Here is a 53,898-nt window from a genome sequence, read left to right as displayed (position 1 = left end):
GGTGTTGTCGGTGTTGTCGGTGTTGTCGGTGTTGTCGGTGTGTGCCGGGTGCGCTCGGCTGGTCCGTCAGTCGAGGACTCCCGGGGCCAGGCCCTCGTCGTCGACCCAGTCCTCGCCGTCGTCGAAGAGGTCGCGCTCGGCGCCCTCCCGCTCGTCGCGACGCCGGCCACCACGACCGCCGGCACCGGCCGCCGCTCCTCCACGGCCACCGCGCCCGCCCCGGCCTCCGGCGGCACCGGCCGCTCCGACACCGCGACCACCGCCGGGTGCACCGGCGCGACCGCCCCGGGCCACCGCACTGCCAGGCACACCAGCTCCCGAGCGGCCGAGCGATCCGGCACCGGCGGCGCGGCTCGTCGTACCGATGGCCTGGGGCGACAGACCGCCGCCGGGACCGCGCGAGCCCAGCAGGCCGCGCACGCCGTTGACGAGGCCCGGGGCGCCGAAGACGCCGGCGGCCGCGACGCCGCCGAGCACGGACGGGCCGGGCCCGCCCGGACCGCCCGGGCCCGGCTCCCAGCCGTCCGGGTCGGGGTTCGGGTCGGGGTTCGGATCGGGGTCGGGGTCGGGATCGGGGTCGGGGTCGGGATCCGGATCGGGGTCCGGGTCAGGGTCGGGATCGTTGTCCGGGTCGTCGTCGTCGAGATCCGGGTCGTCGTCACGCGGCGGGTCGTCGTAGATGCCCCAGGGATAGGTGCCGTCGCCGCGACCGCCCGGGCCCGGAGGGCGACCGGTGGTGCCCGGCCCCGGGTCGTCGCCGGTGGGCCAGTCCCTCGGCTGCTCGACGTCGCCGTGGATGGTCGAGAACACCGCCGACGCCTCGGTGTAGCGCTCGATGATCCGCTGCACCTTCTGCTGGGCGTCGGTGTCGGCGTCGTTGTAGGCGGTGACGCGCGTGTTGTAGAGGTTGACCCGGCTGATGTGGCGCTTGAGCTCGTAGATGTCGTCGACGTCGTCACCCGTCGACGGGGGGATCTCGGGCCGCTCGCCGGGCGAGTCGGGCGCGTCGTCCGCGACGTTCTGGGCGGCCTTCATGGCCTTCCACACCTCGGTCAGCGCCTCCGCGGCCTCGGTGAGCTGTCCCTCGCGCCGACGGATCCGGGTGGCGGCGGTGGTGAAGGCCAGCTCCGCCTCGATCCCGACCTCGGTGTTGTGCCCGAACCCGTCGCGGATCCTGGGTCCGGCCAGCTCGAGGGCGGTCGCGACGAGGTCGAGGCCCTCGCCGCACGCGGCCCAGGAGTTCTGCGAGGTGAGCACGTCGTCGCGGTTCATGCCGACGACCCGGCTGAGCAGGTCCTGCAGGTTCTGCCCGGCCATCAGGCACCGTCCTGGTCGGTGGTCGGCTCTTCGGTCGGCTGGTCGGTGCTGTGCTCCACCTGGGCGTTGACGTGGGCGCGCTGCCCGAGGTCGAGATCCTCGGTGGAGGCGAGGACGGTGCGGAGGTCGAGGTCGGCCTGGTCGTCGGCCTCGCGGATCAGGCCTCGGGCGTGGATGACCGCGTCCTGGAAGGCGCTGAGGTCGGTGATCATGGCGTTGAGGGTGTCCACGATGACCCCGTGCGCCTTGGTGTGGTCGACCGAGAGCTGGACGGCCTCGTTGCCGCTGCCGAAGGAGCCCTTGGCGATGTGCGCCTTGTTGGCGAAGTCGAGGGCCTCGATCGCGGTGGCCTGGGTCTGGAGCACGTCGAGGACGCCTCCGATCTCATCCTCCACGACGTCGAGGCCGTTGAGGCCGCTGCCTGCAGCGCCCACCGCGGCGCCGAGGGCGACGGGGTCAACGAGCTTGGTGCCGAACATTGCTCATCCTTCGCGTCCCGAGAACTGGTCAGCGCTCGGCTACCCCGGCTGCGCGGCCCCCAAACAGCCGCAAGCCCCCGACTACCGGCGTTGATAGCCTCGCCGCGTCGGTTCCTCCTCTGCGAAAGGGTGCCTGTCGATGCGTTCTCGGGTGGTCGGTCTCGCCTTGCCCCTTGCCCTCTCCGTGCCGCTCGCGGCCGGTCTCGCCGGATGCGGCGGCGACGAGCCGGAGGAGCCCTCGGCGACTGTGTCGTCCACCGTGTCGCCCTCGGCGTCGACCACGCCCGACGACCGCGACTCCCCTGGTGAGTCGAGCCCGCCCACGCCCTCGGTCGCTCCAGCGACCGGCCAGCTGGTCGAGCTGCAGTCGCTGAGCTTCCACCTGACCGAGGGCGAGTGGATCGGCTCGCGGGTCGGCATCAGCGTCGCCGTCTCCCAGGAGCTCGACGACCTGGTGGACCTCTTCAACGTCTCGGCCGGGGACATCGCGACCACCACCACCGACTTCGAGGAGGTCAAGGAGGTCGCCGCCAACGGCAACAAGCAGACCGACCCCTTCCTCGAGATCGCCGACGACCGGGTCATCGGCGGTGTCGACGTGTGGGTCTTCACCGGCAAGGACGGCGACCACACCGTCTACGAGATCGGCGGCGTCCACGGCGGGCACACCTTCACGCTGACCTTCGACTGGCCCACGGCGTGGGCCGAGGGCGAGCAGCGGGTCGAGGAGATGCTGGCCTCGATCGAGTGGAGCCAGGGCTGAGCGTCACCGCTGCGGGGTGACGACGGCCGACCCCTCGGCCACGACGGTCGGCCGCTCCGGCGCGCCGGGCAGGTCGAGGGGCAGGTCGAGCGGCGCCTCGAGCCGGACGAGGATGCGGTCGTCGACGACCCGCACGACGGCGCGCAGGCCGGGATGGCGGTCCGCGGCGCCGACGTCGCGCAGGTAGGCCCGGACCGCCCGCTCCGCCTCACGGCGACTGATCTCCAGGTCGTCGGCGGCCAGCCCACCGTCGTACGCGTCGGAGCCCTGGGCGCCCAGGTCGGCGCCCTGGAGGGCCGCGCCGTCGGCGAGGGCGTCGAGCCGCTGGCGGGCGAGGAAGGCGGCGCTCGCGTCGACGACGACGCCGACGAGCAGCAGCACGATCGCCGCGAAAGCGACGATCAGCGGGAGGGAGCTGCCGCGGTCGCTCGCCATGCGCGGGCCGGTCATCGGACCTCCTGATAGCGGCCGATCGGGACCGCGTGCACGCTGCTGAGCTGGAAGGTCGGGGCCCCGGCCCCGAGGACGTCGGGCAGCAGCGGCAGGGTCACGGCCGACTCGACTCGCACGGTGATGACCGACGTGCCGTTGTGGCAGTCGCGAGGGTACGGCGAGCAGGTGATCCGCACCCGCACGGGCACGTCGTGCAGCCCTTGATCGGCGAGTGCCTGCCGCGCGACCGCGGCAGCGCGCTCGCGGCCGGCGACGTCGTTGGGGGCGAGCGCATAAGCCCGGGCGGCGGCCCGTGCGGCGCCGCTGACACCGAAGGAGCCACGCTGCACCTCGAAGGCCGCCAGCACGATCCAGAGCAGCGGCAGCAGCAGGATCAGGCTCAGCCACACCATCTCGACGAGCCCGCTTCCCCGCTGGCTGCGCGCCCTCATCGCGGCGCCTCCTCGACCGCGCGGCCGCTCACGACGACCTCGACGGCGGGGCCGCCGAGCCCCAGGGCCGGCACCTCGGCGCGCACCGTGATCTCCACGCCGGGCGTGCCGCGGACGAGCACCCGCCGGACCGTGACGTCGCGGGCGTAGCTGCCCGACAGCGCGTCCTCGATCTGCTCGCGGGTCAGGGCCACGCCGTCGCCGGGCCCGCGGTCGGCGGTCGCCGCCAGCCGGGCACCCTCGGACGCGGCGGCCGCGAGCGTCGTACGGACGTGGAGGACGAGCGCGACCTGGATCAGGCCGAGCACCAACGGCAGCAGGAGGACCGCGACCAGCGTGAAGTCGACCAGCGCGGAGCCGCGCTGGTCGCGTCGTCGCCCGCGATCCGGGCTCACTTCACCGAGTTCAGGGCCGACCGCAGGATCTGCGAGAGCTGGGGCTCGGCGATCCCCCACAGCACCGCACCGATCGACACCGTCATCACGGTGATGAGGACCCACCCCGGCACGTCGCCCCGTTGGTCGCGACTCCGCCAACGTCGTCGGACACTGCTGCGCAGTCGGCGGCTCAGTCGGTGGGTGCGGGCGATGGTGGAGTGGTGCACGGTGGGTCCTTCCCGAGTGGACGTGGTCTGGCGCGTGGGCTGGCGGGCACATGGACGTTGCTGGCGACGGGTCGCCGGAGGCTCGCACCGTGGCCGGTGAGGCGCGTAAGTCATTCCTAGCGTTGGCCCAACGTGACCTCGGTCTGACGACCGACGGCCGACGCGAGGAGCGGGCGCGAGCCAGCATCGCGAGCGCTGAGCCGCGAGTCATTGAGTCCACCCCGGACGCAACCGAAGAGGCCAACATCGATCAGACCGGCGACGGACAGAAGTAGCGCCTACAGCGGGCCGTCCTTCTCTCGACGCAACCTGATCAGAATGTTGAAACCCGCGAGTAACAAGCGCGCTGACCGATACGTTGCTCCCCGTCTGTATCACACTCCCAAAGGGGGACCCCCACATGAAGTTCACCTCTCGCAAGGTCAGCAAGGCCATCCTGTTCGCCGTTCCGGCGATCGTCTTCATCGCCTGCGCGTCCGACACCGGCGACGACGAGTCGACCTCCGGCAAGAACGACGACTCGGTTCAGTCCGGCGAGAAGCAGGCCGACGCGCCCAAGGACGCCAAGGGTGGTGTCGTCGGTAACTGGGACATCCTGAACAAGCCGACCTTCGCCAAGGAGTTCGACTCCTTCAAGTCGTTCAAGCTGAACGTTCGCAACAACAGCGATGACAACGACACCCCCTTCTTCGAGGTGCGCCTCACCAACAAGCCTGGTGACCTGGTCGCGACGTTCGACTGCTCTGGCGACGAGATCGAGCCCGGCCAGAAGGCCAGCGTCAACTGCTTCTCGTTCGACGACTTCACCAAGGACTGGACCGACTACGAGATCAAGAACGCGTTCTGATCTAGGTCTTCGGAAGACCCCGGCGTAGCCCGCCGGGGTCTTTCCCATTTCGCGACCTACAGCGGGCGCGGTCCAACCTCATCGGGACGCAGCCAGACGCACTCAAGCCGTTTCAGGGCGTCGCCAGGCCTCCGGCGGCCCCGGCTAGCGGGGCGGCTCACTAGGACGTGCTGGAGGGCGTCCTTGAGGATGGCTCGTTGCTCGACCACGTCGTCGCCGGCCATGGCCCACAGTTCACTGAAGTAGTGGTCACTTGGGTTCCAGACCTCGACCATCCGCCCCGGCTCCTGGCGCTTCTCGTCACGGAGGTCGAACAGGTTGTCCTGCTCGTCACGCAAGCGCTGTCGCTCATGGCGATCGCTGGCCTCCCGGATCAATTCGTCCAGTTCGCCGAGGCGGTGCTCAATGTCGGCGAGGGCAGCAGCTCCGTTCTCCTGGCGCTCCTCGACCTTCGACCACCGGGGCCAGTCGCCCTTCATCTCGAGGAAGTGCTCAACGAGTTCAGCCTCAAAATTGCTGATGGTTTGGAAGCACTGTCGGCACTGGTAGGACGGACGACCTTGAGAGGTTCCTCGCGTCATCTTCACGAGCTCGTCATGCTCCCGGCAGAACATGAAGCCTGAGAGCAGGCCGCTGGTCCGGGTCTTGGCAGAGCGCGGGCGGCTCTGCGGCGAATCGCGGCTGTCCAACTTCTCGACCATCGCGCGCCACTCGGACAGGGGCATGATCGCCGCTGCCTCGTTGATGTACGGCAGACCGTTCTCCCCGAGCAGGAGCGCCTTGCCACGTTCCTTGGTCTTGTTCCCGGGGTTGTAGACGACCGCCCCAGCCAGGATTGGGTTTCGGAGCAACGACTCGACGGTGATGTAGCGCCAGCCGGTGCCCGTCCGGTTCCGCTGGCCAGAGGTCGGCAGCGGCGCTCCGGCCTCGTCCAGCCATCGCTTGATCGAGTAGAGGGTGTCGCCCCGCTGGCAGCGCTCGACCATCCCCTTCACCCACTCGATCCGGTTCGGGTCCTGCCGAAGCACCTTGCCCGGACCGTCGGGGTTGTCCACGTTCCGCCAGCCATAGGCGACCGCTCCCCCCGGTTGCCGTCGCTCGGCCATCAACTTGCGACGGGCAGCGGAGACGCGTTCCGAGATCTTCTCGGCCTCGCGCTGGGCTTGCGCAGCCCAGATCGTTGCCATGACCTGGCCGTCGCTCGTGGTCATGTCGATATCGCCCTCGACTGTGGCGATCGACTTGCCGTGCTCCTTGAGCCAGCCGTGGACCAGCCAGAGGTCGTGCATCGAACGGAGGACGCGGTCCAACTTCCAGGCGACTACAACGTCCCATCCATCGCTCGCCATGAGCGCACGCCAGCCCTTCCGGTCCTCGGGCTTCTTCTCACTGGCGCTGACGCCGTCGTCGGTGAACACCTCAACGACAGTCCACCCGCGACGCTCGGCGTAGGCGCGGGCCTCCTCCTCCTGGAAGTTCAGCGATACCGACTCATCGGTCGATGCGACGCTGCGCCGGAGGTAGAGGGCAGCGCGAAGTGGCTTTGTGTTTCCCATACCCTCCTAGGCTAGCGTAATTAGCGTAAGACCCGTATAGTTGTGTGCCGCCACTGACGAGGACGTTCAGCCCGGCCCGCACCGACGCGTCGAGGAACTCCGCCGCTGCCGCCGTCAGCGTCCCGAGCCCGACGAGGTCCTCCAGACGCGAGGCCCGCACCACGAATTTCCTGATGTTGACCGCGGAGAAGCCCCTCGAGATGCCCTGCAGCACCACGTGCAAGCGGTGACCGGCCGGCAGCATCGCATCGACGAACGGCCGACTCATGTCGATGCGCCGCCCCGTCGACTTCAGCATCCGCTCCACGAGCTCGTTGACCTGCGCCTCGGTCAGCACCACGTTGGTCAGCTCGTGCCGACCGTGCCGGGCGATGAACACTCGGTCAGGACTGTTGATCCACACTTCCTCGACCGTCGGGTCGTCGAGGAAGGCCTGCAGCGGGCCGAAGCCGGCGACCCGCGCGACGAGCTCGGCGACCAGCGCCTCCGGGTCCGCGATCGGGGCGACCCGGCCGGTCAGGCTGTGCTCGTCGTGCGCGCGAACCAGTGCACCAGCCAGGCGTCGTACGGCGATGACCTCGCGCTGCGGGTCCAGCCCCTCGCGGCGTACGACGCTGCGCAACTCCTCGTCGAGGCGCGCGACCACCTCGTCCGACGCGGGCATGCCCACTGTCGGCGGCAGGTGGGGTGGCTGCAGCAGCGCCATGCGACTCTCCCGAGATCGAGACCGGTGGCTGCCAGCAACCTAGGGCACCGGCCGCACCGGCGGAAGAGGCATCCAGCGAAGGCTGTGGACAACGCCCACGCCTCCCTCACGACTACACGGCCGGGTCGACGGCGATGGAGAACGTGTCGGGACCGAAGGGGAAGACGAGCTGACCCGCCTCGGGCGGGATCTCGTAGAGACCCCACCCCTGGGTGAAGTTGCCGGGCGCGACGGTGTCGGTCAGCTCCTCGCTGAACTGCCCGGAACCGTAGGTGCCGTAGGCGGCGACCACCCAGCCCGTGTCGGCGATCTGCTGGCCGTCAGCGGTCAGGAAGTTCGGGTAGACGTTGGTCCCGTAGACCGCCTCGCCGGACAGATGGGTGATCGTCATCTCGACGGCGACGAGGATCCGTCCCTCGGTGGGCTCGTCGCCACCCTCCTTGGGCTCCGGGTAGGACACCCGGTGCAGGACCACCTCGACCGAGTCGCCCTCGTCGTCGGGGCCGAGAACGACAGTGTCGCCGGGATCCGACAGGACCGCGTCGGCGGAACCGTCCTGCGCGGGTGGGGTGGTCTCCTCCTCGGTCTCGGCCCCCACCGTGACGGTTTCGGTCACGGTGACGGTGGCGGTCACGTCGGCCGCGGAATCCGAGCCGTCGTCACCGCATGCTCCGGCCACGGCGGCCACCGCCGCGAGGGACAGGGCGAGGGCGGGGCGCGACCATCTCGTCATCGCGCCAGCGTAGTGATCGCGGCTAGTTGAGGACGACGATCGCGGCGTTGAGGGCGGTGGCGAACCCGACCCACGCGACGTAGGGCACGAACAGGTACGCCGCGACGGGTGAGCGGCGGTGGAAGACGACGATCGTGGCGATCACCGCCGCGAGCAGCGCGACGATGTCGACCAGGGCGAGGACGTAGCGGTCGGCGGCGAAGAAGAGCGGCGTCCAGGCGAGGTTCAGCGCGAGCTGGATGCCCCACAGGGCGAGGCCGGTGCGGCCGACGTCGGCGCGCCAGGCCAGCCAGCCGGCGACCGCGATCATCACGTAGAGCACCGTCCACACCGGGCCGAAGACCCACGACGGTGGGGCGAAGGGCGGCAGTTCGAGCGCCCGGTAGGTCTCGGAGGACGAGCTGGCGGCGAGGCCGCCGAGGACGGCGACCGCTGCGACGGCGGCAGCGAAGGGAGCCAGGGAGAGCCAGCCGGACGGGTGTCGGGGGACGATCGCGGTGGTCATCCTTCGAGTCTGCCTCGCGGCCCACGCGAACCGAAGCGGGCCGGAAACCTCCTAGGCTGGCGAGGTGAGCGCACCCGACGAATCGCCACGGTCGGCACTCGAGCGGTGGATCGACTCCGGCGGGCACTGGAGCGTCGTCGGCGAGCGGGGCGAGCAGGTCACCGTCGCGCTCCTCACCTGCGACGGGGGCGAGGAGATGGACCGCGTCGTGCTCGATCGCGTGGACCTGCCGTGAGGCCAGAGACAACCCCCTAACCTTGGCCGGGTGTCCGGGTCCCCCACGAGCAGCGCGGTGTCGCTGAGCCTGCTCGGCCCGATCGAGGTCCTCGACCCCGACGCGCGGCCCGTCGACATCGGCTCACCCCGCCACCGCGAGACCCTCGCCGCGCTCGCGGTCGACGCCGGCCGCGTCGTGTCGACCGACACCCTCCTCGACCGGGTGTGGGGCGAGAGTGGACGCGGCGGCACCCTCGCGAACCTCCAGGCCGTCATCTCCCGGCTGCGCGCGCGGCTGCGCGAGGCCGGCGTCCCGGCCGAGATCGTCACCGCCACCCCCGGCTATCGCCTCGAGGTCGCCGACGGCGCCCTCGACAGTCGCGTGCTGGCTCAGGGCATCGACCGGGCCCGCGACTCCCTCGCCGACGGCGACGTCGCCCGGGCCCAGCACCACCTCGACCAGGCCCTCGCCGCCTGGCGCGGCGAGCCGCTGGCCGACGTACCCCAGCCGTTCGCACGCGCCGAGGCGCTGCGCCTCGAGGGGCTCCGGCTGACCGGCGAGGAGCTGGCCGCCGAGCTCGACCTGCGCCTCGGTCGCGCCGCCGAGGCCGTGGGCCGGCTGCAGGCGCTCGCCGTCCAGCACCCGCTGCGCGAGTCCGTGCGCGGCCAGCTGATGCGGGCGCTCTATCTCGCCGGGCGGCAGGCCGACGCCCTCGCCGAGTACGACGCCCTGCGGGCCCAGCTCGTCGAGGAGCTCGGCGTGGACCCGGCACCGGCGGTCCAGCAGCTGCACCGGCAGATCCTCGCGCAGGACCCCGTCCTGCGACCGGCCGCGGAGAGCACACCGGAGACCACGCCGGCAGCCGCCCCTCCGCGCCCCGCTCCGGACGAGCGCCGCTCCACCATCCCCTCGACCGACCTGCTCGGCGAGCTGGTCGGGCGCGACCGCGACATCGACTACCTCGCCGAGCTGCTGCGCTCCCCTGCCTCCCGACTCGTCACCGTCACCGGCGTCGGCGGCTGCGGCAAGACCCGGTTGTCCCTCGCCGTCGCGGCCGCCGTCGAGGCCCGCTTCGCCGACGGCGCGACCCTGGTGCCGCTCGCGCCCCTGCGCGACCCGTCCGCCGTGATCCCCGCCATCGCCCGCGCGGTCGGGGTGGCCGAGGGCGGCGACCCGTTCGCCGCCCTGCTCGAGCTCCTCCGCGACCGCGACCAGCTCCTCCTGCTCGACAACGCCGAGCACCTCGTCGACGCCTGGCCCGAGGTCGCGACCCTCGCCGCCGCCTGCCCCGGCCTGCGGATCCTCGTCACCAGCCGGATCCCGTTGCGGGTCCGCGGGGAGGTGCTCTTCCCCCTCACCCCGCTCGACGCGACCGCCGCCGCCCGGCTTTTCGTCACCCGCGCCGCCGCGGTGACGCCCGGCACCGACCTCTCGCCCGAGGACCCGGACGTGGCCCACCTGTGCCACCGGCTCGGCGGCATCCCGCTGGCGATCGAGCTCGCGGCCGCCCGGGTCCGGCTGTTGAGCCCGGCAGCGATCCTCGCCCGGCTCGACGAGGTGATGGCCGCCGAGGGCGCTCGTGACCTCCCGCCCCGCCAGCGCACCATGCGCGCGGCCATCGACTGGAGCGTCGAGCTGCTCTCCCCCCTCGAGCGCGCCGCGTTCCCCCGGCTCGCCGTGTTCGTCGGCGGGTTCGCCATCGACGCCGCCGACGCCGTGCTGGCAGGTCTCCCCGAGCTCGAAGGCGGCGGTGGGGCGCTCGGCGTGATCGACTCGCTCGTCGAGCAGTCGCTCGTCGTCGCCGACCCGCACGGCCCCCACGGCCCCCGCTTCCGGCTGCTCGAGCCGGTCGCGCAATACGCCCTCACCCAGCTCTCACCCGAGGACGAGCAGGCGGCGCGCGACGCCCACCTGACCCACTACGGTGCCCGCGCCGCCCACTACGAGCCCTCCCTGCGCGGCGAGGGCACCGTCGAGACGCTGTCGGTGATCGAGCTCGAGCACGCCAACCTGGTCGCGGCCATCGAGTGGTCGCTGACCTCCGGTCAGGCCGACCGCGGCGGCTGGCTGGGCTGGCACCTGTGGCTCTTCTGGTGGGTGCGCGGCGCCCTGCGCGAGGGTCGCCGGCTCATGCAGGCGGTCCACGACGCGGCCACCGACGACCTCGTCCGCGTCCGCTCCGGCGCCGTCGCCGCCGCCATGTCCTTCGCCCAGGGCGACCTCGACCACGCGCGTGAGCACTGGCAGCTGACCTCCGACCTCGCCCGGTCCATCGGCGACGCCCAGGGCCTGCCCTACGCCTACGGCGGGCTCGGGCTGGTCGCGCTCGCCGAGGACGACCTCGACACCGCCGCCCGCGTCAACGCCGAGACGATCGAGCTGTGCGAGGTCGCCGGGCTCGGCGGTGAGTGGCTGTGGACCCTCTCCCACGTCTGGCTCGGCACCGTCGAGCTGCTGCGCGGCAACAGCGAGGAGGCGGCGACCCTCGTCGACCTCGCCCTCGAGGCCGGCCGCCGCCGCCGCGACCCGCTCGCGGTCTACATCGCCCTCTTCACCGCCATCCAGGTCTCCGTCACCCGCGGCGACTTCCCCGGCGCCCGTGCCCAGGTCGCCGAGGGCGTCCGGCTCAGCCACGACACCGGCGACCACGCCAACCTCGCCTACCTGCTCGAGGCGCTCGCCGTCATCGAGTCCCTCGACGGCGCCGGCGACCTCGCGCGCGTCGGCGTGCTGCGCGGCGCGGCCGCCCACCTGCGGTCGGGCGTCGGCGGCAACGTCTATGGCTACTACCGGCCCGACGAGGCGCTGATCGACCAAGCGGAGACCGTCGCGCGGGCGGCCCGCGGGGCGTCGTACGACGACGACCTGGCGGCCGGCCGCGCCCTCACCCTGGCGCAGATGATCGAGATCGCGGTGCCGCCCACCGGCTGACGCAAGCCGTCCGCAAGCGATCCGCAAGCGCCCGCCGACAGGCTCGGCGCATGACCACCACCTCCCCCTGGCTGCCCGAGACCTGGGCGCACCCGACCCACGTCGCGTTCGACGAGGGCCACCACCTGCGCCCGATGGGACCGGACGACGTCGACCTCGACCTGCCGGCCGTGCACAGCTCGCGCGACCGGCTCTGGACGATCTACGGCCCGGCCTGGGGCTGGCCGCCGGTCCAGCTGACCCGCGAGGCCGACATCGACGACCTCGCCCACCATGCCGCCGAGATCGAGGCCCACGAGTCCTTCCTCTACGGCCTCTTCGACACCGACGAGACCGTCCTGCTGGGCTGCCTCTACGTCGACCCGCCCGCCAAGGTCGGCGCCGACGCCGACATCTCGTGGTGGGTCATCGAGGACCTCGTCGGCTCCGAGATGGAGGCACGGCTCGACGCGTTCGCGCCACGCTGGATCGCCGAGGCCTGGCCCCTCACCCGACCGCGGTACGTCGGACGCGACCTCACCTGGGCCCAGTGGCTCGCTCTCCCCGACCTGGTCGAGGAGACCGCATGACCGCGCGCCGGTGGGGGCGCGTGGCCGGCGGGCTCCTCGCCGCGGCCGTCGGGGTCGTCCCGCTCCACGTCGCGGCGCCGGCCCACGCCGGCCAGGTCGGGCTGACGATCGGCATCACCGGCTCCGGCTACGTGGCCGTCGTCGAGGGCTCGATCGAGGACGGCGGGGCGACCACCTGCGACAAGCGGGCCAACCGCGACCACCGCGTCACCCTCACCTGCTCCCGGATCCGCAACGAGGAGCCCTTCGAGGCGTGGGTGTGGCTGCGCCCGAGCACGGCGTTCTCCCCCGCCGGGTGGCAGTTCGTCCGTTGGGAGGGTTGTGACCAGACCCGCGACAGCGGCGGTGTGAAGGAGTGCGGCGTCGGCTCGCCGGCCTTCGGCAGCGTCGACCGCACCCCGGTCGCGATCTTCCGCGACACCCAGGCCCCCGTGGTCGCCCACCTGAACGCCCAGCAGAGCCCGGACGGCAGCTTCTTCTTCAGCTGGTCGACCCAGGGCGACGTCCTCACCGAGTGCCGCGTCGTGGGCGAGCCCTACGAGCCGTGCACCTCGCCGACCCAGCAGGTCCTGTCGGAGGGCACCCACGAGTTCCAGGTGCGCGCGCAGGACGAGTCGGGCAACCTCAGCAACGCTCCCATCGCGGAGGTCGTCGCCGTCAACACGCTGATGTGGACGCGGCCCGCGCTGCTCACCCGCGAGCGGACGGCGTCGTTCTCGTGGACGTCGGACAGCGCGACGTCCTACGAGTGCTCGCTGGACGGGATCGCCGTCGGCTGCACGACCGAGGGCGTCGTCCGCCTCGACGACCTCGGCGAGGGCACGCACACCTTCATCGTCCGCGGCCGCGCGGGCGGCTGGGCCGACCCGACGCCCTCGCGCCACACCTGGCAGGTCGACAGCACCGCCCCCGAGACGGGGCTGACCTCCGGTCCGGACGACGGCACGGTGCTGACCGCCGCGGCGACGAGCTTCCAGGTGACGGGAAGCGAGCCCGGCCCGCTGGTCTGCACCCTCGACGGCGCGGCGCTGCCGTGCACGGCGGGCCCGCTGGCCCTCACCGGCCTGAAGCCCGGCACCCACGCCCTGCAGGCGCAGGCCTTCGACTTGGCCGGCAACGCCGACGCCACCCCCGCGACCCGGCACTGGACCGTGCCCCTCACGGCGCGCTCCCTGGCCCGCTCCTCCGGCTGGTCGCTGCGCAACCAGACCAGCGCCTACGGCGGTCAGGCGCTGACCACCACGCGCCGCAACGCCATGCTCTCGCTCAACGTCCGCAACGCCCGCCGCCTGCACCTCGTCGCCGGCGGCGGCACCAACCACGGGTCGATCCGGGTCTACGTCGGCAACCGGCTCCTGCGGACCGTGTCGCTGCGCACCACCCGGACCGTCAGCAAGCGGGTCGTCGCGCTCGGCTCCTTCGCCACACCCGTCAACGGCAAGGTCCGCCTCGTCGTGGCCAGCACCGGTCGCCCGGTGCGCATCGAGGGCCTCGCCGTCGCGACCCGCTGACCGCCCGGAACCCCCAGAACCCCCTCCAGGAAAGGAAAACCATGCGTCTCCCCAGGATCGCCGCACTCTCCGCGGCGCTGCTCACCGCCGGTCTCCTCGGCGTCACCCCGACGCTCGCCGGCAGTGCCTCCGCCGCCACCGGCGAGTGGCAGGACGGCGTCACGACGTCGGACACGATCATCAACTGCTGGACCAACCAGCCCACCGTCGGCGTCAGCGCCAACACCGGCTGGCGCTCGCCGACCGGCGAGGTGCCCAAGGTCGGCGAGAAGTTCTTCCTCCGCGGCTACATCGGGCTCGTCGGCCTGCCCTGCAGCGAGCGGGTGCTGACCGTCCCGGAGATCCTCCCGCCCGCGGGGCTCAGCTATCCCGAGGAGCCGGTGCTGTGGGGCATCAACACCCTCGGCGAGCCCGGCACGCTCAGCGACGGCGCACTCGACATCTCCCACGGCGCCAACGGCGGCATCGCCCTGGCCCTGCCGGGTGACGAGCCGTTCGTCCTCGCCCGCGGCGAGGTCCTGGAGTTCCAGTTCCCCGTCATCGCGACCCGCGAGTTCAAGGGCACCGCCACCCCGGCCCCGACCTGCCAGTCCCGGGTCAACGGCACCGCGCCCTGTCCGGTCGCCCAGTCCGGCGACCACCTGCAGGTCGCCTTCACCGTCGGCGGCCACGGCGGCAACAAGCAGTACGTGACGCCCTACGTCCCACTGTTCGCCGCCAAGGCGGGCACCGGCGGCGGTGGGGACACCACCGCGCCGCGCACCACCATCACCGGTGGGCCGGCCAACGGCGCCGTCGTCACCTCGACCTCCGCCGCGTTCACCCTCGGCTCCTCCGAGACCGGCTCGACCCTGGCCTGCACGCTGGACGGCCGTGCCCGCACCTGCGCCCCCGGCCAGCACCGGGTCACCGGGCTGGGCGCCGGCACGCACGTCCTGCAGGCCCGGGCCACGGACCGCGCCGGCAACACCGACGCCACCGGCGCAGCCCGGCACTGGACCGTCCCGGTGCCCGCCCGATCGCTGCGCCGCTCGGCCGGCTGGACGCTCCCGGCCTCGCGGGCGTCGTACGACGGACGCGTGCTCGCGACCTCCCGGCGCGGGGCGAGCGCCACCGTCGCCGCCCGCAACGCCCGGCGAGTCGTCCTGGTCGCCAACGGCGGTGCGACGCACGGCACCGTGCGCGTCTATGCCGGCCGGACCCTGCTGAAGACCGTGTCGCTGCGCACGGCGCGCACGACCACGAAGCGACTGATCCCGATCACGACCTTCGGCACGGCCTTCACCGGCACGATCAAGGTCGTCGTCGTCACCAACGGCCGGCCCGTCCGGCTGGAGGGCATCGCGCTCCCCACGCGATGACCCGTCATGGGGGTCGGGCAGACTCGACCCCCATGACAGCCCGCGTGATCGTCCTTGCCGGCCCCTCCGGGGCCGGCAAGTCGCGTCTCGCCGAGCGCCTCCAGGAGGCCCGCGGCTGGCCGACCCTTCGCCTGGACGACTTCTACTGTGACGCCGACGCCGAGGGCCTCCCCCTGATCCGCGGCGGCGCCAACGCGGGACTGATCGACTGGGACGACCCGGGCACGTGGCGCCACGACGACGCCGTCGCCGCCCTGCAGGTGCTCTGCGCCACCGGCCGCACCGAGCTCCCCATCTATTCGATCTCCGAGAGCCGCCGCACCGGCACCCAGCGCATCGACCTGGGGGGCGCGACCCGCTTCTGCGCCGAGGGCATCTTCGCCGCCGAGGTCGTCGAGGAGTGCCGCGAGGCCGGGATCCTCGCCGCGGCCTACTGCATCACCCAGCACCCGCTCATCACCTTCGGGCGGCGCCTCCAGCGCGACCTGCGCGAGCACCGCAAGCCACCGTTGGTGCTGCTGCGGCGAGGGATCGCGCTTGCCCGCGCCCAGCGCGCCGTCGTACGGCGGACCACGGCCGTCGGCTGCCGCACCGCGACCGGCGACCGCGCCTTCGCCGAGCTGACGGGGGGCGACGATGCGCTGGCCGAGTGACCTCGACCCGGCCCGCCTCCGCCAGCCGGATCCCACCAGCTGCGGGGCGGCATCCGTGCTCGCGGCCCGCGCGATCCTCACGCCCTGGCGCCCCGAGTCGCCCGAGCAGATTCGCGACGAGCACCGGCTGCTGACCTCCTCGCGCAGCCCTCGCGACCGCTTCCAGGTCCCGTGGCCGCGCCGGCTCGGCACGCCGCCGTGGGCCGTCGCCAACGCGATGCGGGTGCTGACCGGCCGACAGATCGCGACCGTGCACGTGCGGCCGCGGCCGGCGATCGGCTGGGAGGTGGTGCGCGAGCAGGTGCGCATCCGCCCTGTCGCGCTCTACATCGGATCGCGCTGGCTGCCCCGCCACGTCGTGCTCGCCGTCGACCGGCTGCCCGATGCGATCTCGGTCTTCGACCCCGCCTCCGGCCGGTTGCTGCGCATCACCGAGGAGCAGTTCACCCACCACCGGATCGACGTCGCCGGCTGGTCGCACGCCTGGTTCGTGGTCTGACCGCGGGCTGAGCGGTCAGGCGCGAGCCGCCTGGTCGGCGTACCACGGCTTGATCGTGTCGACGATCAGCCGGTAGCGCTCGTCATAGGGCAGGAACGCCGACTTCATCGCGTTGACGGTGAACCACTCGATCTCGCGCCAGCCGTAGCCGAAGGCGCCGGCCAGCAGGCCGAACTCCTTGGTCAGCGACGTGCGGCTCATCAGGCGGTTGTCGGTGTTGACGGTGACCCGGAAGCGCAGGTCGGCCAGCTGCTTGATCGGGTGCTCGGCGATCGAGTGGGCAGCGCCGGTCTGCACGTTGGAGGAGGGACACATCTCGAGCGGGATCCGCTTGTCCCGGACGTACGACGCCAGCCGGCCGAGGTGCGCGACGCCGGCGTCGTCCACGGTGATGTCGTCGACGATCCGCACGCCGTGGCCGAGCCGGTCGGCGCCACACCACTGGACCGCCTCCCAGATCGACGGCAGGCCGAAGCCCTCGCCGGCGTGGATGGTGAAGTGGAAGTTCTCGCGCTGGAGGTATTCGAACGCGTCGAGGAAGCGGGTGGGCGGGAATCCCGCCTCCGGTCCGGCGATGTCGAATCCGGCCACACCACGGTCGCGCCACGCGATCGCCAGCTCGGCGATCTCGCGGGAGTTGGCGGCCTGGCGCATCGCGGTGAGCAGCTGGCGCACGACGATCCGTCCGCCGGCCGCCTCCATGCCCTCACTGAAGCCGCGCTGGACCGCGGCCACGACCTCCTCCAGCGCCAGCCCGGTCGAGACGTGCAGCTCGGGGGCATAGCGGATCTCGGCGTAGACGACGCCGTCGGCGGCGAGGTCCTCGACGCACTCGCGGGCGACGCGGGTGATCGCCTCGGGCGTCTGCATGACGGCGAGCGTGTGCGCGAAGGTCTCGAGGTAGCGCTCCAGCGAGCCGGAGTCCGCGGCCTCGGCGAACCAGTCGGCCAGGTCGGCGGCGTTGCCGGCCGGCAGCGCGTGGCCGACCTCCGCGGCCAGCTCGACGATGGTCTGCGGTCGCAGTCCACCGTCGAGGTGGTCGTGCAGCAGCACCTTGGGCGCGGCGACGAGCAGGTCGTGGCTCAGTCCGGTCATGTCAGTCCCTCCCGATGCGGTCGATCACCAGTGGCCGCGGCTCGAACGCCGTCCCGGCCGGCGCGACGTCGTAGCCGCCCTCGAGGGCGGCCAGCGCGCGGTCGAATCGCTCGGGGGTGTCGGTCAACAGCGTGAACAGTGGCTCCCCCGCACGCACCTCGTCGCCGGGGCGGGCGTGCCAGACGACACCGGCGCCGGCCTGCACGGGGTCCTCCTTGCGCTCCCGTCCGGCGCCGAGGCGCCAGGCGGCGACGCCGACGGCCATCGCGTCGAGCCGGCTCAGCACGCCGTCGGCGGGGGCCGCGACGACGTGGGACTCGCGGGCCACCGGCAGCGCTGCGTCCGGATCACCGCCCTGCGCGCGGATCATCGCCTTCCACGCGTCCATGGCCGAGCCGTCGGCGAGCCTGTCCGCCGGATCGACGTCGTCGCGTCCGGCGGCCGCGAGCATCTCGCGCGCCAGGGCGAGGGTCAGCTCAACCACGTCGTCGGGTCCGCCGCCGGCGAGGACCTCGACCGACTCGGCGACCTCGATGGCGTTGCCGGCGGTGAGGCCGAGTGGGGTGTCCATGTCGGTCAGCAGCGCCACCATCCGCACGCCCGCGTCGGTGCCGAGCGCCACCATCACCTCGGCGAGCACACGCGCGCGGTCCACGTCCTTCATGAACGCGCCGCTGCCGACCTTGACGTCGAGCACCAGCGCACCGGTGCCCTCGGCGATCTTCTTGCTCATGATCGAGGAGGCGATCAGCGGGATCGCCTCCACGGTGCCGGTCACGTCGCGCAGCGCATAGAGCTTCCTGTCCGCCGGGGCGAGGCCGTCGCCGGCCGCGCAGATCACCGCGCCGACCGACTCGAGCTGGGCGAGCATCTCCTCGTTGGAGAGCAGCGCCCGCCAGCCGGGGATCGACTCCAGCTTGTCGAGCGTGCCGCCGGTGTGGCCCAGTCCGCGTCCCGAGAGCTGCGGGACGGCGACGCCGCAGGCCGCGACCAGCGGCGCGAGCGGCAGCGTGATCTTGTCGCCGACACCGCCGGTCGAGTGCTTGTCGGCCGTGCCGCGCGACAGGGTCGAGAAGTCCATCCGCTCGCCGGAGGCGATCATCGCGGCGGTCCAGTCAGCGATCTCGCGGCGATCCATGCCCTGCAGCAGGATCGCCATCGCCAGCGACGACATCTGCTCGTCGGCGACGGCGCCGCGGGTGTAGGCGTCGACCATCCAGTCGATCTGGCTCGTGCTGAGGGCGCCGCCGTCGCGTTTGGTGATGATGACCTCGACGGCGTCATGGGGTGCGGCAACCATGTCCGCACCCTACGGCCACCACGAGCTCAGAGCCCGGCCCGGCGGCGCAGCTCCTTCCCGTCGAGCACCGTGATGCGGCCGCGGCCGATCTCGATCGTCCCCCGCTCGACCAGCCCCTGGAGGATCTGGTTGACGGTGGGACGGGTGCCGCCGGTGAGGTCGGCCAGCTGGCTCTGGGTGATCGGCAGGACGGGTGGGCCGGTGCCGTCGTGATAGCTCCGGGCCAGCTCCAGCAGCCGGCGGTAGACCCGGCGGTCGAGGCCGACGTACGACAGCTCGAGGAGGCGGTGGCTCAGCTCGTCCACGCGCTCGGCGAGCATGGCGGACAGGGCCCGCTGCACCTCCGGCTTCCGGCTGCACAGCGCCTGGAAGGCGGATGCCGGGATCGCCATGGTCTCCGCCGCCTCGATCGCCGTGACCGTCGCGGTGCGCGTGCCGTCGGCCCGCAGCAGGGCCAGCTCGCCGAAGCTCGACCCCGGCGCGAGCACGTTGATCGTGGCCGCGTCGCCGCTCGGGAGCGAGACGCGGATCGCGAGGTGGCCGGAGACGATCAGGTGCAGGGAGTCAGCGGGATCGCCGGCGTGGCAGACGACCTCGTTGCGCGCGAAGGTCCGCCGTCGGCCGATCGCGAGCAGCTCGGCGCGCTCGGCCTCGGTGAGGCTGCGCAGGAGGTGCCATTCCACGCGCACAAGGCTCCCGCAGATCCCTGCCGGATGGGTCCGATTCGGCAGGGATTCGGCAGGGATTCGGCAGGGATTCGGCGGGGATTCGGGTTGAATGTGGACCGTGCCCCCGGTGAGTGCGTCGTGACGGCCCTGCCCGTGGGCGAGCTCGCGCTCCTCTTCACCGACATCGAGGGGTCGACCCAGCTGGCCCAGGCCCTCGGCGCCGGGTGGCCGTCGGTCCTGCGCCTGCACCGCGAGCTGGGTCGCGCCGCGTGGCAGGCGCACGACGGCCAGGAGGTCGACACCGCGGGTGACGGTTTCTTCGTCGTCTTCACCGAGCGGGAGGCGGCAGTGGCGGCGGCCGTCGCCGCGCAGCGGTCCCTGAGCGCCGCGCAGTGGCCCGACGGAGCCACCGTGCGGGTCCGGATGGGCCTGCACCACGGCCGGGTGACGACGTACGACGGCAGCTATGTCGGCTACGAGGTCCACCGTGCGGCGCGGGTGGCCGCCGCGGCCCACGGTGGTCAGGTGCTCGCGACCGTCAGCGCGCTGCAGGGACTGGTCATCGCGAGCGAGCCCGACGTGTCGGCGGTGGACCTCGGCCGGCACCCGTTGAAGGACATCGCCGAGCCCGAGCGCCTGTTCCAGCTGACCGGTCCGGGGCTGCCCCGGGGATTTCCGCCGGTCCGGTCGTTGGCGGGCAAGGGCCCGGCCGCGGCGATCGAGGTGCCCTCGACCATGCGCAGCGGTGTCGACGTCCTGCCGGCGACCCTCACGCTGCCGGACGGTCGCACGCTGATGTTGACGACCTACGGCGCCCGCATCGGCCGCACCCCCGACAACGACCTCGTGCTCGCCGACCCGGCGGTCAGTCGGCACCACTGCGCGATCAGCGCCACCAACGGCGGCTTCGTGGTCACCGACCTGCAGTCGACCCATGGCACGAGGGTGGCCGGCGAGCGGATCGCGGCGCCGCAACTGCTCGCCAACGGAGACGTGCTGCGCGTCGGCGACACCGAGATCGCCTTCGCCTGGCCGGCGGTCGGCTAGCGCGCGGAGCGCTCCAGGTCCTCCGGGCCGAACGCCTGCGGCAGCACCTGGTCCATCGTGAGGACACCCTCGGGCGTGAGGACCTCGAGGGCGGCGCCGCCGGCCTCCCACAGCAGCTGGCGGCAGCGACCGCACGGCATGATCACGTCGCCGGTCCCGTTGACGCAGACGAAGTGGGTCAGTCGTCCGCCGCCACTCGCGTGCAGCTGGGAGACCAGCCCGCACTCCGCGCACAGGGTGACGCCGTAAGCAGCGTTCTCGACGTTGCAGCCGACCAGCAGCCGTCCGTCGTCGGCCAGCGCCGCGGCGCCGACCCGATAGCCGGAGTACGGCGCGTAGGCCCGCGCCGCGATGTCCACGGCGGCCTGCTGCAGGGCGTCCCAGTCGACCACGAGGCCAACCTAGACGATGACCTGGAGGAAGCGGACCCACCCGCGACCTCGCCCGCGTCGGGGCGAGGATCTTGCGTCGGCGGGCTCTCGGACGAGAAATGTCCCAAGTTGGTAACCGTTTCGCCGAACTCGCTTCCCCGCACCCCGGGCGTGAGCCAGTATGCAGCCGAAGGATCCACCCCACATCTCCCTGCCCTGCCGCCAACGAGCCGGGCGCCGACCTGGAGGACACCTGTGAAGACCTGGAAGCGGACCTCGGCCATCGCCGCCCTCGCCGTCATGGCGAGCGCGACCCTGGCCGCCTGCGGCGACGCCCCCGACGAGAAGGCCGAGGAGAAGATCGACTTCCTCCCCTGCATCCTGTCCGACGCGGGCGGCTTCGACGACAAGTCGTTCAACCAGCTCAGCTACGAGGGCGTGGAGGACGCGGCGAAGGAGCTGAACGCCGAGTTCAGGGAGTTCCAGTCCACCAACGAGAACGACTACGACGGCGCGCTCGAGGGCTTCGTCGCCGAGGGCTGCGACATGATCGTGACCGTCGGCTTCGCGCTGGCTGCGGCGACCAAGAAGTCGGCCGCCGCCAACCCCGAGATCGAGTACGTCCTCATCGATGACGCCGCCGACGGCGGCGAGGACGGCGCGACCTTCGACGGCCAGGCCGACGAGCCCAACATCAAGCCGCTGCTCTACAACACTGCGGAGGCGGCCTTCCTCGCCGGCTACGCGGCAGCCGACTACACCAAGACCGGCACCGTCGGCACCTACGGCGGCATGCCGTTCCCGACCGTGACGATCTTCATGGACGGCTTCAAGCAGGGCGTGGACTACTACGCCAAGGAGAAGGGCAAGGCCGTCAAGGTCGTCGGCTGGGAGGGCAACGACAAGGGCGTCTTCACCGGTGGCTTCGACGCCAACGAGAAGGCGACCAACACCGCCAAGCAGATCCTCGACCAGGGCGCCGACGTCATCCTGCCGGTGGGTGGCCCGATCTATCAGGGTGCGCTGACGGCGATCGACGAGTCCGGCAAGGACATCGCCCTCATCGGTGTCGACGCCGACTTCTACGACACCGACCCCAACACCCAGGACGTCGTGTTCACCTCGATCCTCAAGAACATGAAGATCTCCGTCTACGAGACCGTCCTGGCCGCCGGCGACGGCGACTTCGACGCCTCCCCCTACGTGGGCACGCTCGAGAACGACGGGGTCGGCATCGCCGAGTTCCACAACTTCGACTCGAAGATCTCCGACACGCTCGCCGACGAGCTCGCGTCCGTGAGGGCCGGCATCATCGACGGCTCGATCCCGGTCACGTCCTACCTCGTCCAGTGATCCACTGACGAATCCTCCGGGGGAGGTCGGCCCGGCCGACCTCCCCCGGAACCGTTTTGCCTGAGAGGATCGCTCCATGACGCTCGAGCTGCGTGGCATCACCAAGCGCTTCGGCCCGCTGGTCGCCAACGACAACATCTCGCTCACCATCAACGCGGGCGAGGTCCACGCCCTGCTCGGTGAGAACGGCGCCGGCAAGTCGACGCTGATGAACGTCCTCTACGGCCTCTACCAGGCCGACGAGGGCGAGCTGGCCCTGGACGGTGTCGTCCAGAACTTCTCCGGGCCGGGCGACGCGATGGCTGCCGGCATCGGCATGGTCCACCAGCACTTCATGCTCGTCCCCGTGTTCACCGTCGCCGAGAACGTCATGCTCGGCAACGAGGCGACCGGCTTCGCCGGCACCCTCGACCTCGACGCCGCCCGCGCGCGGGTCCGCGAGATCTCCCAGCGCTTCGGGTTCGACGTCGACCCCGACGCCCTGGTCGAGACGCTGCCCGTCGGTGTCCAGCAGCGGGTCGAGATCATCAAGGCTCTCTCCCGTGACGCCCGGATCCTCGTCTTCGACGAGCCGACGGCCGTGTTGACCCCCCAGGAGACCGACGAGCTGATGGAGATCATGCGTCAGCTCCGTGAATCGGGCACGGCGATCGTCTTCATCAGCCACAAGCTGCGGGAGGTCCGGGCGATCGCGGACCGGATCACCGTCATCCGACGCGGTGCCGTCGTCGGTGAGGCGAGCCCCACCGCCACCAACGCCGAGCTCGCCGCGCTGATGGTCGGCCGCCCGGTCGAGCTCACCGTGCACAAGGAGCCGGCGACGCCCGGCCCCGAGTCGTTCGTCGTCAGCGGCCTGACGGTCACGGACGCGACCGGCCACGTCCAGGTCAACGACATCAGCTTCGCCATCGCTGCCGGCGAGGTCCTCGGTGTCGCGGGCGTGCAGGGCAACGGCCAGACCGAGCTGACCGAGGCCGTGCTCGGCCTCCAGGGCAACGTGCGGGGGTCGATCCGACTCGACGGCAAGGAGCTCGTCGGCAGGTCGGTGCGCAAGGTCCTCGCCGCCGGCGTCGGGTTCATCCCCGAGGACCGGCAGGTCGACGGTCTGGTCGGCAACTTCACCATCGCCGAGAACCTGATGCTCAACCGCAGCCACGGGCGGCCCTTCGTGCGCCTCGGCACGGTGCGCCGCAAGGTCCTCGAGACCTTCGCCAACGAGAGGCTCACCGAGTACGACGTGCGCGCCCGCGACATCCAGTCGACCGCGAGCCAGCTCTCCGGCGGCAACCAGCAGAAGGTGGTCGTCGCGCGCGAGCTCTCCCGCGACCTGCGCCTGCTGGTGGCGGCCCAGCCGACCCGGGGTGTCGACGTCGGCTCGATCGAGTTCATCCACAAACAGGTCGTCGCGGCCCGCGACTCCGGCGTGCCGGTGCTGCTGGTGTCCACCGAGCTCGACGAGATCGCCGCACTCTCCGACCGGATCATGGTGCTCTATCGGGGCCGGGTCGTCGGCGTCGTACCTGCGGACACGCCCCGGGAGACCCTGGGCCTGATGATGGCCGGTGAGCGGCCGGAAGGAGTCGTCGCATGACCGGGGACGACCCGCTGAGCAAGCGTCGCGAGCCGGACGACGAGCACCCGATCGTCGAGGCACCCGGCGCGGCCGAGGTCGCACCGAGCCACCTGCCCGGCGAGGACGACGACCTCACGCCCGACGAGGACGTCAGCGTCGCTGCCGCGGCGGCGACCCCGCAGAGCCCCTTCGCGGGTGCTCTGCGTCAGATCGCCACCGGCAGCACCATGGTCTCGCTGCTGTCGATCGTCCTGGCCGTGGTGGTCGGGTCGATCATGATCCTCGCCACCGACGAGGACGTGCGCGACAGCATGGGCTACATCGGCTCGCGTCCCGGCGACTTCTTCTTCTACGTCCGCGAGGCGATCACCGGCGCCTACGGCGCGCTCTTCCGCGGCTCGGTGTGGAACGGCGAGGGCACCGACTTCGAGACCCGGATCCGGCCGCTGACCGAGACGCTCAAGTTCTCGGGCCCGCTGATCCTGGCCGGTCTCGGTGTCGGACTCGCCTTCCGTGCCGGCCTCTTCAACATCGGTGGCCGCGGCCAGATGCTGCTGGCCGGTGCCGCCGCCGGTTGGGTCGCGATCTCGGTCGACGCCCCCGCGGCGATCCACCTGCCGCTGGCGATCCTCGCCGGCGCGGCCGCCGGAGCCCTCTGGGCCGGACTGGCCGGCCTGTTGAAGGCCCGGACCGGCGCCCACGAGGTGATCGTCACGATCATGCTCAACTATGTCGGCTACTACCTCGTCTTCTACGCCCTCTCCAAGCAGGGGTGGCTGCAGGCGCCCGGCTCGGCGAACCCGAAGTCCGAGGCCATGCCGGAGTCGGCCGTCCTCCCGAACCTGCTCGGCGACCGGTTCAACCTGCACTGGGGGTTCGTCGGCGCACTCGTCGCGGTGGCCTTCACCTGGTGGCTGCTCAACAAGTCGGCGATGGGCTTCCGCTTCCGCGCCGTCGGTGAGAACCCCGAGGCCGCCCGCGCCTCCGGCATCAACGTCGGCGCCACCTACGTCTACGTGATGCTGATCGCCGGGGCCCTCGTCGGCCTGGCCGGCGTCAACCAGGTGCTGGGCACGGCACCCAGCGGGGTCACGGTCGACCTCGACGCCGGCATCGGGTTCGACGCGATCACCGTCGCCCTGCTCGGCCGGTCCCGACCGCTCGGCATCCTCGCCGCCGGTCTCCTCTTCGGCGCCCTGAAGGCCGGCAGCTTCACCATGTCGGTCTCCGAGGGCATCCCGGTCGAGATCGTCCTCGTCATCCAGTCCCTGATCGTGCTGTTCATCGCCGCGCCACCACTGGTCCGAGCGATCTTCCGACTGCCGAAGGAGGCGACGGCGTGAGCACCGTGTCCGCCCCCGCACCCGAGCTCGACGAGACCCCGCCCACGGCGGGGCAGCCCGGTGCGCTGAAGGCACCGATCGTCCTCGGCGTCGTCACGATGCTGGTGGCCCTGCTGGCCGCGTTCAAGGCCCGCTCCGGCGACGCGACCTTCCGCATCGCCGCGGACACCGACTTCTTCGAGGTTCCCGAGCTCGTCGTGCCCTCGACCGCCACCCTGGCGAGCGTGGTCGTCCTGCTCGCGGTCGGCACTGCCGCCTCGGCCCTGCTCGTGAACCGCGGGCGTCGTACTCCCCTGTGGCTGATCGGACTCTTCGCCGTCGTCGCGGTCTTCGGCTTCCTCGCCTGGGCTGCCGCCGGCGAGACCATTCCGGTGATCGGCCTCCTCGGCGGGTCGATCGCGCTCGCGGTCCCCCTCGTCTTCGGCGCCCTCGGCGGCGTCCTGGGCGAGCGCGCGGGTGTCGTCAACATCGCCATCGACGGCCAGCTGCTCTTCGGGGCGTTCGCCGCGGCGATCTTCGGCACCGTCATCGGCTCGCCGTGGGGCGGCCTCGTCGCCGCGATGTGCGCCGGCGCGCTGGTGGCGCTCGTGCTCGGCTTCTTCGCGATCTCCTACTTCGTCGACCAGGTGATCGTCGGTGTCGTCCTCAACGTCCTCGTCATCGGCATCACGAGCTTCCTGTTCGGACAGCTGTTGAGCGAGCACCCGGAGAGCCTGAACTCCCCGGAGCAGTTCTCCCGGTTGCCCATCCCCGTGCTCGGCGACATCCCGGTCATCGGTCCGGTGCTCTTCCGGCAGACGATCCTCGTCTACCTGATGTACGGCGCCGTCGCGCTCACCGCGTTCGCGCTCTACCGGACCCGCTGGGGCCTGCGCGTGCGTGCGGTCGGCGAGCACCCGAAGGCCGCCGACACCGTCGGCATCAAGGTCAACCGCACCCGCTACACCACGCTCCTGCTCGCGGGCGCCATCGTGGGCGTCGGCGGCGCGACCTACACGCTGGTCTCGGTCTCCCAGTTCGGCGAGGAGATGACCGGCGGTGCGGGCTACATCGCCCTCGCCGCGGTGATCTTCGGCCGCTGGGACCCCGTCCGCGCGACCCTGGCGGCGCTGCTCTTCGGCTTCGCCACCAACCTGTCCGGCGTGCTGTCGGTCATCGGCGCGCCGGTGCCCAGCCAGTTCATGCTGATGCTGCCCTACGTCGTGACGATCATCGCCGTCGCCGGACTGGTCGGCCACTCGCGGGCGCCCGCGGCCGACGGCGTCCCCTACCGGAAGGGCTGAGCCGGCCCGGCGCGATCGTCAGTCGGTCGCGCCGGCGGTGAGGGCGACCCCGGCGAGCATCCGCGCGCCGACGCCGACCGCGGCCTCGTCGACCTCGAAGTCGCCCTGGTGCAGGTCGAAGGTCGCGCCGCCGGGGGTGCGGGTGCCGAGCCGGAACATCGCACCGGGGACGTCGCCGAGATACCAGCCGAAGTCCTCGCCGCCCAGGCTCTGCTCGACCTCGGTGCGGTGGTGCAGACCGAGCATCTGGTCGGCCACGGCGCCGATCATCGCGACACTGACCCGCTCGTTGACGACCGGTGGCACGCCCTGCAGGTAGTCCACCGAGGCCGTGATGCCATAGGGCCGCACGATGTCGAGCACCGCCTCGCGCACGACGGCCTCGCAGGAGGCCCAGGCATCCGCCTCGAGGATCCGCACGGTGCCGCTCGCCACCCCCGAGTCGGGGATGACATTGGCCGCGGCCCCGGCACGGAGCACGCCCCACACGACACTGACTCCGGCGCGCGGGTCCATCCGGCGGCTCAGCACGGCCGGCAGCTCGCTGGCGACCTTCGCGAGGGCGAAGGTGAGATCACCGGTCAGGTGAGGGCGCGAGGTGTGCCCCCCGTTGCCCTCGAGACGCACCTCGATGCGGTCGGCCGCGCTCGTGATCGGACCGACGCGCAGACCGATGGCGCCCACGTCGACGGACGGGTCGCAGTGCAGCGCGAAGATCCGCTGCACGTCCTCGAGGGCACCGTGGCTGATGAGGTGCTTGGCGCCACCGGGCATGACCTCCTCGGCGGGCTGGAAGAGCAGCCGGACCCGGCCGGGCAGCAGACCCTGGCGGTGCAGCTCCGCGAGTGCCAGGCCGGCGCCGAGGAGCGCCGAGGTGTGCACGTCGTGGCCGCAGGCGTGCGCGACACCCTCGACCCCGCTGCGCCACGGGTCCGTGGTCAGGTCGACGACGGGCAGCGCGTCCATGTCGGCACGCAGCGCCACCATCGGCCCCGACTCCCCCAGGTCGGCGATCACGCCGCTGCGCGGCATCCGCGTGACCTGCCAGCCCGCCTGCTCCAGGTGGGCGGCGACCACACCGCCGGTGCGGCTCTCCGACCACGACAGCTCGGGATGCCGGTGGAGGTCGCGACGCACCTCGACCAGCTCGTCGTCGTACTTGCCGACGACGGAGTCGATCAGGGCGAGTGCTGCATCCATCCGACTAGCCTATCCGGGGCTCTTGGGCGGCAGGGTCGGCCAGCATGATGGGGTGGGCCGGGTGATCGAGAACGCACCCGTCCTGGTCGAGGAGCTCGACCGCCGCAACGCAGCGCTGGCCGCGGCCCCGGGAGACCGCGATGCCGAGATGGCGTTCTGGCAGGCCGCGGCCCAGCTGGGCATCTGGTACGTCGTCAACCGGGGCACACCTGAGGCGCCGCAGCCCAGCGGTTTCGCCCAGCCCGGGATCGGGAACCTGCTCGGCGTCTACAGCACCCGGGAGCGGGCGGGCGCCGTCGCGGGACCGGGGAGCACCTTCCTCGGCGTGCCGATGCCCCAGGCGCTGGACTGGCTGGCGTCCTTCGGCCAGCACGGCGTCGCCGGCATCGTGATGGACCACCCGGGCCCGTGGTTGCCACTCGGCAACCTGTCCTTCCTCAAGCGGTGGGCGCCCGCGGCGCAGGCGGCGGTGTCGAGCCAGCCCGTCGTCGCATCACCCGAGGTCCAGGCGGCGACCGACGCCTACGTCGCCACCAAGGACGACCGGGCCTACGACGAGGTGGTGCGCCGGATCGCCGGCGGAGACCTGCTCGTCGTGCTCGACCCCCAGGGCGACGGCACGACGCCGACCAGCATCGTCAACCATCGCGACGAGCGGCTCCTGCTGGCCTTCACCGACTCGACCCGCCTCGGCGCGTTCTATGACGGCAAGGCCGTGCAGGTGCAGCAGCGAGCCGGCGCCGACCTGCTCAGGCTCGTCGGCCAGGACTTCGACGTGCTGATCCTGGACCCGCAGCACCCGTCCTCGTTCGCCGCGACCCCCGACAGCATCCGCAACGTCCTCGGGTGAGCGCCGGGCAGGCTCAGGAGTCGTAGGCGGCGAGGATCCGGTCGGCGGCCAGCGGCGCCGTCAGCTCACCGGCGAGCAGGGCGGCACGGATCTCCCTCTGCACGGACTTGACGCCCGCGTGGTGCCGCAGCCGCTGGTCGAGCTCGTCGCGGACCAGCGCCCAGGTGAACTCGAGCTGCTGCTCGGCGCGCTTGCGGGCGAGCCCGTCGACGCCGAGGTGCTCGCGGTGCTTGAGGACCTGGGCCCACACGCCGTCGACGTCGTGACCGGTGAGCCCGGAGGCGGTGACGACGGGCGGCACCCACTCGCCGTGCCCACGGACCAGGCGCAGGGCGCCGGAGAGCTCGCGCGCGGCCGCCCGCGCCTGCTGGGATCGGGACTCGTCGGCCGGATCGGCCTTGTTGACCGCGACCACGTCGGTGATCTCGAGGATCCCCTTCTTGATGCCCTGCAGCTGGTCGCCGGTGTTGGCGATGGTGAGGAAGAGGAAGGTGTCGACCATGCCGGCGACGGTGACCTCGGACTGCCCCACCCCGACGGTCTCGACGAGGATCGCGTCGTAGCCGGCGGCCTCCAGCACCGCCATCGCCTGGGTGGTCGCCCGGGCCACGCCGCCGAGCGTGCCCGCCGAGGGCGAGGGGCGGATGAAGGCGTTGGGATCGACCGACAGCGACGACATCCGGGTCTTGTCGCCGAGCACCGAGCCGCCCGTGCGGACCGACGACGGGTCCACGGCCAGCACGCCGACCTTGTGGCCCTGGCTGGTGAGGTGGATGCCGAGCGACTCGATGAAGGTCGACTTGCCGACGCCGGGCACGCCGGAGATGCCGACCCTGACCGAGGACGCCTGCGCGTCCTCGGCGAGCGCTGTCAGCAGCTCCCGCGCGAGCGCCCGGTGGCGCGGGGCCGTGGACTCGACCAGCGTGATGGCACGGGCCACCTGTGCCCTGCGCCCGGCGCGGATCCCGTCGAGCAGTCCCGCTACGTCCATCAGTGGTCGAGCGCGGCGCTCAGCTTGGCCAACAGGTCGAGCGCCGACTCGGCGATGACCGTGCCGGGCAGGAAGACCGCGGCAGCGCCCATCTCCTTGAGCGTCGGCACGTCGTCCGGGGGGATGACGCCACCGATGACGACCATGATGTCGTCACGGCCCTGCTCGGCCAGCGCGGTCTTGAGCGCGGGGAGCAGGGTGAGGTGGCCGGCGGCCAGCGAGCTGACACCGACGATGTGCACGTCGGCGTCGATCGCCTGCTGCGCGACCTCCTCGGGCGTCGAGAACAGCGGGCCCACGTCGACGTCGAAGCCGAGGTCGGCGAAGGCGGACACGACGACCTTCTGGCCGCGGTCGTGGCCGTCCTGGCCCATCTTGGCGACGAGGATGCGGGGGCGACGGCCCTCGGCCTCGGCGAACTCCTCGGTGGCCTGACGGACCGCGGCGACGGCCTCGCCGCCCGCCTCGTTGCTCGCTGCCTCGTCCCTGTACACGCCGCTGATCGTACGGATCACGGCCTGGTGGCGGCCGTAGACCTTCTCCAGCGCGTCGGAGATCTCACCGACGGTGGCCTTGTGGCGCGCGGCCGCGACGGCGAGGTCGAGCAGGTTGCCCTCGCCGCGGTCGGCGGCATTGGTCAGCGCGACCAGGGCCGCGTCGACGTCGTCGCTGTTGCGCTCGGCACGCAGCCGCTCGAGCTTGGCCATCTGCTGGCGGTAGACGTCGTCGTTGTCGACCTTGAGGACGTCGAGCGGGTCCTCGGCCGGCAGCCGGAAGGTGTTGACGCCGATGACCTTCTGCGCGCCGGAGTCGATGCGCGCCTGGGTGCGGGCGGCCGCCTCCTCGATGCGCATCTTCGGGATGCCCTGCTCGATGGCGGCGGCCATGCCGCCGGCCGCCTCGGCCTCCTGGATGTGGGCCCAGGCCCGCTCCGCGAGGTCGTGGGTCAGCTTCTCGACGTAGTAGGAGCCCGCCCACGGGTCGATGGAGTACGTCGTACCCGACTCCTGCTGCAGCAGCAGCTGGGTGTTGCGGGCGATGCGGGCGGAGAAGTCCGTCGGCAGGGCGATCGCCTCGTCGAGGGCGTTGGTGTGCAGCGACTGGGTGTGCCCCTGGGTCGCGGCCATCGCCTCGATGGCGGTGCGCCCGACGTTGTTGAAGACGTCCTGCGCGGTCAGCGACCAGCCGGAGGTCTGCGAGTGGGTCCGCAGGGACAGCGACTTCGGGTTCTGCGGGTCGAACTGGCGGACCAGCCGCGACCACAGCGCCCGGGCCGCGCGCATCTTGGCGACCTCCATGTAGAAGTTCATGCCGATCGCCCAGAAGAACGACAGACGTGGCGCGAACTGGTCGATCGTCAGGCCCGACTCGAGGCCGGCGCGGATGTATTCCACACCGTCGGCCAGCGTGTAGGCGAGCTCGAGGTCGGCGGTCGCCCCGGCCTCCTGCATGTGGTAGCCGGAGATCGAGATCGAGTTGAAGCGCGGCATCCGCTGGCTGGTGAACGCGAAGATGTCGGAGATGATCCGCATCGACGGCGTCGGCGGGTAGATGTAGGTGTTGCGGACCATGAACTCCTTGAGGATGTCGTTCTGGATGGTCCCCGAGAGCTGCTCCGGCTTCACCCCCTGCTCCTCGGCCGCGGCGATGTAGAGCGCGAGGACCGGGAGGACCGCGCCGTTCATCGTCATCGAGACGCTCATCTGGTCCAGCGGGATGCCGTCGAAGAGCGTGCGGGTGTCATAGATCGAGTCGATCGCCACACCGGCCATGCCGACGTCTCCGCGCACGCGCGGGTGGTCGGAGTCATAGCCGCGGTGGGTGGCGAGGTCGAAGGCGACCGACAGGCCCTTCTGACCCGCCGCGAGGTTGCGGCGGTAGAAGGCGTTGGACTCCTCGGCGGTGGAGAAGCCGGCGTACTGCCGGATCGTCCAGGGCTGCGTGGTGTACATGGTCGGGTAGGGACCACGCAGGAACGGGCTGAGGCCCGGGAAGGTGTCGAGCGCGTCGATGCCCTCGAGGTCGGCGGGACCGTAGGCGGGCTTGATCTCGATGCCCTCGGGGCTGTGCCAGCCCTCTCCGGTCGGGAGGTCGACGGCGGCCTTCTCGCCGTTCAGGGCCAGGCCCGCGAAGCTCTTCGGGATGCTCATGCCAGCGCCTCTCGGGTCCGGGTCAGGAACGCCAGCGCATCGACACCCATGGCGGCGCTGTCGTCGGCGTGGTCAGCGGGCTTGCCGGCGACGATGACGCGGGTCGCGCCCGCGTCGCGCAGGGCGGCCGCGGCGGCGGCGCCCCACTCCTCGTAGGCAGCGTCGGTGCCGGCGAGACAGACGACCTTCTGGCCTGAGTACGCCGCCACCAGGTCGTCGACGCCGGCCGTGGCGCCGGCGACCTCGACCGCGATGCCACCGGCAGCGAAGAGGTTGCTGACGAAGGTCGCCCGTGCCGTGTGTTGGGCGATCGTGCCCATCGTGGCGAGGAAGACCGGTGCGGCAGCGGGCTCGTCGCGCAGCGCCTCGAAGGAGGCGCCGTAGCGGCGGACCCGCTCGTTGAGCGGGTCGGCGGCGCGCTCCGGCAGCGTCTCGGCCAGGTTCGGGAACTCCGAGACGCCGGTGAGCGGGCGCTTGCGCCGGGCGATGTCGGTCTCGCGGCGTGCGACGACCTCCTCGATCCGGGCCCGGAACGGGTCGAAGTCGTGACCGCTCTCCCACTCCGTCTCGAGCTGGCCGAACTCGGCCCAGCCCGCGGCGGCGAGATCCCCGGTGAGCTGCTCGACGGCGTAGGCGCCGCCGGCCGGGTCGGCGACCGCGGCGACGTGCGACTCGTCGATCAGCAGGTGGTTGACGTTGCGCGCGATCCGGCGGCCGAAGGCGTCGGGGCGGCCGTTGGCGCTGTCGAAGGGCAACACGGTGACCGCGTCCGCGCCGCCGACGCCGGCGGCGAAGGCCGCCACCGTGCCGCGGAGCATGTTGACGTAGGGGTCGTACTTGCTGAGCATCGGCCTGCTGGTCACGGCGTGCTGGCGCTGCGCGACCGGCGTCTCGACGCCACTGAGCTCGAGCACCCGAGCCCACAGGACGCGGGCGGCGCGCAGCTTGGCGATCGTCGGGAACTGCTCGTCGGTGGCGGCGTAGCGGAACTCGATCTGGCCCGCGGCGTCCTCGACCGAGAGCCCGTGGTCGGTCAGCCAGCGCAGGTAGGCGACGCCCACCGCGATCGACCAGCCGAGCTCCTGGGCGTCGCTCGCGCCGAGGTCGTGGGCGGCGGTGGCGTCGACGACGATCGCTCGGATGTCGTGCTGATCGGCCTTGCGGGCCAGCGTCTGCAGCTCCGCGATCGCCTCGTCGACGGCCAGCGGGATCTCCCGCAGCATGACGCCGAGCGGGTCGATGCCGAGGTTGCTGTCGGGATGCTTGGCACCGGGCAGGGCGAGGAACGCCTCCGCCACGGTCGTGGTCGCGCTGGGTGCGTCGAGCACGACGGGCGCCAGGTCGAGCAGTACGTCGGCGAGGGTCGCCGCGACGTCCGTGGTCTCGTCGGCGGCGAGCCAGATGCTCGTGACGCCACCGTCGAGGTCGACCAGGGCCGCCTCGTTGGCGAGCTTGGCGTCCGGGTGGGCCACGAGGGAGCGGATGTCCCAGGCGCCCTGCCGCGTCGGGCGGGCCGCGGAGGTCTCGCCGCCCGGCAGGCCGAGCGGCGTGATGCCGATGCCATCGAGCGTCGTACGGGTCAGCTTGTCCCAGACGAGCGCGTCGGCGTCGTCCTCGGCGAGCTTGCGGGTCTTGCGCAAGACGGCGGCCGTGGCCGCCTCCCACTCGGCGCGCGAGTGCGCGTCCTCGGGCTGCGCGAGCAGCAGCGGCGTGTCAGTCACGAGGGTCAAGACTATCCGCGACCGGCCTCGAACCAGTCAGGTGTGACCAATCTCCGGATTACCGGGGAGTAGGGTCACGCGTCGCCCTGACGCCGGTCAGGTCGCCGAGCGTTCACCCCGCGGCCACCGGCAGCGAGGTCGACGGACACGTCCGGCACCCACGATCGAGCCATGAGGATCGCGCTCGTCACCGAGACCTTCTATCCCGCCGTCGACAGCACGACGACGACGCTCAAGGCCACTGCGGACCAGCTGATCGACCGCGGGCACACCGTCCGGATCATCGCGCCGGGTCCGGGCCTGGCCAGCTATCGCGGCTGCGACGTCGTCCGGGTCCGGCCGCTGGAGCCCGCCGGTGGCCAGGTCCGGTCGGCCATCGAGGACTTCGCTCCGCACGTGGTCCAGGCCCACTCGCCGCGCAACGTTGGCCGCAAGGCGCTCAAGCACGCACGCGCCGCCGGCATCGCGACCGTCGCCGTCGAGCAGTCCCCCGTCCACGACCTCGCGGCCGACTACTGGCGGGCCAAGGTCGCCGGCCGCGCCGACCGGGTCCTGGTCACCGCGCCGTGGATGGTCGAGCGGGCAGCCGACCTGGGCGTCGACGCCGCCCTGTGGGAGCCCGGTGTCGACGCTGCAGCCTTCAACCCTGCCCTGCGTGACCAGTGGCTGCACACCTCGTGGTCGAAGGCCAAGGCCGGCAGCGGACGCCGGGTGGTCGTCGGCTACGTCGGCGGACTCCACCGTGCTGCCGGCGTACGACGCCTGGCGGACCTGGCCGCGGTCCCCGGCATCCGCCTCGTGATCGCGGGCGCTGGACCCGAGCGGGACTGGCTGGCGCGGCGCGTGCCCGGCGCCCGCCTCACGGGCCCCCTGTCCACCGGCGACCTCACTGTCGCGCTGCCGACCTTCGACGTCCTCGTCCACCCGGGCGAGCACGAGACCGACTGCCACACCCACCGGGCCGCGGCGGCCTCGGGCGTGCCGGTGGTCGCTCCCCGGTCGGGTGGTGCACGCGACGTGGTCCGGCACCTCGAGACCGGGGTCCTGCACGACCCCGGCAGCCCTCGCGACCTGGTGCGGGCGGTGACCGCGGTGGCGGCCGATCCCCAGCGGCACCTGCTGGGCGAGGCGGGCCGCGCGGCCGCCCTCCGACGCTCGTGGACCGACGCGGTCGACGATCTGGTCGACGTCCACCTGCCGGTCAGCGCGTCGGTCTGACACGTCAGACGACCACGCGGTCGGCCCCGGCGTAGAGGTTCATCGACCCGCCACGCAGGAATCCAACGAGCGTCAGGCCCTGCTCCTCGGCCAGGTCCACGGCGAGCGACGACGGCGCGGAGACCGCAGCCATCGCGGGGATCCCGGCCATCACGGCCTTCTGGACCAGCTCGAACGACGCGCGGCCGCTCACCATCAGCACCGTCCCCCGCAGCGGCAGCCACCCCTCACGCAGCGCGTGTCCGACCACCTTGTCCACGGCGTTGTGGCGGCCGACGTCCTCCCGGAGCACCAGGAGCTCGCCGGCGGAGTCGAAGAGTGCGGCAGCGTGCAGGCCGCCGGTCCGCTCGAACACACGCTGACCCGCGCGGAGCCGGTCGGGCAGCGTGGCGAGCAGGTCGGGGGTGAGCCGCAGCGGGTCGTCCGTCACCGACCACGAGGATGCGGTCCGGACCGCGTCGAGGCTGGCCTTGCCGCAGACGCCGCAGGAGGACGTCGTGTAGAACGCCCGCTCCACCGACGGGTCCGGCGGCGCGACGCCGTCGGCGAGAGCGACGTCGACCAGGTTGTAGGTGTTGCCGTCGTCGACCGTCGCTCCCGCGCAGTAGCGCGCGCTCACGACCTCCTCCGCCGCGCGCACGACGCCCTCGCTGACGAGGAAGCCGATGGCGAGGTCGAAGTCGTCTCCGGGGGTGCGCATCGTGACCGCCAGCGAGCGGCCCCCGACACGGATCTCCATCGGCTCCTCGGCGGCGAGCGTGTCCGGTCGCGTGGACGCGACGCCCTCGCGCAGCCGGACCACCGGGCGTCGTACGGTCACGCGACCCATCAGCGCGCCCGAGCCTCGAGCCGCACGATGACACCCTTGAAGGTCGGGGTGTTGCTGACGGCGGCCACGCTGTCGAGGGGCACCAGCACGTTGGTCTCCGGGTAGTACGACGTCGCGGAGCCGCGGGCCGACGGGTAGGCGACGACGGTGAACTCCTCGGCCCGCCGCTCGGAGCCGTCCGGCGCGACGCTCACGAGGTCGACGACGTCACGGTCCGCGAGGCCGAGCTCAGCGAGGTCGTCGGGGTTGACCATGACCACGCGACGGCTGCCGTGGATGCCGCGGTAGCGGTCGTTGGACGTGTAGGGGATGGTGTTCCACTGGTCGTGGGAGCGCACGGTCTGCAGCACGAGGTGCCCCGGCGGCGTCACGATCCAGTCGAGCTCGTTGCGAGCGAAGACCGCCTTGCCGCTGGGGGTTGGGTAGCGGCCCGCGTTGATGGGACTGGGCAGCCGGAAGCCGCCGGGCTCGGCGACACGGCGGTTGAAGTCCTCGAACCCCGGGACGACGCGGGCGATGCGGTCGCGGACCAGGCCGTAGTCGCCCTCGAAGTCCTCCCAGGGGATCGCCCCGCCCTCGCCGAGGGTGCGCCGGGCCAGCCGGCTGATGATCGCCACCTCGCTCAGCAGGTCGGGCGACGCGGGCTCGAGCCGTCCCCGGGAGGCATGGACCTCGCTCATCGAGTCCTCCACGGTCACGAACTGGTCGCCGCCCGCCTGCACGTCGCGGTCGCTGCGCCCCAGGGTCGGCAGGACGAGGGCGACCTCGCCGCACACGGCGTGGGAGCGGTTGAGCTTCGTCGAGACCTGCACGGTCAGCCGGCAGCGGCGCAGCGCCTGCTCGGTGACGTCGCTGTCGGACATGGCGCGCACGAAGTTGCCCGCCACGCCCATGAAGATGCGGGCCCGGCCGTCGCGCATCGCGCGGACCCCGTCGACGGAGTCGTAGCCGTGCCGGGTCGGCGCGGTGAAGGAGAACTCCGCACCCAGGGCGTCGAGGAATGTCTGCGGCATCCGCTCCCAGATGCCCATCGTCCGGTCGCCCTGGACGTTGCTGTGGCCGCGTACCGGGCACACACCCGCGCCCTCCCGGCCGAGATTGCCCCGCAACAGCAGGAAGTTGACCATCTCTCGGATCGTCGCGACCCCGTGGCGGTGCTGGGTGATGCCCATCGCCCAGCACACGATCACCCGCCGGCTCGCGAGGACCCGGTCCGCGAGCTCCTCGATCTCCTCCCGCCGCAGGCCGGTCGCGTCGAGCACGTCGGACCACTCGACGCTTCGCACGTGACGCGAGAACTCCTCGAAGCCGGTCGTGTCGGAGGCGATGAAGTCGTGGTCGAGCACGGTGCCCGGCGCCGCGTCCTCGGCGTCGAGCAGCAGCCGGTTGAGCATCTGGAACAGCGCGAGGTCCCCGCCCGGACGGATCTTGAGGAACTGGTCGGCGATCTCCGTGCCGCGGCCGACGACACCGCGTGGCTTCTGGGGGTTCTTGAAGCGCAGCAGTCCCGCCTCGGGCAGCGGGTTGACCGCGACCACCTTGCCGCCGTTGCGCTTGGTCTGCTCGAGGGCCGACAGCATCCGCGGGTGGTTGGTGCCGGGGTTCTGGCCGACGACCACCACGAGGTCCGCGACATGCAGGTCGGCGAGCGAGACCGTGCCCTTGCCGATGCCGAGCGACTCCCCCAGCCCGGAGCCGCTCGACTCGTGGCACATGTTGGAGCAGTCGGGGAGGTTGTTGGTGCCGAAGGCGCGAGCGAAGAGCTGCAGCAGGAACGCCGCCTCGTTGCTGACCCGGCCCGAGGTGTAGAACATCGCCTCGTCGGGCGAGGCCAGTGCGTTCAGCTCCTCGGCGAGGAGGGAGAACGCCTCGTCCCAGCCGATCGGCTCGTAGTGGTCCGCGCCGCTGCGCTTCACCATCGGCTCGGTCAGGCGGCCCTGGTCGTTGAGCCACCGGTCGCTGCGTCCCGCGAGGTCGTCGACTGAATGCGTCGCGAAGAACTCCCGCGTGACCCGGGCGGTCGTCGCCTCGTCGGCGACGTGCTTGGCGCCGTTCTCGCAGTACTCGTTGGCCGGACGGTGAGCCGGGTCGGGCCAGGCGCACCCCGGGCAGTCGATGCCGTCGACCTGGTTGAGCTTGAGCAGCGTGAGCGCCGTACGACGGGGGCCGGCGTGGGTCAGCGCGTACTCCATCGCGTGCCGCACCGCAGTGACACCCGCGGCGACCTCCTTCGGAGGGCTGATCTCCAGATCGTCGTCCACCTCGTCGCTCGACCTCATGCTGCCAGCGTCCCTCGCTGGTGGTGACGGGTCAAAGACCTTCTTTCCATCACGCGATAGGCGACGGTGATCACCACGGTAAGGGTCACCTTACGTGCATATGTCACATGACGCGTGTCACCTACCCGTCAGTAGCGGGCGTAGTCTGACCCCTCGTGGCAACAACATCTGGGACGAAGCGACCTCAACTGGTGACGGGCGCACGCGCAGCCCGATCGACCATCGCCCTCAAACTGCTCATGGCCGTGAGCGGTCTGCTGTTCATCGGCTTCGTCGCCGGTCACATGTACGGCAACCTCAAGGCGTTCTCCGGTGAGGAGAAGTTCAACGACTACGCGCACCACCTGCGCGAGCTCGGCGAGCCGATGCTCCCCTACGAGGGCTTCCTCTGGATCATGCGTGTGGGCCTGATCGTGGCGCTCGTCGTCCACGTCGCCTGCGCGATCGCGCTCTGGAAGCGCGCGGCGACCGCCCGCCCGGTGAAGTACGCCGTCAAGAAGAACACGGGCTCCACGCTCTCCTCGCGCACGATGCGCTGGGGCGGCCTGACGATCCTGGTCTTCATCGTCTGGCACCTGCTCAACTTCACGATCGTCAAGATCAACCCGAGCAACGGCGAGACCGGCGACCCGGACCACAGCCCCTACGGCCTCCTCGTCGAGACCTTCGACCTGTGGTGGATGACGCTGATCTACCTGGTCGCGATGCTCGCCCTCGGCTTCCACCTGCACCACGGCACGTTCAGCTCGCTGCAGACCCTGGGCCTGACCAACTCCGCGACGTCGCGCGCCCGCGCCCGCACCGCGGGCTGGGTCGTCGCGATCGTCATCGCCGGCGGATTCTCGCTGGTTCCGCTGTCCGTGCTCGTCGGCATCATCGAGAAGTAAGGGGCCAACGACATGGCTGCAGGAACCCACTACCTCCCCGGGCTGACGCCCACCAACGAGCCGTCGGTCCAGAAGTCCGACGACGCTGCCGGCTTCTACGAGCTGGGTGAGAAGCTGGTCGACGAGAAGGCCCCCACCGGCCCGATCGAGGAGCGCTGGACCACCCGCAAGTTCGAGAACCGCCTGGTCAACCCGGCCAACCGCCGCAAGCTCGACATCATCATCGTCGGCACCGGTCTGGCCGGTGGCGCCGCCGCTGCCACGCTCGGCGAGGCCGGCTACAACGTGAAGTCCTTCTGCTACCAGGACTCTCCGCGCCGTGCGCACTCGATCGCCGCGCAGGGTGGCATCAACGCCGCCAAGAACTACAAGGAGGACGGCGACTCGACGTACCGCCTCTTCTACGACACGGTCAAGGGCGGCGACTACCGCGCCCGCGAGTCCAACGTCTACCGCCTCGCGGAGCAGTCGGCCAACATCATCGACCAGTGCGTCGCGCAGGGCGTCCCCTTCGCCCGTGAGTACGGCGGCCTGCTCGACAACCGCTCGTTCGGCGGCGTGCAGGTGTCCCGCACGTTCTACGCCCGCGGCCAGACGGGCCAGCAGCTGCTCCTCGGTGCCTACCAGGCGATGGAGCGCCAGGTCGCGGCCGGCACGGTGGAGGCGTTCACCCGCCACGAGATGCTCGAGCTCATCGTCGTCGACGGCAAGGCCCGCGGCATCGTGGCCCGTGACATGGTCACCGGCGCCATCGAGACCCACCTCGCCGACGTCGTCGTCCTCGCCTCGGGCGGCTACGGCAACGTCTTCTACCTCTCGACCAACGCGATGGGCTCCAACGTCACCGCCGCGTGGCGCGCGCACCGCAAGGGCGCCTACATGGCCAACCCCTGCTACACGCAGATCCACCCGACCTGCATCCCGGTGACGGGCAGCCACCAGTCGAAGCTGACCCTGATGTCGGAGTCGCTGCGCAACGACGGCCGGATCTGGGTGCCCAAGAAGGTCGAGGACTGCGAGAAGGACCCGCGCGAGATCCCCGAGGCCGACCGCGACTTCTTCCTGGAGCGGATCTACCCCTCCTTCGGCAACCTGGTCCCCCGCGACATCGCCTCGCGTGCCGCGAAGTACATGTGCGACGAGGGCCGCGGTGTCGGTCCCGAGATCGAGGAGCTGCAGCCCGACGGCACGACCAAGAAGGTCCGCCGCGGGGTCTACCTCGACCTCACCGACGCCATCAACCGCCTGGGCAAGGAGGCCGTCGAGGAGAAGTACGACAACCTCCTCGACATGTACGAGCGGATCACTGGCGAGAGCCCGTACGAGCTGCCGATGCGGATCTACCCGGCCGTCCACTACGTGATGGGCGGCCTGTGGGTCGACTACGAGCTGCAGTCCAACATCCCGGGCCTGTTCGTGACCGGTGAGGCCAACTTCTCCGACCACGGCGCCAACCGCCTGGGCGCCTCGGCGCTGATGCAGGGCCTGGCCGACGGCTACTTCGTGCTGCCGAACACCATCCGCGACTACCTCGCGGACGGCCCGTTCGAGAAGGTCGCCGAGGACCACCCGGCCGTCGTCGAGGCCCTCGCCTCGGTGACGGAGCGGGTCGACAAGTTCATGTCGATCCAGGGCACCCGCTCGGTCGAGAGCTACCACAAGGAGCTCGGCTCGATCATGTGGGAGTACTGCGGCATGGACCGTCGGGAGGAGGGCCTCAAGACCGCGATCGCCAAGATTCGCGCGCTGCGTGAGGACTTCTGGACCAACGTCAAGGTGCTGGGTTCGGCCGACAACATCAACCAGGACCTCGAGAAGGCCGGCCGCGTCGCCGACTTCCTCGAGCTGGGCGAGCTCATGTGCATCGATGCGCTCAACCGTCGCGAGTCCTGCGGCGGCCACTTCCGTGGCGAGTCGCAGACCGAGGACGGCGAGGCGCTGCGCCACGACGACGAGTTCGCCTACGTGGCGGCCTGGGAGTGGGGCGGCGACTCGAACGACGGCGGCCAGCCGGTCCTGCACAAGGAAGACCTGATCTACACGGCCATCGAGATGAAGCAGAGGTCCTACAAGTGAAGTTGACACTCAAGATCTGGCGGCAGGAGAACCCGACCGCCACGGGTGCGATCCACACGTACGAGCTCGACGGCGTCGCGAAGGACATGTCCTTCCTGGAGATGCTCGACCTGCTCAACGAGCAGCTCGTGCTCACCGGCGAGGAGCCGGTCGCGTTCGACTCCGACTGTCGCGAGGGCATCTGCGGCATGTGCTCGCTGATGATCAACGGCGAGGCGCACGGCCCGGAGGTCACCACGACCTGCCAGCTGCACATGCGCTCGTTCAACGACGGCGACACCATCACCATCGAGCCGTGGCGCGCAGAGCCGTTCCCGGTCCTCAAGGACCTGGTCGTCGACCGCTCCGCGTTCGACCGGATCATCCAGGCCGGTGGCTACATCTCCGCCAACACCGGCTCCGCGCCCGAGGCCAACTCGGTGCCCGCGCCGCGCGACAAGGCGATGCGGGCGTTCAACGTCGCGACCTGCATCGGTTGCGGCGCCTGCGTCGCCGCCTGCCCCAACGGCTCGGCCTCGCTGTTCATGGGCGCCAAGATCACCCACCTCGGTGAGCTGCCCCAGGGCCAGCCGGAGCGCTGGTCGCGCGTCGTCGACATGGTCGGCCAGCACGACCACGAGGGCTTCGGTGGCTGCACCAACATCGGCGAGTGCGCCTCGGCGTGCCCGAAGGAGATCCCGCTCGACGTGATCTCGCAGCTCAACAAGGACCTGCGGACCGCCATGAAGAACGGTCTCTGACCGGCTCCAGCACTCAGTTTCCACCGTCCGGCCCGTCGCGATCCCGCGGCGGGCCGGTCGTCATCTGTGGGACGATTCCGCCTGTGGGGGTCGCCCAGATCGCTGCGTGGGTGCAGGAGCGCCACGATCAGCTGCACATGCGCCGGTGGATGCTGGAGTTCGACCAGCGCGACGTCGAGCGCGAGTTCCGGGCCGTCGACGACCTCGCCGGGATCCGCCAGGCGCCGTTCGCGCTGACCATCGCCGTGTTCTTCATCGCCGTCTACGGCGCGGTCGACGCCGTCGTGCTCACCGACGAGCCCGCCACGCTGGTGCTGCGCTTCGCCATCGTGCTGCCCACGGTCGTGGTCTCCGCCGTGATGCTCCTCACGGTGCCGGTCGTACGGCGCCACCTCCAGCTCAACAGCGTGCTGCTGATGGCCTTCCTCATCCTGACCCTGGGCACCGTGATGGCGGCCGTCACGGACCTGCCGCCGGAATACGTCCGGACGTCGATGACGGTCACCCTGATCGGCGCCATCGGCCTGCTGCGCCTGCGGATGCACGCAGCCGTCGCGGGCGTGACGATCTATGGCGTCGCCAGCCTCACCCTTCCCGGTGTGCAGGCAGACGTCGACACGTACCTGTCGAGCCACCTCGCCCCGACCGTCGGCCTCAGCACGATCGCCGTGATCGTCGCCTATGCCCTCGAGCGGCTGCGCCGGACCGACTTCCTGCGGCAGCGGGAGGTGGAGATGGAGCTGCGCCGCTCCGACGACCTGCTCTACAACATGCTGCCCGTGCCCATCGCCGACCGGTTGCGCACCGAGCGTGGCGCGATCGCGGAGTCGGCCGACGAGGTCAGCGTGCTCTTCTCCGACATCGTCGGCTTCACGCCCCTGTCGCAGTCGCTGCCCGCCGAGCGCGTCGTGGCCCTGCTCGACGCGATGTTCAGCGAGTTCGACCGGCTGTGCGAGCAGCGCGGGATCGAGAAGATCAAGACCGTCGGCGATGCCTACATGGCCGTGTCGGGACTGCCCGTGCCCAACCGCGACCACGCCGCGTCGCTCGCCGAGCTGGCGCTCGACATGCAGCGCGCGTCGACCCGGCTCTCGGACGACTGGCCGACCCCGATCGCGCTGCGAATCGGGATCGCCTCGGGACCAGTGGTCGCCGGCGTGATCGGGCAGCGGAAGTTCGCCTACGACCTGTGGGGCGACACCGTCAACACCGCCAGCCGGATGGAGTCCCACGGTCGGCCGCACCGGGTGCAGGTGTCGGAGTCGACCTACCGGCTGCTCGAGCACCGCTACGTCTTCAGCGAGCCGCAGCAGGTCGAGGTCAAGGGCAAGGGCGCGATGACGACGTACTTCCTCCTCGGCGCACCGGCCTGAGACCGCCCGGAGCCTCGTGTCGTAGGGTCGCTCCCGTGTCGCAGCCGCCGCCGAACTTCCCGCCGCCGCCCGGCTTCCCTCCCCCCGGTCCCCCGCCGCAGGGGTCGGGTTCGGGCTCGAACCGCACGCTGCTGTGGGTCAGCATCGTGGCGGTCGTCGCCGTGCTGGCCGTGGCTGCGGTGCTCGTCGCGGTCCTGGTGACCCGCGGTGACGACGGGGACGACGACAAGGATCGCGACGCACGCGAGGACCGGTCGAGCACGTCCACCGACGCCAACAGCGCCTCAGCGGGCCCCACCGAGGCGAGCAGCGCCATGATCGAGCCCACCGAGGCGAGCAGCGCCACGACTTCGGCGGCGCCGGTCGACATCACCAACGCCGAGCTCGACGGCCAGTGGTACGGCCGCTACCGCTGCGCCCAGGGCGCCTCCGCCGGACGTCTGCGGATCACCGCCGTCGAGGGCAGCACCAGTGAGCTGACCGCCGTCTTCCGCTTCGGCGCCTCGACCAACAACGCCGGCACCCCGCCGGGCGCCTACCGCCTCGACGGCGAGGTGGTCGACGGGATCATGACGCTGCGGGCGGGCGACTGGATCGAGCGGCCGGACGGCTACATCTCGGTGGACATGATCGCGATCATCACCGACCCCGCGCCGGACGTGCTGGACGGCGAGGTCAACTACGCCGGCTGCAGCACCTTCCACTTCGAGCGGAAGTGACGCAGGACCCGTCCGCGGGTCAGTCGCGCGTGGCGCGCAGCGCCTTCCAGCCCAGCGCTCCGAGCAGGCCGGCGATCGTGAAGTTCACGACGATCAGCACGGTGTGCGCGACCCAGTAGCCCGTCGCCCGGTCCTCGCCGGACTCGTAGGCGCTGTAGAGGTTGCGCGCGAAGTTGCCGAAGGAGAAGACGTTCCAGGCGGCAACGGCCAGGAGCAGGATGGCGTGCTTGCGTTCGAACTTCACGCGTCCATCCTCCCAGCCGGTCCCCCGGTCAGCGGAGGCGGCGTCGACGGCGCCGCACCGACGTGGCCAGCGCGCCGGTGAGGCTGCCGGCGACGAACGCCGTCACAGCCCGCCCACCGGCCGGCGGATGCGAGCGCAACGGCTCGGCGTAGGGCCGGACCGTGTCGGGCACGGGCTCCACGCCGGCCTCCTCCTCCATCGCCGCCAGTCGCTCGGCGCGCTCGGCACGGGCGACGGGCTCCGTGTGGGCCCAGGCCGCGGCATAGAGGACCACCCGCGAGAAGTAGTTGATCCAGACCAGCAGGATCAGCGCGATCCCGAAGGCCTGGAACGCCGGCTGCCCCTTCGTGCCCGTGAGCAGCAGTCCGGAGAGCTGCTTGAGGGCCTCGAAGCCGACGGCGCCCAGCCACGCCCCGGCCCACAGCGCCCGGTCACGCACGGGCGGGTGGGCCAGCAGCCGGAAGATGAGGAAGAACAGCGCACCGGAAGCAGCGAGACCGATCCCGATGCCGATCACGGCGACGAGCCACCCGAGGCCATCGCCGAGCCCCACGAGGTCGAGCGCCTGGCGCGACGTGCGGGTCAGGACCGCCGAGGCGGAGACGCTCAGCAGCAGCACCAGACCGAGGACGACCAGCACGGTGAGGTCGCGCAACTTGCCGATCACGAAGCTCGGCTCGAGACGGTCCGGCAACTCGAAGACCACGCCGAGCGCGGTCCGCAGCGACGACAGCCAGCCGAGGCCGGCGTACAGGACACCGGCGAGACCGATCAGTCCGACGGCGCCGGCAGCGGACTGGATGTCCTCGAGCGGCACCTCGTTGGCGCCGTTGCCGACCAGACCGGGCAGCACCTCCTCGATCGCCTCGAGCAGCGCGTCTTGGGCGTCGGGGAAGACCTCCGCGACGTAGCCGACGGCGAAGAAGGCGAGCGCGAGGACCGGGAAGACGGACAGGAAGCCGAAATAGGTGACGCCGCCGGCCTGCTGGCTGCCCTTGACCTCGGTGTAGTGCTCCTGCATCCGCACCACATGGTCGACGACGGGCCAGCGCTCCCGGGCGCGGGCGAGGGACTGCTTGGCGCGGTCGACGAGTGACATCACAGCGGGAAGGTGCGAGTCGCCTTCCAGCCCTCCTCCGGATGATGGACGTACAGGTGGAACTCCGATACCCGGAAGCGGCAGTCGAAACCTGCCAGATCGTCGAACGCGCGATCGAGGGCGGCGTCGTCGAGGTGATGGGCGACCGTCACGTGCGGGTGATAGGGGAAGTCCAGGTCGATCGCGAGGGGACCCTGCCGGACCGCCTCCGCGAGCTGCTCGCACTGCGAGATGCCCTCGACGAGGCCGATGAACACCACCGGCGACACGGGACGGAACGTGGCCGTCCCGCGCAGGTGGACGTCGAAGGCCGGGATCTGCGCCGCGGCCGACGCCAGGTGCTCCTCGAGCACCCCGAGGTCGTCGTCGACCTCGATGGGCGGGATCAGGGTGACGTGGCTGGGCACACCCTCGGCCGTCGGGTCGCCGATCGCCTGTCGGTAGTCGTAGAGCTCGCTGGCCCACGGCTCCGGTACGGCGATCGCGACACCGATCACCGGCATCAGGAATCAGCCCGCAGGGCGGTCGGGGCGACGAAGCCGATGCGCTGGTAGACGTCGCGCAAGGTGCTCTCGGCGACCTGGCCCGCGACCTCGGCACCCTGGGCGAGCACCTGCTGGAGGTGGTCCTGGGCATCGAGCAGCTCGAGGGTGCGCTCGCGGAACGGGGTCACGAAGTCGACCACCACGTCGGCGACGTCCTTCTTGAGGTCGCCGTACATCTTGCCGGCGTACTGCTCCTCAAGGGCGGCGATGGACTCGCCCGAGAGCGCGGAGTGGATGGTCAGCAGGTTGCTGACCCCCGGCTTGGCCCCGAGGTCGAAGCGCACCTCGGTCTCGGAGTCGGTGACGGCCGAACGGATCTTCTTGGCCGTCACCTTGGGGTCGTCGAGCATGTCGATGATGCCGTTGGGCGACGAGCTCGACTTCGACATCTTCCGGGTCGGCTCCTGGAGGTCGTAGATCTTCGCCGTGGCCTTGAGGATGTAGGGCTCGGGCAGCCGGAAGGTCTTCTTGAAGCGGCCGTTGAAGCGCTGCGCGAGGTCGCGGGTCAGCTCGAGGTGCTGGCGCTGGTCCTCGCCGACGGGCACGTAGTGCGGGCGGTAGAGCAGGATGTCGGCGGCCATCAGGACCGGGTAGGCGAAGAGTCCGACACTGGCGGCGCCCTCGCCGCCCTTCGCCGACTTGTCCTTGAACTGGGTCATGCGGCGCGCCTCACCGAAGCCCGTCAGGCCGTTGAGCACCCAGGCCAGCTGGGCGTGGGCGGGGACGTGGCTCTGCACGAAGATCGCGGACTTCTCCGGGTCCACCCCGGCCGCGAGGAGCTGCGCAGCGCCGCGGAGGGTGCGCTCGCGGAGCAGCTTGGGATCCCAGTCCACCGTGATCGCGTGCTGGTCGGCGATGAAGAAGAACGGCTGGTGGTCGCGTTGGAGGTCCACCCACTGCCGGACTGCGCCCATGTAGTTGCCGAGGTGGAAGGAGTCCGAGGTCGGCTGGATGCCGGAGAGGACCCGCGGGCGGGCCGCTGCCTCGGGCACGGCCGGCTGCGCAGTCTCCGGCGCGGGCGTGTGCGCGGTGGTGGCGGACATGCCGACGATTCTCTCAGGCCGTCCCCCGCCGGTGCACGAGGGCCGACACCAGCAGGATCAGGACGCCGACCACGGCCAGTCCGGCGCCGACGAGGGCCGGGGCGCGGTAGCCGTGCCCCGCGGCGATGACGACGCCGCCGAGCCAGGCGCCGAGAGCGTTGGCCGCGTTGAGCGCGGCATGGTTCATCGCCGCGCCGAGGGTCACCGCTCCCCCAGCGACGTCCATGAGCCGCAGCTGGAGGTTGATGACGAGGACCGAGCCGGCGGCGGTCACGGCGAACGCGACCGGCAGCAGGAGCCAGCCGTGCGGCGCGGCCACGAAGTAGACGAGCATCAGCAGCACGCCGATCACGCCGGACCAGATCAGGCTCCGATAGACCGACCAGCTCGCGAGCTCGCCCGCCACCCACGTGCCGACCACCATGCCGAGGCCCAGGGCCAGCACGAAGAACGGGACGGTCCCCTTGTCGAGGCCGCCGACCACGGTGACGGTCTTGGCGATGTAGGAGTAGACGGCGAACATGCCGCCGAACCCGACGGCGCCGACCGCCATGGTCAGCCACACCTGGAGGCTGCCGAAGAACTCCCGCGCCTCCTTGCGGCCGCTGGCCGCCGGGTCACCGGGGACGGCCGGCACGAGGGCCAGCACCATCGCCGCCGTGACGAGGGCGAGCAGGCCGCCGAGCAGGTAGGTGGACCGCCAACCCACCTGTTGCCCGAGGAAGGTCGCCAACGGCACGCCGACGACGTTGGCGACCGACAGGCCGAGCATCACCCCGGCGACGGCCCGGCCCCGGTGCTGCGGGAGCACGAGGGAGGCGGCCACCAGACTCGCGACCCCGAAGTAGGCACCGTGCGGGAGCCCGTCGAGGAAGCGCGCGGCCGCCAGCACCTCGTAGTTGGGCGCGGCGGCGCTGAGGAGGTTGAAGGCGGCGTAGGCACCCATCAGGCCGACCAGCAGGCCGCGGCGGGCCAGCGCGGCGCCGAAGAACGCGAGGATCGGTACGCCGACCACGACGCCCAGCGCGTAGGCGGAGATCACGTGGCCCGCAGTGGGCACGGAGACGTCGACGCCCGCGGCGATCTCGGGCAGCACGCCCATCGTCATGAACTCGGTCGTGCCGATCGTGAAGCCACCGACCGACAGCGCCACGATCGAGACGCCCGGCCGTCGCGACTCGACGGCGGGACGGGGCTCGGTCACGGCGTCGAGATCGGTGGGCACGACGAGTCACAACAGCGGCGGAGGCCGCCGCATTCCGACCATGGGGCGGATCACACCATCGATCACACCATCGCGAAGGGCGACACCTTCATGCCCAGCGCCAGGGCACCGGCGAGCTCGGCCGTGACGTCGTGGTCGAACACGACGTGACCGGCGAGCACCTCGACGTCACGCCGGTAACGCTGCAGCGGGTGGTCGAGGAAGTGCGCGCTCGCACCCGAGGCGCCGATCAGGCCGCCGATGACGGCCCGGGACTCCTGCACGACGTGGGCGGCGGCGAGGCGGGCCTCGGCCCGCAGCGGCTTCGGGACCGCGTCGCCGGCGGCGACGAGCGCCTCGATCCGGGCGACCGTGCCCGCGACGAGCCCGTCGAGCGCGCGCAGCCGCACCTGGGCGTCCGCCAGGCGCACCTGGGCGACCGGCTTGTCCATCTGCTTGGTGCCCTCGAAGCCCATGACCCGCTCGGCCAACCGCTCCGCGAAGAGCTCGGTGACCCGCTCGGCACTGCCCAGCGCGACCATCGACGCCGCGAGGGCGAGCGCCGGCACCATCGGCCAGCGATAGGCCGCCGCCGCGTGGAGGGAGGCCCCTGGCGTCGTACCGGCGTAGATGTCGATCACCGAGAGCACCCGGTGCTCCGGGATGAAGGCGTCGGAGACCACGACGTCGTTGGATCCGGTCGCCCGCATCCCGTCGGTCTGCCAGGTGTCGATCACCTCGGCCTCGTCGAGGGGCAGCAGGCACAGCATCGGCAGGCGGGCGTCCTCGGGGCCGCACAGGGCGCCGACCATCAACCAGTTGCCGTGGAGCACGCCGGTGGCCCACGACCACCGGCCACTGAGCCGGACGCCGCCGTCGACCGGCTCACCGCGGCCGTTGGGCGCCAAGGGTGCCGGGGCCAGCACGGGGCGGTCGCCGGCGAACACCTCCTTCTGCGCCTGCTCCGGGAAGAGCGCCAGCATCCAGTTGTGGAGGGTGTAGAAGCCGAGCGTCCACGCGGTGGAGCTGCAGCCGTGGGCCAGGCGGCGGATCGGGTCGAGGATGGCCGGCCACGGGGCCTCGTCGCCGCCGAAGCAGGACGGCACCAGCAGGTCGGCCAGTCCGGACGCGGCGTAGTCGTCCATCGTCTCCGTGGACAGGCGGCGCTCGACGTCGGCCTGCTGGGCGCGCTCGCGCAGCTGCTGGACGAAGGTGTCGGTGATCATGCGATGGCTCCTTCGGCGATGACGCCCGCGGCGACGAGCGCGTCGTAGTCGAGCCCGGCGCCGGCGATCGCGTCGGCCAGCACCGCGCGGGTGTCGGCCCCCAGCGGCGGTCCTGGAGTCGGTACGTCGGGGCGCGACCGCGAGAACTTCGGCACGACACCGGCGCTCGGGACGGCGTGGCCGGCGGCGTTCGTGAGGCGCAGGATCATCTCCCGCGCCCGGTAGTGCTCGTCGTCCAGCATCTCGGCGGCCGAGTAGATCTGACCGGCGGGCACGCCTGCGTCGGCGAGCTCGGCGAGCAGGTCCTTCGCGTCGCGCTCGGCGGTCCACGCCCCGATGAGGGCGTCGAGCTCGGTCGCATTGGCCCCACGGCCCTGGTGGTCGGCGAAGCGCTCGTCGCTGGCCAGCTCGGCCCGCCCCATCGCCTTCATCAGTCGGCCGAAGACCGCGTCGGCGTTGGCGGCGACGATGACGCCCGAGCCGTCACGGGTCGGATAGACGTTGGAGGGCGCGACCCCGGGCAGGACCGAGCCCGAGCGCCCGCGGGTGACCCCGGCCAGCTCGTGGTCGGCGAGGGTGGACTCCATCAGCGCGGCGACGGCCTCGTAGATCGCGACGTCGACCTCCTGGCCGTGTCCGCTCCGGTGGCGCTCGTTGATGGCCGCGAGGGTGCCGATCACGGCGAAGAGAGCGGCCAGCGAGTCGCCGAGGCTGACCCCGGCGCGGGCCGGCGGGCGGTCGGGGTCGCCGGTGGTGTGCCGGATGCCGCCCATCGCCTCGCCGATGCTGCCGAAGCCTGCGTCCCGCGAGCGCGGGCCCGTCTGGCCGTAGCCGCTGACGTGCACCATGACCAGGCCCGGGTTGGTCTGCGCCAGGGTCGCGTGATCGAGCCCCCACCGCTCGAGGAGCCCGGGCCGGAAGTTCTCCAGGATCACGTCGACCTCGTCCGCGAGGCGTCGCAGCACCGACCGCCCCTCCTCACCGTGGAGGTCGAGCGCGACCGAGCGCTTGCCGCGGGCGATGGTCGGCCACCAGAGGCTCTCGCCGTCCAGGGTCTGTCCCCACGTCCGCATCGCGTCGCCCTTGCCCGGCGGCTCGATCTTGAGCACCTCGGCGCCGTAGTCCGCGAGGAGCTGGCCTGCGAAGGGGCCGGCGATGAAGCTGCCGAGCTCGAGCACCCGAATGCCGTGGAGAGGTCCCGTCATGTCCAGATTGTATACAATCTGGCCGGGCGTGGGAAGAGGCTAAACTGAGGCGCGGTAGCCTTCGCCCGTGACCGGATCACCGACGCGCACCGCTGCCCCCTCGGCGTACCAGCAGATCCGGACGGCGATCATCGAGGGCCGCTACGAGCCCGGTGCCCGCCTGGTCGAGCAGCGGATCGCCGAGGAGTTCGAGCTCTCCCGCACGCCCGTGCGCGAGGCGCTGCGCACGCTCGAGGCAGAAGGTCTGGTGCGCATCGAGCCGCACCGCGGGGCGACCGTGCGCTCCCTCGACGTCGACGACGTCGTCGACCTCTATGCGTTGCGGGCACGCCTGGAGGGATACGCCGCCGAGCTCGCCGCCCAGCGCCACGAGACGGACGAGCTCGTCGAGATCGACGAGGGCATCGCGGCGTTCGGCACGGCACTCGACGCCGGGCCGAAGGACCCGCTCAAGCGAGCTCGCGCACTCGATGCCGCCAACGCGCGGATCCACCTCGGGATCGCCGTCGCGTCACGTCACCGGCATCTGCAGCAGATGCTGCTGCGGACGGTCGACGTGTCGCTGGTCTTCCGGGCCTTTCGGGCGTTCAGCCCGGAGCAGGAGCGACAGTCGCACGAGTTCCACCAGATGATCCGCGGCGCGATCGCTGCTCGGGAACCGGGGCGGGCGGGGGCGCTGATGGTGGAGCACATCCTGCAGGGGCGCGACGTGCTGCTCGAGGGACTGCGCGATCAGGGCCAGTTGCCGGCCCGCGACAGCTGACCCGGGATCGGGTCCCCACCCAGTTTCCCCTGCAGCCACGCGGCATTGGCGACCACCGCGTCGAGGTCGAGACCGGTCGCCACGCCCATGCCGTGGAGCAGGTAGACGAGGTCCTCGGTCGCGATGTTGCCGGTCGCGCCGGGGGCGAACGGGCACCCGCCGATGCCGCCGGTGGCTGCGTCGAGCGCGTGGATCCCGGCCTCGACCGCGGCCACGGCATTGGCGTAGCCGGTGTTGCGGGTGTTGTGGAAGTGGGCGCGACGCCGGACGTCGGGGGCACGCTCGGCCAGGCCGGCGACCAGTCGGGTGACGCGGTCCGGCGTGCCGACGCCGATGGTGTCGGCGAAGGAGATCTCGCTGATGCCGAGGGCCGCGAGCTCGGTCGCGAGCTCCAGCACCCCGGCCTCCGGGACATGTCCCTCGAACGGGCAGCCGAAGGAGCAGGCGATCGTCACGCTGAACGGCAGGTCGGTCGCCGCCTTCATCCGCGCGATCTCGACCATCGTCTCCGCCACCGACATCCGCTGGTTGCGCTGCGAGAAGGTCTCGGAGGCGACCAGGACGGCGTTGAGGTCGTCGACGCCCGCGGCCACGGCCCGCTCGAGACCACGCTGGTTGATCACCAGCGCCGACCGGATCCGGCCCTCTCCCCCGGCCAGGCCGGCGGCGACCTGCTCGGCGTCGGCCATCGCGGGCACCGCCTTGGGATGGACGAAGCTCGTGATCTCGACCCGACCGGTCCCCGCGGCGAACGCCCGCTCCGCATAGGCGACCTTGTCGGCGGTCGACAGTTCGCGCGACTCGTTCTGCAGACCGTCGCGCGGCCCGACCTCGACGATCTCGACGGTGCGCTCGGTGACCATGACTGTATACAATCACGGCATGACCGTCGAGGCGAACGACCTCCTCGCAGCGTTGGCCCGACCCGACATCGTCGGCGCCACCCGGCTGCCGGCCGGCGCCTCCCGCCAGACGTGGCTGCTCGCGCGCACCGACCAGGCGCCCCTGGTGCTGCGCCTCAACACCCCGGGGTCGATCGACACCGAGGCGTTGCTCCGCGAGGCCGTGCTGATGGACGTCGCCGGTCGCCACGGCGTGCCCAGCCCGGAGGTCATCGCCCACGGCACCGGCCCGGGCCCCCTCGCGGCGGGCTACGTCCTCATGTCCTACGTCGAGGGCGAGTCCGTGCCGCAGCGGATCCTCCGCGACCCGGCCCTGGCCGGCTTTCGCGACGGCTTCGCGGACGAGTGCGGCCGGGTCCTGGCGCGCCTGCACGCAATCGACCCCGACACGGTCGCCGAGGCCGAGCTCCCGACCGACGACCAGCTGGACTCCTGGCGCGCAGTGCTCGACGCCGAGCCGGAGCCTCACCCCATCCTCAGCCACGTCGCCGCCTGGCTCGAGCGACACCGGCCCGCCCCCGTCGCCCCACGCCTCGTCCACGGCGACTTCCGCCTCGGCAACCTCCTCGTGTCCCCCACCGGCACCGACGCCGTGCTCGACTGGGAGCTCGCCCACCTCGGCGACCCGGTGGAGGACCTCGCCTGGCTGACCATCCGCGCGTGGCGGTTCGGGGCCGAGCCGGAGGTCGGCGGCTGCGGCTCCGTGGACGACCTCGTGTCGTCGTACGAGAGGGAGGGCGGAGGCCTCGTCGATCCCGACCGCCTGCGCTGGTGGCAGGTCATGGGTTGTTTCCGCTGGGGTGTCATCTGCCTCCACCAGGTCAGCCGCCACCTCAGCGGCGCGGAGCGCTCCGTCGAGCTCGCCGCCATCGGCCGTCGGGTCGCCGAGGCGGAGTACGACGCGATGCTGCTGCTGACCTGAGCTGCGCCACGGCGAAGAGCGCTAGACCAGCGAGGACGGGCCACAGCGCCAGGCGCTCGAAGGCGCCGGACGCGGAGCCGTCGCCGACGAGCGCGAACGCGACCGCTGCCCCAGCTGTCGCGAGTCCCAGGCCCAGCAACGCAGTCGCCAGCCGCGGTCGGGCCGTCCGGAGTCGCGCCCCCAGCACGATCAGCGCGATCGGCTGCGCCACGAACAACGGTGTCGCGGCGATCGCGTGCAGCGCGGCGTCCTGGTCGAGCGGCGCGAGGCCCGTGGCGACCGAGCTGAGGCCGGACACCACGAGCAGTCCCGTTGCCCAGGGTCCCAGCGGGCGCGCGAGCAGCAACGCTCCCAGGGCCAGCAAGCCACCGAACACCACGAACGAGCCGTTCATCAGCTCGTGCCGCGGCGAGCAGTACGTCGCCGAGCACCCCACCTCACCGAGTCGACTCACCGAGTCGGACACGAAGCTGTAGCCGCCGGTCGTCGCCGCCGCCACGACGAACTCGGTCACGACATAGATCGGACGGAAGAGGAGCGCCACCGCACCCCAGGCCTCGGGGTCTCCGAGGCGCCGCCGTCCTCGCTCAGCCCGCATCCAGCAACCCTACGGACCGATCGCTCAGCGCTCGTCGGCTACGGCGCGATCCACCACGGCAAGTAGCTGACCGTGAAGCGTGCTCCCACCTCGCCGCGGAGACGATCGACCAACGCCTCGGCTCGCTGCTCGAGCTCGGCGTACGCATCCGCTGTGCGGAGCTCGGGATGCGCATCGAAATGGCTGATGTCGTTGCTCGCGAGCGGACTATGACATCGTCCTACTTTCGCGGCGCTTTCGACACGGTCCGGCCCTCACTTCGTGAGCGGCACCTGGTCCTGGTCCGCGTCGATGATCAGCGTCCAGGCGCGCAGTCCCGGCATGAATACTGGACTTTCTCATGCTTCCAACAGGGCACAGGCTCGCGGGTCGATCGCGCCGAAGAGCGCGCACCGCTTCCCCCGCTGCGCGGGTTGGCGAGGGTCGCCACGCGACCATCGACGGTGAAGGCCACGCCTTCGCTGGCCAACACGGATCTCGCCCAATCGACCCAACGCCGACTGTGCTCGTCCTCCTCGTCGAGGAGGGTGCCGTTGGCCTTGACGACTCTCCACCAAGGGATGTCGTGATTCTCGGCGGGAGTGGACTTCCAAGCGTCGTTGTCGGGCCGATTGCCAAGAACGTTGCCGACGGCGCGCGCGTGGTTCCGGGTGAGTCCAACCCTCTCTGCAAGATCGCCGTAGGTGATGACGGTGCCCACCGGTATGGCGCGAACAGCGGCGTAGACGGCTTGGGGGTCGATGGTCATGGATCGATTGTCACAGCACTGCCCGACAGAACGACGTGACTCGTTGATGAGCTCAGCGGGATTGCCCACAAGCACTGCAGGCGGGTGACCGCTAGGCGCGCCGGCTCGCGGCGGAATGCCCGTCGCTCCCGCTCAGGCGACCGCGTCGCGCCAGCTGATGTCGAGTCGGTGGGGCCAGGATTCTGGCCAGCCGGGTGG

The 53,898-nt window shown here is 71.5% G+C and carries 53 protein-coding genes; 23 read left to right on the top strand and 30 right to left on the bottom strand.

The window, feature by feature from the left end; translation table 11 throughout:
- Nucleotides 1-66: 66 nt before the first annotated feature.
- Together E9934_RS19730 and E9934_RS17895 are read right to left on the bottom strand one after the other, a co-directional pair.
- Nucleotides 67-1,317, bottom strand: a complete 1,251-nt coding sequence (locus tag E9934_RS19730; RefSeq protein ID WP_158295057.1) for a hypothetical protein — start codon at nt 1,315-1,317, stop codon at nt 67-69.
- Entirely contained in the window at nt 1,317-1,796 is a 480-nt protein-coding gene (locus tag E9934_RS17895; protein WP_136564267.1) for a hypothetical protein, read from the bottom strand. The genes E9934_RS19730 and E9934_RS17895 overlap by 1 nt, the downstream gene beginning before the upstream one ends.
- Nucleotides 1,797-1,935: 139 nt before the next feature.
- Between E9934_RS17895 and E9934_RS17890 the strand changes: the two genes are divergently transcribed.
- A complete protein-coding gene (locus E9934_RS17890) occupies nt 1,936-2,559 on the top strand; it encodes a hypothetical protein (RefSeq protein WP_136564266.1) in 624 nt (207 codons plus the stop codon).
- A gap of 3 nt (nt 2,560-2,562) precedes the next feature.
- Here the strand turns inward: E9934_RS17890 and E9934_RS17885 are convergent, their stop codons facing one another.
- From E9934_RS17885 to E9934_RS17870, 4 genes are read right to left on the bottom strand one after another with little or no spacing between them, the layout of a single operon-like run.
- Nucleotides 2,563-3,009 carry a pilus assembly protein TadG-related protein gene (locus tag E9934_RS17885; RefSeq protein WP_136564265.1) on the bottom strand — a complete coding sequence of 149 codons (447 nt, stop codon included), beginning with the start codon at nt 3,007-3,009 and terminating at the stop codon, nt 2,563-2,565.
- Nucleotides 3,006-3,443, bottom strand: a complete 438-nt coding sequence (locus tag E9934_RS17880) for a hypothetical protein (RefSeq protein WP_136564264.1) — start codon at nt 3,441-3,443, stop codon at nt 3,006-3,008. Before E9934_RS17880 ends, E9934_RS17885 begins: the two co-directional genes overlap by 4 nt.
- Nucleotides 3,440-3,838 carry a TadE/TadG family type IV pilus assembly protein gene (locus E9934_RS17875; protein WP_136564263.1) on the bottom strand — a complete coding sequence of 133 codons (399 nt, stop codon included), beginning with the start codon at nt 3,836-3,838 and terminating at the stop codon, nt 3,440-3,442. The genes E9934_RS17880 and E9934_RS17875 overlap by 4 nt, the downstream gene beginning before the upstream one ends.
- Nucleotides 3,835-4,047 carry a hypothetical protein gene (locus E9934_RS17870; RefSeq protein ID WP_202977377.1) on the bottom strand — a complete coding sequence of 71 codons (213 nt, stop codon included), beginning with the start codon at nt 4,045-4,047 and terminating at the stop codon, nt 3,835-3,837. The genes E9934_RS17875 and E9934_RS17870 overlap by 4 nt, the downstream gene beginning before the upstream one ends.
- Nucleotides 4,048-4,447: 400 nt before the next feature.
- Here E9934_RS17870 and E9934_RS17865 point away from each other — a divergent pair, with 400 nt between their 5' ends.
- The gene (locus tag E9934_RS17865) at nt 4,448-4,894 is read left to right on the top strand and encodes a hypothetical protein (protein WP_136564262.1); all 447 of its coding nucleotides are present in this window, start codon (nt 4,448-4,450) and stop codon (nt 4,892-4,894) included.
- A 56-nt stretch (nt 4,895-4,950) separates the two neighbouring features.
- Here the strand turns inward: E9934_RS17865 and E9934_RS17860 are convergent, their stop codons facing one another.
- From E9934_RS17860 to E9934_RS17845, 4 genes are all read right to left on the bottom strand, one after another.
- Nucleotides 4,951-6,450: a recombinase family protein gene (locus E9934_RS17860; RefSeq protein ID WP_136564261.1), complete on the bottom strand. Its 1,500-nt coding sequence runs from the start codon at nt 6,448-6,450 to the stop codon at nt 4,951-4,953.
- Complete coding sequence (locus E9934_RS17855; protein ID WP_136564260.1) at nt 6,386-7,156, bottom strand: ATPase, T2SS/T4P/T4SS family; 771 nt, start codon at nt 7,154-7,156, stop codon at nt 6,386-6,388. Before E9934_RS17855 ends, E9934_RS17860 begins: the two co-directional genes overlap by 65 nt.
- 112 nt (nt 7,157-7,268) lie before the next feature.
- On the bottom strand, nt 7,269-7,889 hold the full coding sequence (locus tag E9934_RS17850; RefSeq protein WP_136564259.1) for a hypothetical protein: 621 nt from the start codon (nt 7,887-7,889) through the stop codon (nt 7,269-7,271).
- Nucleotides 7,890-7,911: 22 nt separating this feature from the next.
- On the bottom strand, nt 7,912-8,394 hold the full coding sequence (locus E9934_RS17845; RefSeq protein WP_136564258.1) for a TspO/MBR family protein: 483 nt from the start codon (nt 8,392-8,394) through the stop codon (nt 7,912-7,914).
- Between the two features lie 64 nt (nt 8,395-8,458).
- On the opposite strand from E9934_RS17845, the gene E9934_RS19850 reads away from it, so the two are divergent.
- From E9934_RS19850 to E9934_RS17815, 7 genes are read left to right on the top strand one after another with little or no spacing between them, the layout of a single operon-like run.
- Nucleotides 8,459-8,629, top strand: coding sequence for a hypothetical protein (locus E9934_RS19850; protein ID WP_162851568.1), 171 nt, complete (start codon nt 8,459-8,461; stop codon nt 8,627-8,629).
- A 30-nt stretch (nt 8,630-8,659) separates the two neighbouring features.
- Nucleotides 8,660-11,542 carry an AfsR/SARP family transcriptional regulator gene (locus E9934_RS17840; RefSeq protein WP_136564257.1) on the top strand — a complete coding sequence of 961 codons (2,883 nt, stop codon included), beginning with the start codon at nt 8,660-8,662 and terminating at the stop codon, nt 11,540-11,542.
- A gap of 50 nt (nt 11,543-11,592) precedes the next feature.
- A complete protein-coding gene (locus tag E9934_RS17835) occupies nt 11,593-12,111 on the top strand; it encodes a hypothetical protein (protein ID WP_202977375.1) in 519 nt (172 codons plus the stop codon).
- Nucleotides 12,108-13,622 carry a hypothetical protein gene (locus E9934_RS17830; protein ID WP_136564256.1) on the top strand — a complete coding sequence of 505 codons (1,515 nt, stop codon included), beginning with the start codon at nt 12,108-12,110 and terminating at the stop codon, nt 13,620-13,622. Before E9934_RS17835 ends, E9934_RS17830 begins: the two co-directional genes overlap by 4 nt.
- 41 nt (nt 13,623-13,663) lie before the next feature.
- Entirely contained in the window at nt 13,664-14,983 is a 1,320-nt protein-coding gene (locus E9934_RS17825) for a hypothetical protein (protein ID WP_136564255.1), read from the top strand.
- Between the two features lie 32 nt (nt 14,984-15,015).
- Entirely contained in the window at nt 15,016-15,636 is a 621-nt protein-coding gene (locus E9934_RS17820) for an ATP-binding protein (protein WP_193556925.1), read from the top strand.
- A complete protein-coding gene (locus E9934_RS17815) occupies nt 15,620-16,135 on the top strand; it encodes a hypothetical protein (RefSeq protein ID WP_136564254.1) in 516 nt (171 codons plus the stop codon). Before E9934_RS17820 ends, E9934_RS17815 begins: the two co-directional genes overlap by 17 nt.
- Nucleotides 16,136-16,150: 15 nt before the next feature.
- Here the strand turns inward: E9934_RS17815 and E9934_RS17810 are convergent, their stop codons facing one another.
- Genes E9934_RS17810 through E9934_RS17800 form a run of 3 tightly spaced genes read right to left on the bottom strand, consistent with a single transcriptional unit; the run spans nt 16,151 to nt 19,213 of the window.
- Entirely contained in the window at nt 16,151-17,230 is a 1,080-nt protein-coding gene (locus E9934_RS17810) for an adenosine deaminase (RefSeq protein ID WP_136564253.1), read from the bottom strand.
- 1 nt (nt 17,231) lies between these two features.
- Nucleotides 17,232-18,530: a thymidine phosphorylase gene (locus E9934_RS17805; RefSeq protein WP_136564252.1), complete on the bottom strand. Its 1,299-nt coding sequence runs from the start codon at nt 18,528-18,530 to the stop codon at nt 17,232-17,234.
- Nucleotides 18,531-18,556: 26 nt separating this feature from the next.
- The gene (locus E9934_RS17800; RefSeq protein WP_202977374.1) at nt 18,557-19,213 is read right to left on the bottom strand and encodes a Crp/Fnr family transcriptional regulator; all 657 of its coding nucleotides are present in this window, start codon (nt 19,211-19,213) and stop codon (nt 18,557-18,559) included.
- Nucleotides 19,214-19,336: 123 nt separating this feature from the next.
- Here E9934_RS17800 and E9934_RS17795 point away from each other — a divergent pair, with 123 nt between their 5' ends.
- Nucleotides 19,337-20,245, top strand: coding sequence for an FHA domain-containing protein (locus tag E9934_RS17795; protein WP_158295056.1), 909 nt, complete (start codon nt 19,337-19,339; stop codon nt 20,243-20,245).
- Here E9934_RS17795 and E9934_RS17790 read toward each other — a convergent pair.
- Nucleotides 20,242-20,637, bottom strand: coding sequence for a cytidine deaminase (locus tag E9934_RS17790; RefSeq protein ID WP_136564249.1), 396 nt, complete (start codon nt 20,635-20,637; stop codon nt 20,242-20,244). The genes E9934_RS17795 and E9934_RS17790 overlap by 4 nt on opposite strands.
- A gap of 234 nt (nt 20,638-20,871) precedes the next feature.
- Here E9934_RS17790 and E9934_RS17785 point away from each other — a divergent pair, with 234 nt between their 5' ends.
- The 4 genes from E9934_RS17785 to E9934_RS17770 all read left to right on the top strand — a co-directional run bounded on the left by E9934_RS17785 (nt 20,872) and on the right by E9934_RS17770 (nt 26,168).
- Nucleotides 20,872-21,969, top strand: coding sequence for a BMP family lipoprotein (locus E9934_RS17785; RefSeq protein WP_238695044.1), 1,098 nt, complete (start codon nt 20,872-20,874; stop codon nt 21,967-21,969).
- Nucleotides 21,970-22,045: 76 nt separating this feature from the next.
- Nucleotides 22,046-23,560, top strand: a complete 1,515-nt coding sequence (locus E9934_RS17780; protein WP_136564248.1) for an ABC transporter ATP-binding protein — start codon at nt 22,046-22,048, stop codon at nt 23,558-23,560.
- On the top strand, nt 23,557-24,885 hold the full coding sequence (locus E9934_RS17775) for an ABC transporter permease (protein ID WP_136564247.1): 1,329 nt from the start codon (nt 23,557-23,559) through the stop codon (nt 24,883-24,885). Before E9934_RS17780 ends, E9934_RS17775 begins: the two co-directional genes overlap by 4 nt.
- Nucleotides 24,882-26,168 (top strand): ABC transporter permease, encoded by a 1,287-nt coding sequence (locus E9934_RS17770; protein WP_238695043.1) that lies wholly within the window; start codon nt 24,882-24,884, stop codon nt 26,166-26,168. The genes E9934_RS17775 and E9934_RS17770 overlap by 4 nt, the downstream gene beginning before the upstream one ends.
- A gap of 18 nt (nt 26,169-26,186) precedes the next feature.
- Here E9934_RS17770 and E9934_RS17765 read toward each other — a convergent pair whose 3' ends face one another.
- A complete protein-coding gene (locus E9934_RS17765; RefSeq protein WP_136564246.1) occupies nt 26,187-27,368 on the bottom strand; it encodes an amidohydrolase in 1,182 nt (393 codons plus the stop codon).
- A gap of 52 nt (nt 27,369-27,420) precedes the next feature.
- Here E9934_RS17765 and E9934_RS17760 point away from each other — a divergent pair, with 52 nt between their 5' ends.
- Complete coding sequence (locus tag E9934_RS17760) at nt 27,421-28,218, top strand: SseB family protein (RefSeq protein WP_136564245.1); 798 nt, start codon at nt 27,421-27,423, stop codon at nt 28,216-28,218.
- A 13-nt stretch (nt 28,219-28,231) separates the two neighbouring features.
- Here E9934_RS17760 and meaB read toward each other — a convergent pair whose 3' ends face one another.
- From meaB to E9934_RS17745, 3 genes are read right to left on the bottom strand one after another with little or no spacing between them, the layout of a single operon-like run.
- The gene (meaB, locus tag E9934_RS17755) at nt 28,232-29,209 is read right to left on the bottom strand and encodes a methylmalonyl Co-A mutase-associated GTPase MeaB (RefSeq protein WP_136564244.1); all 978 of its coding nucleotides are present in this window, start codon (nt 29,207-29,209) and stop codon (nt 28,232-28,234) included.
- Nucleotides 29,209-31,359: a methylmalonyl-CoA mutase gene (scpA, locus tag E9934_RS17750; protein WP_136564243.1), complete on the bottom strand. Its 2,151-nt coding sequence runs from the start codon at nt 31,357-31,359 to the stop codon at nt 29,209-29,211. The genes meaB and scpA overlap by 1 nt, the downstream gene beginning before the upstream one ends.
- Complete coding sequence (locus tag E9934_RS17745; RefSeq protein ID WP_238695042.1) at nt 31,356-33,080, bottom strand: methylmalonyl-CoA mutase family protein; 1,725 nt, start codon at nt 33,078-33,080, stop codon at nt 31,356-31,358. Before E9934_RS17745 ends, scpA begins: the two co-directional genes overlap by 4 nt.
- 171 nt (nt 33,081-33,251) lie before the next feature.
- Between E9934_RS17745 and E9934_RS17740 the strand changes: the two genes are divergently transcribed.
- On the top strand, nt 33,252-34,298 hold the full coding sequence (locus E9934_RS17740; RefSeq protein WP_136564241.1) for a glycosyltransferase: 1,047 nt from the start codon (nt 33,252-33,254) through the stop codon (nt 34,296-34,298).
- Between the two features lie 4 nt (nt 34,299-34,302).
- On the opposite strand, the gene fdhD is transcribed toward E9934_RS17740, so the two are convergent.
- Entirely contained in the window at nt 34,303-35,127 is an 825-nt protein-coding gene (gene fdhD, locus E9934_RS17735; RefSeq protein WP_136564240.1) for a formate dehydrogenase accessory sulfurtransferase FdhD, read from the bottom strand.
- A complete protein-coding gene (locus E9934_RS17730; RefSeq protein ID WP_136564239.1) occupies nt 35,127-37,406 on the bottom strand; it encodes an FdhF/YdeP family oxidoreductase in 2,280 nt (759 codons plus the stop codon). Before E9934_RS17730 ends, fdhD begins: the two co-directional genes overlap by 1 nt.
- A 155-nt stretch (nt 37,407-37,561) precedes the next feature.
- Between E9934_RS17730 and E9934_RS17725 the strand changes: the two genes are divergently transcribed.
- The 5 genes from E9934_RS17725 to E9934_RS17705 all read left to right on the top strand — a co-directional run bounded on the left by E9934_RS17725 (nt 37,562) and on the right by E9934_RS17705 (nt 43,201).
- On the top strand, nt 37,562-38,293 hold the full coding sequence (locus E9934_RS17725) for a succinate dehydrogenase cytochrome b subunit (protein WP_275106649.1): 732 nt from the start codon (nt 37,562-37,564) through the stop codon (nt 38,291-38,293).
- A 12-nt stretch (nt 38,294-38,305) separates the two neighbouring features.
- Complete coding sequence (locus tag E9934_RS17720; protein ID WP_136564238.1) at nt 38,306-40,369, top strand: fumarate reductase/succinate dehydrogenase flavoprotein subunit; 2,064 nt, start codon at nt 38,306-38,308, stop codon at nt 40,367-40,369.
- On the top strand, nt 40,366-41,109 hold the full coding sequence (locus tag E9934_RS17715; RefSeq protein WP_136564237.1) for a succinate dehydrogenase/fumarate reductase iron-sulfur subunit: 744 nt from the start codon (nt 40,366-40,368) through the stop codon (nt 41,107-41,109). Before E9934_RS17720 ends, E9934_RS17715 begins: the two co-directional genes overlap by 4 nt.
- A gap of 83 nt (nt 41,110-41,192) precedes the next feature.
- Entirely contained in the window at nt 41,193-42,482 is a 1,290-nt protein-coding gene (locus E9934_RS17710; RefSeq protein WP_136564236.1) for an adenylate/guanylate cyclase domain-containing protein, read from the top strand.
- A 35-nt stretch (nt 42,483-42,517) separates the two neighbouring features.
- Nucleotides 42,518-43,201, top strand: a complete 684-nt coding sequence (locus E9934_RS17705) for a hypothetical protein (protein WP_136564235.1) — start codon at nt 42,518-42,520, stop codon at nt 43,199-43,201.
- Between the two features lie 19 nt (nt 43,202-43,220).
- Here the strand turns inward: E9934_RS17705 and E9934_RS17700 are convergent, their stop codons facing one another.
- The 7 genes from E9934_RS17700 to E9934_RS17670 form a co-directional block, all read right to left on the bottom strand.
- A complete protein-coding gene (locus tag E9934_RS17700) occupies nt 43,221-43,445 on the bottom strand; it encodes an SCO4848 family membrane protein (RefSeq protein ID WP_136564234.1) in 225 nt (74 codons plus the stop codon).
- Nucleotides 43,446-43,473: 28 nt separating this feature from the next.
- Nucleotides 43,474-44,544 (bottom strand): YihY/virulence factor BrkB family protein, encoded by a 1,071-nt coding sequence (locus E9934_RS17695; RefSeq protein WP_158295055.1) that lies wholly within the window; start codon nt 44,542-44,544, stop codon nt 43,474-43,476.
- Complete coding sequence (locus E9934_RS17690) at nt 44,544-45,047, bottom strand: 2'-5' RNA ligase family protein (protein WP_136564232.1); 504 nt, start codon at nt 45,045-45,047, stop codon at nt 44,544-44,546. The genes E9934_RS17695 and E9934_RS17690 overlap by 1 nt, the downstream gene beginning before the upstream one ends.
- Entirely contained in the window at nt 45,047-46,132 is a 1,086-nt protein-coding gene (gene trpS / locus E9934_RS17685) for a tryptophan--tRNA ligase (protein WP_136564231.1), read from the bottom strand. Before trpS ends, E9934_RS17690 begins: the two co-directional genes overlap by 1 nt.
- 13 nt (nt 46,133-46,145) lie before the next feature.
- A complete protein-coding gene (locus E9934_RS17680; protein ID WP_136564230.1) occupies nt 46,146-47,357 on the bottom strand; it encodes an MFS transporter in 1,212 nt (403 codons plus the stop codon).
- Nucleotides 47,358-47,419: 62 nt separating this feature from the next.
- Nucleotides 47,420-48,562, bottom strand: coding sequence for an acyl-CoA dehydrogenase family protein (locus E9934_RS17675; protein WP_136564229.1), 1,143 nt, complete (start codon nt 48,560-48,562; stop codon nt 47,420-47,422).
- The gene (locus E9934_RS17670) at nt 48,559-49,767 is read right to left on the bottom strand and encodes a CaiB/BaiF CoA transferase family protein (RefSeq protein ID WP_136564228.1); all 1,209 of its coding nucleotides are present in this window, start codon (nt 49,765-49,767) and stop codon (nt 48,559-48,561) included. Before E9934_RS17670 ends, E9934_RS17675 begins: the two co-directional genes overlap by 4 nt.
- Nucleotides 49,768-49,834: 67 nt before the next feature.
- On the opposite strand from E9934_RS17670, the gene E9934_RS17665 reads away from it, so the two are divergent.
- Nucleotides 49,835-50,530, top strand: coding sequence for a GntR family transcriptional regulator (locus tag E9934_RS17665; RefSeq protein WP_136564227.1), 696 nt, complete (start codon nt 49,835-49,837; stop codon nt 50,528-50,530).
- On the opposite strand, the gene E9934_RS17660 is transcribed toward E9934_RS17665, so the two are convergent.
- Nucleotides 50,500-51,393, bottom strand: a complete 894-nt coding sequence (locus E9934_RS17660) for a hydroxymethylglutaryl-CoA lyase (protein WP_136564226.1) — start codon at nt 51,391-51,393, stop codon at nt 50,500-50,502. The genes E9934_RS17665 and E9934_RS17660 overlap by 31 nt on opposite strands.
- A gap of 19 nt (nt 51,394-51,412) precedes the next feature.
- On the opposite strand from E9934_RS17660, the gene E9934_RS17655 reads away from it, so the two are divergent.
- Nucleotides 51,413-52,354 (top strand): phosphotransferase family protein, encoded by a 942-nt coding sequence (locus tag E9934_RS17655; protein WP_136564225.1) that lies wholly within the window; start codon nt 51,413-51,415, stop codon nt 52,352-52,354.
- On the opposite strand, the gene E9934_RS17650 is transcribed toward E9934_RS17655, so the two are convergent.
- Nucleotides 52,266-52,952, bottom strand: coding sequence for a DUF998 domain-containing protein (locus E9934_RS17650; protein WP_136564224.1), 687 nt, complete (start codon nt 52,950-52,952; stop codon nt 52,266-52,268). The two genes, E9934_RS17655 and E9934_RS17650, sit on opposite strands and share 89 nt — an antisense overlap.
- 295 nt (nt 52,953-53,247) lie before the next feature.
- Nucleotides 53,248-53,700 carry an MGMT family protein gene (locus E9934_RS17645; protein WP_136564223.1) on the bottom strand — a complete coding sequence of 151 codons (453 nt, stop codon included), beginning with the start codon at nt 53,698-53,700 and terminating at the stop codon, nt 53,248-53,250.
- Nucleotides 53,701-53,898: the final 198 nt, after the last annotated feature.

The sequence above is a fragment of the Nocardioides caeni genome, from assembly GCF_004912195.1.
Taxonomy (GTDB): Bacteria; Actinomycetota; Actinomycetes; order Propionibacteriales; family Nocardioidaceae; genus Nocardioides; species Nocardioides caeni.
The sequence above is the reverse complement of the archived record's forward strand: the minus strand, read 5'-3'. Positions and strand labels throughout refer to the sequence as shown.

Coding starts and splice junctions, on each gene's coding strand:
- E9934_RS17820 (WP_193556925.1), top strand. CDS start 15,016: ATGACAGCCCGCGTGATCGTCCTTGCCGGCCCCTCCGGGGCCGGCAAG.
- E9934_RS17830 (WP_136564256.1), top strand. CDS start 12,108: ATGACCGCGCGCCGGTGGGGGCGCGTGGCCGGCGGGCTCCTCGCCGCG.
- E9934_RS17775 (WP_136564247.1), top strand. CDS start 23,557: ATGACCGGGGACGACCCGCTGAGCAAGCGTCGCGAGCCGGACGACGAG.
- E9934_RS17890 (WP_136564266.1), top strand. CDS start 1,936: ATGCGTTCTCGGGTGGTCGGTCTCGCCTTGCCCCTTGCCCTCTCCGTG.
- E9934_RS17880 (WP_136564264.1), bottom strand. CDS start 3,443: ATGAGGGCGCGCAGCCAGCGGGGAAGCGGGCTCGTCGAGATGGTGTGG.
- E9934_RS17675 (WP_136564229.1), bottom strand. CDS start 48,562: ATGATCACCGACACCTTCGTCCAGCAGCTGCGCGAGCGCGCCCAGCAG.
- E9934_RS17695 (WP_158295055.1), bottom strand. CDS start 44,544: ATGTCACTCGTCGACCGCGCCAAGCAGTCCCTCGCCCGCGCCCGGGAG.
- E9934_RS17655 (WP_136564225.1), top strand. CDS start 51,413: ATGACCGTCGAGGCGAACGACCTCCTCGCAGCGTTGGCCCGACCCGAC.
- E9934_RS17645 (WP_136564223.1), bottom strand. CDS start 53,700: ATGACCATCGACCCCCAAGCCGTCTACGCCGCTGTTCGCGCCATACCG.
- E9934_RS17850 (WP_136564259.1), bottom strand. CDS start 7,889: ATGACGAGATGGTCGCGCCCCGCCCTCGCCCTGTCCCTCGCGGCGGTG.
- E9934_RS17835 (WP_202977375.1), top strand. CDS start 11,593: ATGACCACCACCTCCCCCTGGCTGCCCGAGACCTGGGCGCACCCGACC.
- E9934_RS17805 (WP_136564252.1), bottom strand. CDS start 18,530: ATGGTTGCCGCACCCCATGACGCCGTCGAGGTCATCATCACCAAACGC.
- E9934_RS17895 (WP_136564267.1), bottom strand. CDS start 1,796: ATGTTCGGCACCAAGCTCGTTGACCCCGTCGCCCTCGGCGCCGCGGTG.
- E9934_RS17765 (WP_136564246.1), bottom strand. CDS start 27,368: ATGGATGCAGCACTCGCCCTGATCGACTCCGTCGTCGGCAAGTACGAC.
- E9934_RS17670 (WP_136564228.1), bottom strand. CDS start 49,767: ATGACGGGACCTCTCCACGGCATTCGGGTGCTCGAGCTCGGCAGCTTC.
- E9934_RS17650 (WP_136564224.1), bottom strand. CDS start 52,952: ATGCGGGCTGAGCGAGGACGGCGGCGCCTCGGAGACCCCGAGGCCTGG.
- E9934_RS17780 (WP_136564248.1), top strand. CDS start 22,046: ATGACGCTCGAGCTGCGTGGCATCACCAAGCGCTTCGGCCCGCTGGTC.
- E9934_RS17885 (WP_136564265.1), bottom strand. CDS start 3,009: ATGACCGGCCCGCGCATGGCGAGCGACCGCGGCAGCTCCCTCCCGCTG.
- E9934_RS17690 (WP_136564232.1), bottom strand. CDS start 45,047: ATGCCGGTGATCGGTGTCGCGATCGCCGTACCGGAGCCGTGGGCCAGC.
- fdhD (WP_136564240.1), bottom strand. CDS start 35,127: ATGGGTCGCGTGACCGTACGACGCCCGGTGGTCCGGCTGCGCGAGGGC.
- scpA (WP_136564243.1), bottom strand. CDS start 31,359: ATGAGCATCCCGAAGAGCTTCGCGGGCCTGGCCCTGAACGGCGAGAAG.
- E9934_RS17865 (WP_136564262.1), top strand. CDS start 4,448: ATGAAGTTCACCTCTCGCAAGGTCAGCAAGGCCATCCTGTTCGCCGTT.
- E9934_RS17845 (WP_136564258.1), bottom strand. CDS start 8,394: ATGACCACCGCGATCGTCCCCCGACACCCGTCCGGCTGGCTCTCCCTG.
- E9934_RS17660 (WP_136564226.1), bottom strand. CDS start 51,393: ATGGTCACCGAGCGCACCGTCGAGATCGTCGAGGTCGGGCCGCGCGAC.
- meaB (WP_136564244.1), bottom strand. CDS start 29,209: ATGGACGTAGCGGGACTGCTCGACGGGATCCGCGCCGGGCGCAGGGCA.
- E9934_RS17730 (WP_136564239.1), bottom strand. CDS start 37,406: ATGAGGTCGAGCGACGAGGTGGACGACGATCTGGAGATCAGCCCTCCG.
- E9934_RS17815 (WP_136564254.1), top strand. CDS start 15,620: ATGCGCTGGCCGAGTGACCTCGACCCGGCCCGCCTCCGCCAGCCGGAT.
- E9934_RS19730 (WP_158295057.1), bottom strand. CDS start 1,317: ATGGCCGGGCAGAACCTGCAGGACCTGCTCAGCCGGGTCGTCGGCATG.
- trpS (WP_136564231.1), bottom strand. CDS start 46,132: ATGTCCGCCACCACCGCGCACACGCCCGCGCCGGAGACTGCGCAGCCG.
- E9934_RS17720 (WP_136564238.1), top strand. CDS start 38,306: ATGGCTGCAGGAACCCACTACCTCCCCGGGCTGACGCCCACCAACGAG.
- E9934_RS17825 (WP_136564255.1), top strand. CDS start 13,664: ATGCGTCTCCCCAGGATCGCCGCACTCTCCGCGGCGCTGCTCACCGCC.
- E9934_RS17810 (WP_136564253.1), bottom strand. CDS start 17,230: ATGACCGGACTGAGCCACGACCTGCTCGTCGCCGCGCCCAAGGTGCTG.
- E9934_RS17855 (WP_136564260.1), bottom strand. CDS start 7,156: ATGGCGCTGCTGCAGCCACCCCACCTGCCGCCGACAGTGGGCATGCCC.
- E9934_RS17860 (WP_136564261.1), bottom strand. CDS start 6,450: ATGGGAAACACAAAGCCACTTCGCGCTGCCCTCTACCTCCGGCGCAGC.
- E9934_RS17740 (WP_136564241.1), top strand. CDS start 33,252: ATGAGGATCGCGCTCGTCACCGAGACCTTCTATCCCGCCGTCGACAGC.